Below are 57,671 nucleotides of genomic sequence, written 5' to 3' on the forward strand. Positions count from 1 at the left end.
TGGAAACAGGATACCGACGCCCTCGACGATCTCCGGTGCGCCACCGCAGGCCGTGGCCAGCAGCGGCACGCTGGCCGCCATGGCCTCGAGCAGGACCATGCCGAACGGCTCATGGTCGGAGCTCAGGGCGAACACGTCGAACGCCTTGAAATACAGCCGCGCCTGCGGCACCTGGCCCAGAAAGCGCACCCGCTCGGCAATGCCCAGCTCCACGGCCAGGTCCTTGAGATTTTGCTCCAGACGCCCGGAGCCGATGATCACCAGCAGCGCTTCCTGAGGCAGTTTTGCCCACGCCAGGGCGAAGCCGCGCAGCAAGGTGGCCTGGTCTTTATCCGGGTGCAGGCGGCCGACGTTGCCGACGATCCAGGCATCGGGCGCCAGGCCCAGCGCCTGGCGCGCTTCGGCCGCAGGCAGCAATTGTTGCTGCAAGGTAAAGGTGTTCAAACGGTTGTACAGCGTGGCGATCCGCTCGGGCGCCCAGCCGGGCAGGCAGCGGCGCATGTCGTCGCGTACCGCATCGGAGACACCCAGCAGGCTCAAGCGCTTGCGGAACAGTTGGGCAAATACCCGTCGCGAACGACGCTGATAGTCGCCGAACGCATGGTGCACGCCGATCACCGGCAGCGAAGTGCCGAGCAGGGCAATATAGATAGGCTTGAACCGGTGCGCGATGCAGAAGGCGAACTTGCGAGTGGCGGTAATCTTGCGCAGTTCGCGGATGGCGTCCAGCTTCAGCCCACGGATGGCCTTGGAACTGAATTCCATGAACAACACTTCGTCGCTCTCGCAGCCAGCGGCCACTTGGGCGTCGGCCGCACCGGTCAGGAACACGGTGGTCACCCGGTAGCCACGGCCAACGAACAGGCTGGCGTACTGACGGGCACAGTCGAGGAACGGCCCGTCATAGCCGTGGCAGAACTGCAGCACATGACGCTCAGTCGAGCGCGTCATAGGCTTGAGCACCCTCTTTGACCACCAGAATGTCCTCCATGACCAAGTACTCGAGGTCCGAGCCGTAGAACATGTTCAACGCATCGGTGGGCGAGCAGATCATCGGCTCGCCACGACGGTTGAGCGAGGTGTTCAACGACACGCCGTTGCCGGTCAGCTCTTCCAGGGCCTTCATCATGTCGTAGTAGCGCGGGTTGTACTCGCGCTTGAGCACCTGGGCGCGCGAGGTGCCGTCTTCGTGGACCACTTCCGGTACGCGGGTTTTCCACTCCTCGGCCACCTCGAAGGTGAACGTCATGAACGGCGCCGGATGGTCGATCTTGATCATCTGCGGGGCGACCGTGTCGAGCATCGACGGGCAGAAAGGCCTCCAGCGCTCGCGGAACTTGATCTGGTGGTTGATGCGGTCAGCCACGCCCGGCACGCTCGGGCAGCCGATGATCGAACGACCACCCAAGGCGCGGGGGCCGAATTCCATGCGCCCCTGGAACCAGGCCACCGGGTTGCCGTCGACCATGATCTGCGCGATCTGCTTGGGCATGTTGCCCAACATGCGCCCCTTGGGCTTGTTCGGATGACGCGCGCAGGCAGCGATCACGTCTTCGTTGGTGTAGGACGGGCCCAGGTACACGTGCTCCATTTTCTCCACCGGCACGCCGCGGGCATGGGACACGTAGGCCGCCGCGCCCACCGCCGTACCGGCGTCGCCGGAAGCCGGCTGCACGAACAGCTCCTTCACGTCCGGGCGGGCGATGATCTTCTGGTTCAGCTTGACGTTCAGCGCACAGCCGCCGGCGAAGGCCAGCTTGCCGGTCTGCTTGAGCACGTCGCCCAGGTAGTGGTCGATCATCTGCAGGGCGAGCTTTTCGAACAACGCCTGCATGCTGGCCGCGTAGTGGATGTACGGCTCGTCGGCGATGTCGCCTTCGCGCTTGGGGCCCAGCCATTCGATCAGCTTGGGCGAGAAATAGAAGCCCTTGCCCTTCTCTTTATAACGACGCAGGCCGATGACGTTGGCGTAGTCGGTGTTGATCACCAACTCACCGTTCTCGAACGAGGCCAGGCGCGAGAAATCGTACTTGCTGGCGTCGCCATAGGGCGCCATGCCCATGACCTTGAACTCGCCGTCGAGCATTTCGAAACCGAGGAATTCGGTGATCGCGCCATACAGGCCACCGAGCGAATCCGGGTCGAAGAACTCCTTGATCTTGTGGATCTTGCCGTTCTCGCCGTAGCCGAAGAAGGTGGTGGCGTACTCACCCTTGCCGTCGATGCCGAGGATCGCGGTTTTTTCCTGGAAGCCCGAGCAGTGGTAGGCACTGGAGGCATGCGCCAGGTGATGCTCGACCGGTTCGATCTTGATCTTCTTCGCGTCGAAGCCCAGTTGCTCGAGGCAGAAGACGATCTTGTTGCGGTAGCGCTTGTAGCGGCGGTTGCCCATCAGCAGCGCATCGAGGGCGCGGTCCGGGGCATACCAGTAGCGCTTGGCGTAGTGCCAACGGGCCTTGCCGAACAGACTGATCGGCGCGAACGGAATCGCCACCACATCGACGTCCGACGGCTTGATGCCGGCTTGTTCCAGGCAGAACTTGGCCGATTCGTAGGGCATGCGGTTCTTTGCATGTTTGTCGCGCACGAAGCGCTCTTCTTCGGCGGCGGCAATCAGCTTGCCGTCGATGTACAGCGCCGCGGAAGGGTCATGGCTAAGGGCGCCGGACAGGCCAAGAATCGTCAATGCCAAGGGTCTAGCCTCTTTGAGCGGAATGGGTGCGCGCGCGGTGATCGGGCACGGCGGGCGGCGAAAGGCGGGGATTATAGCGTAATAAGGCATGGCTCAACACCGGGACAAAGGTGGGTGAATGACGGGGCCATGCGGTGAATGGCCCCCTCTACCCAGCCTCGACATGCAGCACACACCCCCTGTGGGAGCGGGGCGGGCAGCCAAGCCTTCCCCTGTGGGAGCGGGCTCTGCCCGCGAAGAGGCCCCAATTGTCGCTGCACAATCCCGATCCAGCGCTGAATGCACCGACGCCTTCGCGGCTGCACGCCGCTCCTACAGGGGTGCTGTGCACGGCTGGGGCAACAGCAGCGCCCGCACCACCGCCTGCGCGCTTTCAATGCAATGCAGCGTCACGCCCAGCAACCTCCGATCCGGCGCATCGCACAATTCATTCGCCGACAGCTGAGCACATTCCAGCAACACGCCGAGTTGCGCCAAGGCATCCTCCAGCGCAATACCTGCGTTCACACTGAACAGCGCCGGCCTGTCTGCGGCGCTGACGCCCACGGGTACGGCTTGGGTTTGGGTAATCTCAACCATGGTCAAAGTCCTTTTGATCGCTTTCGAGCACAGGCGGCCGAACCGCCTGCGCGGTAGGGGTTTCAGCCTCGGCGCCAGAACGGCCACCAGCGTCGCGGTGGTGGTGTGGGCATCTGTGCGTTGCGACGAGCAGCCGCCAGATCGGCACGCTGCTGGGCAAATCGAGCGGCCAGGGTATCGCCGTCGACGCGTTCGAAGACGCCGGGGTAATGGAACAGGGGGTGATCGGGTGGCAGAGGGACGATGGGCGGATCGGGGGTCGGCTTGACCATGGTGGAGCTCCCTTGATTAGTGGAGTCGCCACGTTCGTGACCAAACGAATGGGTGGCGGCTGTAACGCAGGTTGGTCAACCGGGAATCAAGGAACCCGGCAGGGCCAAAGCCCTCCCGCGCACAGCCGCCATGAAGCATTGCAGCAGGCATGAAAAAACGCCGACATTGCTCATGGGGCGCTTGTGCGCCTTGATATTTTCGGGTGACCAAACCCGGCCGCTGATTTGGCAGCGGCTGAAAAAGACTACCTAATCGCTTTGCTGAAGACAACATCTAGTGAGGTAGGCCCCATACCTTCCTGAGCAGGATGCATGATGGGCCCACCTAAATCAGCAATTGCCCCCTTTCATTAAAGCTGGAGGCACGTCAAGCATCTGATTGAACATGTTTGTCATTATACTCCTTAAAACCTATTCGGCAATCGGACGCATACATGCAGCGTCGAAGGGGGTCACGCTAATGCTTGAACATTTCAACAGCGCCTCGCCCAGCTCTGGACGTATTCAGAACTGGGAGAAGCGGTGCATAGCTTGCTAATAAGTAATACTTATATTGTCAAAATAAGTTATAGGGTACGTATAAGGCGATGCTGGGCCGGTATTGGAAAGAGTGATCTTTTTTATAAGTAGCGTCGACTGTGGTGATACAACCCACCTTTGAAGACCGTCACTGTCATTGGTGAAAGGAAGATTTACCGTTCCAATGACGCTATTCGATGCGTCGTAATAGGTTAGGACGGTGGAGCCCCGTCTCCACAAGCATCCTAACTCTACCACCTTTGCTTCCCCTATAAAATCTATTGTCACGGTATTTACACCACTGTTTGCAGCAGCAAGCCCTATGTAAGTGCCTGTAATCATGGGGCTAATCGGACTAGTTGGCGCGTAAGCTCTAGCATGTCCCTGCACAACCCGGATAGTCATTGCAGGTCGATTTAATACTGTAAATTCGCCATGAGTAACGTTTTCAAAATCCTCGGTGGTTGGAAGCTGCACCCGATCAAACCCTACAGCGTTTGAGGCGTGCCCCGAACCATACAATGCCTTTGCCGTCAGCGAATGTGCACCCACCGCCAGCCCCGACATGACTGTTGTCCAATTACCTCCGGCATCGACAGGAGCGTTACCCTTGGACGTCGTTCCATCGAACAGCTCCACCTCTCCATTCGCGCCGGCCGTACCAGTCACAGTAACTTGCGCATCCAGCGTTGAACCGCCATCGCTCACCTCTCCTTTTGAATCCCGCACGCTGGTAATCACCGGCCTCGTGTCCGCCACCGACTTCACCGTGTAAACGCGCGCAGTGAAGGAATGCGCATACGCTTGCTGCGTCTCCCCATCGAACGTCACCTTCAGCATTACCGTCAGCTCACTGCCATCCTTCAATCCCTTCAGGTCCGCCATCGGCACCGAGACCGTCTTGCTGCCTTGGTTCTTCCAAGTCGCATCCACCGCCGTCGCAGGGGGCAACAGGTCCTTGCTATAAGCCCTACCATCCGTTCTGGTTCCCGTCAGCGTCCACCATACGCGTTGTGCTACACCTATCAGCGGCCAGTCGCCTGCGCGAACCGAGGCATCCCCAATCAGCGCGCCGACGTCGAAGTCCGTACCGGTGCCACCACCGGCAGCCTGCAAGATCACCAGTTCTCTCAGCGCCGTCGCTGGCATCGCTCCCATGCGCAAATTCAACACCGCGGACACCGGTCTGACCGCGCCACCCTGGCTGACCGCGTAAGACACCTCTACCGATTTGCCCAGCGAAGCCGCAAGCACATCAGCAGGAATGGACCGCCACGCCTGACCCGCGGGGCTTACATAGATGGGCGAAATCGTCTTGTCGACATTCCCTGGCAGGCGCCATAAAACCGTGATGATATCGCCCGCCTGCAGCCGCGTGTCGCGCACCCCGAAGGTCGCCGTGTTCGCCGTTGAGGTACCTGGTTTGACCGGGCTCCATGAACTGACCGGCGCGCCGGTGTAATCGAGAATTTCGGGCGCCGGCCACGTCTGGCTCGCGGCATCCTGCACCGAGATCAGCACACTTTCGGACACACCGGTGGCGCCCGCCGTGGGGATCAACTCGTACCCGACGTTGACGGAACCGTTGAGGTTGGGGTCCACGTAGCGGGTCTTGTCCACCCAGAAGCTCAACTCGCCTACCGCAGCAATCGGCAGTTCCAGCGGCGGCGCAATGCTGGCGCTTGGGCCATCCCAGTGCAGTCGCGCCTTGCCGCCGATGTACAGCGGCGAACCCACGGTGACCTTTACGGTGATGCCGCCGGCAATCAGATCGGCGGGGTCCAGCACATCGCCAGGCTTCAACGCCGGGCTGAAGGTCGGCTCGGGCAGCAAGGCGCCCGCGCCGACCACGGTCAAGGCCAACGCTGGCGAAGGGTAAACGGTGCCGTCGACCTGCTTGACTGTATAAGACACCTCCAACGTACCGCCGACCAACTCCAGTGCCTTTTCCTTGGGCACCCGAAGGCTCAGCGGCCCACCGGCGTTGCCACTGTCCACTGGGCGCTGCTGCTCGTAGTACACCGCCCCTGCAGCCCCACTGCCGCTCCAGATCAAGGTCACCACACTGCCACCGACCAGCAGTGGGTTGGCAGGAACGATGACTTCCACGGTGCTTTCGCCGATGGCCTCCGGCGCCAGCGTGCCGCCGGAGGCTCGTGGCACTTCGGGGGCCTGGAGTTCGTTGCGGGTACCGATCACGCCGAAGGTTGAACCGTAGGAGGTCTTCGTGGCGCCACCGGCTGAAGGCGTAGCGGTGTAGTACACGTACGCCTGGCTGTCGATCAGCACGGCCGCGACGTCCTTGGGCACCTGGAAGTTGAGGAAGCGATTGGTGCCCAGCTGCTGAGCCGGGGTGCTGTAGTCCTGAAAGGGCCCCTGCACCGGCCGGCCGCTCCAATGCACGACAATGTTGTCGTCTACCGCGATGTTCGCGTAGCGATTGACCCGTATTTCCACCAGACCGTCGGTGATGGTGTCCAGGTGCAGGTCGCCGGTCTGGGTGCCCTCTACGGTCGGTTCGGGCAGGGTGCCGGTGGCGTGCACGGTGGTCAGCACGCTGGGGCTGTAGCGCGAGAAGTTCTGCACCTTGTCGCGGATGCTGTAGCGCACCACCAGGTCGTTGCCTGGTCGGCCGGCGATCACACTGTTGGGCACGGTGACGGTGATGCTGCGGTTGAGGTCACTGGTCTGCAGCGGGCCGTAGTGAACCGCCGTGCCGGCCCACAGCAAGGTGATGATGTCGCCCTCGCTCTGGTGGGTGTAGGGCTGGATGGTCACCGGTAGATCACCCACCTGGCTGACATCGGAGATCACCGCCGGCACGCCATAGGGCAGATCGAGATTGGGGTTCAGCGAAGGATCGCTCGCGTCCGGCGGCTCGGGTGGATCGCCGGGCACCGTCAACTTGATCGGTACCACCAGCGACTGCGAGGCGCGCTCGTTACCGACCGGATCCTCGACGTGGTAGTGCAGCGACGCCTCGAGTGCGTCCAGGGGAATGTAGTAGGCGTCTGCAACGAGTGCCTGGGCGGTGTTGATGTCGGTGACCGTGGTGTAGTCGATGTAATCGTCGTCCCAATACAGGCTGATGACATCATTGAGGGCAATGCCGACATAGGGCTCCACGAGCACCGTGATCAGACCGCCGTCGAAGTCGCTCTTGTTGATGCCGCCATGGGAGATCACGGCAGGCACCAGGGGTGCGTAGACATTGGGGTCGGGAGCGACACCACCGTGTCGAGCGCCGTGGCTGACATGGTCGTTGGCGTGGGTGGCTTTGCGAATGGCGCGCAATAATGAACGCGGTGGATTTTTCACGATGGATCACCTCGGGGAAGTTGAGGGAATATCGAAGAGTGGAGAGGCGAGCAATTAAACAACACTCGCCCGAGAGGAAAAGTTAGTCTTGAAAACTGGAAAGTGCAAACAGCTCGAAGAGTCACAAACCAAGTAAGTTTTCGCACGCAAACCCATGTGGGATATCGGTTTTTCACGTTTGGCCACCGAATGCGAAAAACCAATGAAAGTTAGTATATTTTTGTACTTTGCATACGGCTGTAAAAAATATTATTCAACATTGCGTTGAAATTTCAGAGCGTGGCTTTACATGCGTTAGTTGCGCCTTGCAAATACGGCAGATCTATTCGCCACGCAGGTGCCCATGCTTCTGAAGAAGCGGTACAGGGCGTTGTGCAATGGCTGGGGCAACAGCAGCGCATTCACCACTGTTGCCCGCCTTTGCGGAATCAGAAGCTGTAGCGCAGGCCGACGTTCACGCCCCAGGGTTGCTCCAGGTTGCGACCCTTGGCGTAGTCGAACTCGGTGTGCAACTGCAAGCGGTCGGACATCTGCGCGGCCAGGCCCACACCGAATTCGCCGCGGCTGCCGGACAGGTCGTTGGTGAAGCGATTGCCGTTGACCTTGACCTGGTTGTTGCTGGCGAACTCGTGGGCCAAGGCGGCCTTGGCGTAGTACTCGAAGGTGCCGCCGGTATCCAGCGCAAGCGTTTGGCTGAGCTTGGCACCGGCCTTGGCCAGCAGCGAGTCGGCATGGTTGCCGTCGGCTTGCATGCCGTTGTTCAGCGTGTAACCTTGCCCCTGCACCTTCAAAGCCGACACTTGGGCGAAGGGCGTGACAGCAACGGTTTCAGTTACAGTAATTCGTCGGCCTGCTTCCAGCGAGGCACCGATGCCATGATGGCTGTAGTTGCCTCGGCTGCCGGTACCGTCGCTCATGCGCACTTCGGAGCTGTTCTGGAAGCGGTTGAGCTTGGCCAATGCATCGACGTAATAGCCGTCATCGCCCAGCCACGTGCCGTAGACACCCAGGTAGAAGCTGTCCACTTCGCCCGAGGTGCCGCCCTTGAGGTCCAGGTCGGACTTGCTGTAGCCGACCAAGGCACCGACCAAGGCGGTGCCGTTGTCCACCACCAACGGGGCGTCCGCGCCCAGGCTGAAACCGTTCTGCTGCTGTGCGTACGCCACGCCGCCGCTCGCCGACAGGTTGTACTTATTGCCGTAGGCCCGTGTCCAAAGGCCGCCCTCGGCCTTGCCCATGCGCAGCTCGCCCATGCGGCTGCGCAAGGTGCTCAGCTCGCCGTACCACACGCTGGGCGCAGCGCTGAACAAGCCGATGACCGACGCGGTGCCTGGGGTCACCACGTTACCGGGGCGCTGCACCAGCTGCCAATCGTTACCTGTTTGCTTCAGGTCGTAAACGAAGGTGCCCAGGTCTATCTGGCCGCCCAGCGCGGCGAAACGAGCGTCACCGCCTCCGATCTGCACCACGGTCAGCGGGTCTTGCCCTTCGGCGACGTCGGTACCGGTGTTCTGAATGGCCAGCAAATGGTCACCGGTGGCCTGACCGGTGATGACCAGGGTGTCGCCTTGGCCTGCGGCCAAGTCGGTGCCCAGCCCGAAGGTGCCGCTGCCGGAGAGGCTGCTGAGGGTCAATTCGCGGAAGGCACCCGACGTACCGCCCAGGTCTATGCGCCCGCCGTTCATGCTCACGGTGCCCAAACTGGCGCTCTGGGTCATGCGCCACAATGCGCCGCTGTCGACGGCCAGGCTGGACACGCCGGTCATGGTGCCAGTCAGGCGGGCGTTGTCTTGCAGGGTGATGGCAGTGGTCGAATCCGCGTCGATCTGAATGTCACCGGTCAAGTCCGTATTGGCAGCGGTGAAATCCACCGTGGTATTGGCACCGGCTTGCAGAATCACGCCGTCGCCGCCGACCAGGGTGGCCCCGTTGCGCACGATGATCGAGGCTTCGACCGGTGAAGCGTTTCGCGTCTGCACGGCAATTGCCGCGCCGGCCTTGCCCTCGACGCGGGAGTTATCCACGATCAGGTTGCTGGCCCGCGGTACGGGCACGAAGGTGTCCATGGTCAACACCGCACCGTGCTGCTCGCCAACCACGTCACTGCCCTGAGTGACATTGATGTCACCACTGAGCATCAATATCCCGTTGCCGCCTTTGAGCAAACTGTCGTTCGCCGTACGGCCCAGCACTTGGGTGTTGGCCAGCGTGATAGCGTTGTTGTAGTTGGCCGAGACGCCGCTACCGCTGCCCAGCAGCACGCTGTCGATCACACTGACCTGGGCGCCACTGGCCTCGCTGCCGTTGCTGGCGATCAGCGCGTAATGGCCGGTGCTGACCACTGTGCTACCGGTGATGCTGGCGGTGCTTTGAGCGACCCTGATGCCGACACCAGCGCCGCCATTGATCTGCGCGTTTTGCGTGCGCAACGAGGAACCGATGGCGACCTCGATGCCCAGGGTTTGCGCGCCGTTGACGTAAAGAGAAGCGCCTTCGCGCAGCCGCCAGTCGGTGACCGCGGTGCCTGGGTAGATCACCAGGGCGTCCCCTGGCCCGACAAGATCACGTGCTGCCGCCACTTCGGCGCTGTCGAGAATGAAAAGCCCGGCAGCGAGGCCGCCGGGCACGATGAAACGTGAAACAAACCTGCTCATGATGGAGAACCTTGCGATGCAACCGTAGGATTTGCCGTAGGGCAATTGCGGGTCGCAAGCTTAGGTTCATGAAGCTTTAATATCTGTAGGACGCGTCCGAATCATGCATAGGTAAGACGCGTCCCACAACGACAGACCTTACCGGCACAATGCCTACCAGGCATAACGCACGCCCAAACTGCCCCCCCAGGGTTGCTCGATGTTTTCACCATTGCTGTAGTCGAAATCGACATGCAACTGCAGGCTGTCGGAGATCTGCGCGATCACGCCAGCGCCAAACTCGCCGCGAGTGCCCGAGAGGTCGTTGGTGAAGCGGTTGGCGTTGACCCTGACCCGGTTGGCATCGGCAAATTCATGGGCCGCCGCGACTTTGATGTAAGGCTGCACCAGGCCGCCATTGGCCAAGGGAAAGTTACGCCCGACATGCGTACCTACCTTGCCCAGCCATGAATCGGCGCCGTTGCTGCGCGCCTGCATGCCGTTGTCGAGATCGTAGTGCTCACCTTGCACCCAAAGCGCAGACATCTGTGCAAAGGGCTCCAGGTACCAGTCGTTGGCAAGCTTTATGTGCTTGCCCACCTCCAGCGAGGCACCTACACCGTGGTTGTCGTAGTTGCCACCGGTACGGCTGCCGTCACTGACGCGCACGTCGGACTTGTTCTGGAACCGGTTGAGCTTGACCACGCCGTCCACGTAGTAGCCGCCTTCGGACAGCCAGGTGCTGTAAAGGCCCAGGTAGTAGCTGTCGACTTCACCGGAAGTGCCTGCGGCCAGGTCCAGGTCGGAGCGACTGTAGCCCCCCATCACGCCCACAACCCACTGGTCATTGCCAGCAGGCAGGGGGGCGTCGACGCCGAAGCTCACGCCGTGCTGACGTTGTTTGTACGCCACGCCAGCCGCTGCCGACAGGTTGTATTGGCCGCCGTAGGTGCGCACCCAGGCGCCACTGATACCACGGCCCAGTCGCAGTTCACCCATGCGGCTGCGCAGGGTGGCGAGCTCGCCGTACCACACCGTGGGAGCGGCGCTGAACATCCCGATTACCGAACGCGCACCGGGGGTGACGACAGGCCCACCGCCGTCTCCAGGATCGATCGGGATGACCGGATCGATGGGCGCCACGGGATCTACCGGATCCACCGGGTCTACAGGGATAACAGGGTCTACCGGATCTACAGGGGTAACGGGGTCCACCGGACCTCCTGGATCCACTGGATCGACAACCCCTCGCTGCACCAGCAACCAGTCCTGCCCTTGCTTCTGCAAATCGTAGACGTAGGTGCCCGCATCGACTTGGCCGCCCAGTACGGCGAAGGTGCCGGGGCCGCCGCCGGTCTGCACCACGGTCAGGGTCGTGCCCGGCGCCGGGTCGACGCCACTGCTGCTGTTGCGGATAGTCAGCTCGTGACTGCCTGCGGCCTCGCCGGTCACCACCAGGCGATCACCCTGTACGGTGCCCAGGTCGGTGTTCAGGTCGAAAACGCCACTGCCGCTCAAACTGCCGGTCTGCAAGGTTCGATAGGCGCTGCTGCTGCCACCCAGCGCCACCCTGCTGCCGTTCATGGCCAGGCTGGCAATCTGCGAGTCGCCTGTCATATTCCACAGGGAACCGCCAGCCAGACTGACATCGCCTGCCTGGCTCAACTGGCCATCGAAGGTCGAAGCCCGATTCAGGTTCAGGTTCAGAAGACCTTGGCCATTGCCTTCCCAGGTACTTGCATCCAGCGTCATGGTCGCCGTGGAGGTATCGACGACCATGACGTTACCGGTCAAGCGGCTGTTGCCCAGGTCAAGCTGGGCCTGCGAGGCTTCGCCGACGCTCATGTCGCCGGTCCAGCTGCTTTCCTCCAGGCTCAGGTCCAGGCGTGAACCGCCGGTGAGCAGGGCATTGCCGGTTAACGTACTGGCTTCGCGGGTCACCATGTTCAACGTGCTTGCACCGCCAAGCAGCACATCGCCGGTGAGGCTGCTGCCCTGGCCCAGATCGGCAGTCACCTGCGAGGCATCTGCCAGGCTCAAGCCGCCGTTCAACGCACTGGCCGCCACGCGCAGGTCCAGAGTCGACGCTTGCGTCACTTCCACCGCCAAGCCATTGCCACCGGTGAGGCTGGAACCGTTGGCCAGGCTCAGGGTTCCGTCCGTTGCCAACGGGTACAAGGTGGCCCCGACCAACACCGCGCTGCCCCGGGTACCCTGCAGGCTAGACCCATCGAGTGCCAGGTTGGTGGCTGCACGCGGTGTGCCGCTGCCGCCACCGTTGGCGATCAATGTGGCACCGTGGTTGGCGCCCGTGGCGCTGCTCTGCACCAGGCTCATGTCCGATGACAGCGCCGACACACCCACCCCACCCAAATAAGGCTCCACGCGGCCATCATCGGTGCCGGATATCTGCGAACCGCTGATGTTCACCACGGCCCCCGTGCTGGCCTGGATGCCTCGTCCGAAGCCGGTGACCATGCTGTTGGTCAGCGTCAAGACGGCGGGCGCACCGGCCACCATCGTGATACCGGTGGCTGAAGATGCGCTGAGCACGCTATTGGCCACCGTGGCCGTGGAAGCGTCCAAGCGCAAGGCTTCGAAACGTGTGCGCGCGGTGACCGTGGCGCCTTCCAGTCCAGCCGTGCTGCCGATCCGCAGGCCAATGTCCAGCGTTTGGCCACCGGGGGTGACGAACAGCGAACCGCCTCGCAGTACCGACCATTCCTCCACCGGTGAGCCGGAATTGACCCTGCCGGTGGAGTAGGGGCCATCCACCACGGCTGCCATTACCTCGCCGGATACACTTAATACGACGGCAGCGCTCAGCAACGGGCGCCACTTGATATCACCATGAATAATAGTTTTCATTACGACCACCTTTGAACTTGTTTATTCAAAAATCACTTGGGAGTGCACTTTACGAAGTGGCAGTGTAGTTGCAAAACGCGCGTCATCTAGTTGAATAATAATTTTCAGAATTATCCAGGATTAAACATTGAAATGACTCTAGTCGGTGCTAGCTTGAATAGGGCGTCAGGCCAATTACGCCTCGCACGGAACCGCGCCGAAACTTGTAGCGTGCAAATAACCTATCATCAGCAGCCGTTATGAAAATGCTTATTCACGCCGCGCGTTTTGGTCTACATCAGTTGAGTCATGGAGATTGAAAAATGGGAACGTCCAACGCGACTTTTAAAGCGTCAAGCGCGCGTCCGGCAGACGCAGCCGTCACGGTGTACACGATTCATAAAAAAGGCCGACCAGACCCGGCGTCGCCCAGCAAGCGCTCGGCCAGCCTGCGGGCAGGCATGGGCATCTTGGTCGATGATGCTCCACCCGCTTCAGTACCTGACGCAATTCCTGGGCACCCGGAAAACTTGATCCCGGCAAGCCTGAATAACAGTCCATTCAAGATCTTCATTCCACACCACACGAGCTTCCCCGCTGGCAGCCCAATCCGCTTGATACTCGACAATTCGCCTATCGATGTTGCCCCGGCGGGCCCTGGAGAAGTAGGTATTGGCTACGTGCGCGAGTTCGCCGCCGACCTGCCTCACGATACACACCAGGTTACCTACGAAATGGAGGATACCGGTAACAACGTCATTCGAGGCTATCCGCCGATCCCTTTGCGTATCGACCGCAAACCGCCCGGTGGGGCGTTGATGCCACAGCTGATCTTCGCGGCGGATGTGATTCGAGAGGGTGTGACCCTGAACAAGTTGGTTGCGGGCACTTCCGGCGGCCCGGTACTCAAGGTAATGCTGCCAGACTACTACGACATGGAAGATGCTGACCTCGTCAAGCCCTATTACAGAGCAACATCAGGAGGAACTCAACTGCTCATGCCATTGGCGCAGAAGCAGGTGCCCCCAGGCGGCGCAAGCCTGGACCTGGAGCTTGAAATCCCCTTGGCCGAGTTGCAAGCCATGAACGACGGCGTACGCTACTTCGGTTACACGGTCACCGATCTGGCGGGCAATAACAGTACAGGTCGCACAGACGAAGTTGCACTAGGCATTCTGGTGAGCGATGCGCCGGTGGACAGTGATCTGGCTCTACCCGACATCGCGCTGTTCAGCAATGACGGCCTGATCAGCGAAGCCGATGCGCGCACACCGGTTCACGTGAAAATTCCGGAAATCCCCAAGGCTGCCGCCGGCGACGAAGTGATTTTCTACCTCGGTACCTCAGGTACCTCGAGACTGCGCATCGGCACGGCAGACCTCGGCAATCCCTTTGTGCTGGAGTTCGACCTGCCGTATGCCTTCGTTGCCAACGGTGGGGGTACGGGGTCACCACAGCAGTACACCGCACAGGGGTACTACGAAATCTATCGTGGCCCCGCAAAAATGGCTACTTCAGGACCCAACCCTGTGCTGGTGGATATCACCCTACCCGCCGGCCCTGACCCCGACCCTGATACTCCGGAAAATGATCTGTTGAGGGTAGTCACGGTCGAGGCGGACAGTGGTGCTGTGGATATCATCGACAACGCTGACTTGCAGCACGACGCCAAGGTCCTCGTTCCCTACTTCGCCGACACCACCGCCACTCCCCCGGCTGATAGCGACTATCTGGAGGCCAACGATGTCATCACCGTTTATTGGGGCGGCACTGCGCTGGCGAACAGGAAAACCATACTGACCGGCGACATCGCCGCCAAATTACCGCTGGAAATCACTGCAACTTCGGCTGAAATGAAGGCCAAAGGGCCTGGTGTGAAAGCTGTCCACTACACCGTGGCGCGTACAACACCAGGCACGCCATCGGCGACCAACGAAGCCCTGTCGTTTGCCAAGGACGTACAGGTTATTTCTCAGGACTTGCTGCCCGGCGGACCCGGCGGGTTGCCTGCCGGAGAGTTCACGGAGCGCAGGCAGGCACAAAACTCCTTGAACAAGGCGCAGCTGCAGGACGGTACGCCACTCCAGGTGCTGCTGGATTACGCCAACGTGGCCGAAGGCGACAAGATCAGCCTCACGCTGCAGGGGTATGAAGGCCTTACCGGTGCAGGCATCGAGACACCCAACACCAAGCTCGAGCTGGACTACACATTGACGCGCGACGACATCCAGCTGCCAGGCGGTCCCGTCAAGCATCACGACTTCCAGATCCCGGCCTCGTACTTCTCCAAGAAGTGGGTGAACGAGCCCATTGGGCAAGGCTCGGTAACTGCGGTGTACTCCATTGAAAACGCCTACGGCACGGGTGGTCCCTCCGCTTCGGTGTTCGTGCGTTGCTTCGCGCTGGACTTGTAGAAGCCTGAACCTTCGCAGGCAGGCGGCTGCCTGCCTGCGAAGCAAACCAGCCTGGCCGTGCGATTGCGGCCCTTGTTTCATGCGCGAGTCCCCACTGCACCTGAGGTGAACCATCATGAAAAATCCACCGCGTTCATTATTGCGCGCCATTCGCAAAGCCACCCACGCCAACGACCATTTCAATCATGACGCACGACACGGTGGCGTGCCCCCCGATCCCTATGTCTACGCGCCTATCGTGCCCCCCATGGAGTCCCATGGCGGCGTCAACAAGGAAGATGCCCAGGCAGGTGTGCCCGTACGTGTCCCGCCCTATGGCAGCATTGCTCAGGATGACATCGTTACCCTGTACTGGAACGACGAGTACATCGATTACGCCGAGGTGACCGACCCCAGTGCCACCCTTGCCTTGATCGTCGACCCTTTCTATGTTGCGCCCGACGCCGTCGAGGCCAGCGTTCACTACCATGTGCGCGACGTTTCCGGCAACGAGCGCTCTTCACAGACCCTGGCCGTCCCGATCAAGCTCACCGTTCCCGGCAATCCACCCGAACCACCGGACGCCACCGACCCCTCGCTCAACCCCGGCCTTGCGCTGCCCTACGGTGTGCCGGATCTCATCACCGACGCCAGCGCCGTGGGCGACCTGGCCGTGACCATCGAGCAGTACACCCATCAGAGTGTCGGCGATGTCATTTCGCTGTTCTGGGCCGGCACGGTGGTGCCGTACGGCCCGCTGGTCACCGCTGACCTGAATCGCAGCATCACAGTTACCGTGCCCAACAGTGTGATCGTCGACCGGCCCGGCACCGATCTGGTGGTGCGCTACAGCATCCGCGACAAGGTGCAGAACTATTCGCGCTACAGCCCCAGCGTGCTGACCACCGTGTATGCGCGTGGCTCGTTGCCTGAACCGACCGTGGAAGGCACCCAGAGCGGCGACCTGCTCATCGACGACATTACCGACGGGCAGGTCGAGGTACGGGTCAACCGTTATCCGGACATTGCCGCCACCGACAACATCGTCGTGCACTGGACCGGGCGCCCCGTTCAAGGCCCTTTTCAAGACTACAGCACCCCAGCGCTGCAGCTGGGCACCAATCGCTTCCTCAACTTTCAAGTGCCCAAGGACGTTGCCGAAGTGCTGATCGACAGCCAGGCGTACGTGTACTACACGGCAATTCCTGCCGCCGGTGGGGCGACGAAGAGTTCCAGCGGCTCCACGTTCGGCGTAGTGGGTACCCGCAACGAACTCAAGGCACCCGAAGTGCCGCGTGCCTCCGGCGGCACGCTGGCGCCGGAGGCCATCGGCGAAGCCTCCATCGAAGTGACCGTATTGGCCAACCCGCTGCTTGCAAGCGGCAGCACCGTTACCCTGATTTGGAGTGGCATAGGCGCCAATGGCACGGAATATCATGAACAGCAGCGACCCATTGACAGTAGCAGTGCGGGTGGGCCGATCACGTTCCAGGTGTCGAAGGTGCATGCCACGAACCTGATCGGCGGCACGCTGGACGTGTCCTACACCGTCACCCAAGCCGATGGCACCGTATATCGCTCGCCAGCGTTGGCCTTGACCGTGGTCGGCGCGGGCGCCTTGCTGCCCGAGCCGACCTTCAGCCCGGCGTTGAAGCCTGGCGATGTGCTGGACCCTGCCGATCTGATTGCCGGTGGCATCACCGTGAAGGTCACCGTGGGTTCGCCGCTGTACATCGGCGGCAAGGCGCGACTGCACTGGGATGGCCCAAGCGCCAGCATTGCGCCGCCGCTGGAACTGCCGATTGCTGCGGTAGGCGAGTTGAGCTTCTGGGTGGACAAGACCCGCTACGTGGACCCCAACCTCAACGGTTCCGTCAACGTTGGGTACGAGTTGATCCCCACGGCGGGCGCCACCGGTGTATCCGGAAGTGTGCTGATCTCGGTGCAGGATGCCGCGAGCCAGACGTGGCCGGCGCCCGAGATTCATGACTACAGCGGCGCGCCGGTCAGTTCATGGAGCCCGGTCAAACCAGGTACCGCAGACGCAAACACGGCGAACTTCGTGCTGCGCGATGCGCGGCTGCGAGTGGGCGATATCGTCATGCCGTTCTGGCGCTTGCCGGGGAATGTCGACAAGACGGTTTCATACATTACCGTCAGCGTGGCGGGTGAGGCTCAGGGGTCTATTCCTGCTGATGTGCTTGCTACATCGCTGGGCAAAGCGGTGCAGGTGCTCTACGCAGTGAGCCAGGATGGCACGGTCAGGCCGGTGTCGGAGGTATTGACATTGCAGGTGCAGGCGTTGCCGGCTACGGCGTTGAGCCAGTTGACCATTCAGGAAGCTGCGAACGCTGGCGCCGGGCCGGAGTTCGATGTGTCCAGCGCATCTGCTGCGACGCTACACGTGGGCGTATGGCCGTTGATAGCCGAAGGGCAAGCCGTGTGGTTGACCCTGAGCGGTACCAAGAGCGACGGTACGGCATATTCGAAAGCCATCTGGGCCGCGGGCAGTTCCAGGGTCAACGCCACCTGGATAATGGACGGCTACTGGCCAACCAACCTGCCCATCACCGAGCTTAAGCAACTCAAGGATGGTAGTGCCCTGACCGTTACGTTCAAGGCAGGATTGGACGGGACGCAGATGGAGGCGAACGCGGTAACGTTTGCGGCGAAGGTTTATAAGGTCAAGGCGGTAGCGGATATCAGGCCGGTGATTACTAGTGTTCGGGATTCGAAAGGCGAGGTGAGTGCGGGAGGCACGACGTATGACGGCCGCGTGACTGTCAGTGGTACCGCAACTGCCGGTCAGCAAGTAGAACTGATCGACGTCGCAACTTCCAAGGGCGTCGTTTCTGTTGATGCAGGTGGAACTTGGACGGCGAGCGTAACAGGACTGGCGGTCGGGTCACATTCGCTGACGGCGCAAGCGTTGTATGGTTCGGCGCCGGTTTCAAACGCTATAGGATTCAGTAGGTTGACGCTTGCGACTACGGAATACTTTGAGAGCATTCCACCAGATACCGATATTGGGCTAGAAGGGTATAGAGCGCCAACAATGACTTTGTATAACTGTGCAACAACTAGGTACCCTGAAGATCACCTAGTGTGGCAGGATATGCGAGGCACTCACATAAGCGCTCGAAAGGAAATCGGAGTGTGTATGATAGATCTTCATGCCGGAGCAACGTCTATTACATACAATACTGCGAAGAACAATTATGATGCAGGTGTTCAATACTACGCAGCCGATGGAGGGTTGCTTAAAAGCGGACGTGTAGGGGCTTGGGGTTTAGTAACAGAAACGTTCTCTAATGACCGCCCGTGTACTCGATTAGTCGTGACTGTAAGCATAGGTTTCGGATTGGGGATGGATAATTTTAGGTTCGTTTGGAGTAGTTGATTTATTGTAAATCAGCAACAATGCATTTATCCAGCGGCTGTAGAAGTGGTACTCATCGCACAATAGTGTGAGCCGCTTCGCAGCTGCTGGCTTGCGCGCCCCCTTTTACACAGTATTCAAGGCGCATGCTAAGCAACTTGCCCGAGTAGATCGCGTCGACGTCCCCCTTCGATATTGAAGGGGGAACGCTTTCACCGTAGAGGCTGGACACGCCATGCATCGCCGCTCAATTCGGCATGGGGCCTACCTCACTAGATGTTGTCTTCAGCAAGACGATTAGGTAGTCTTTTTCTGTCGCTGCCAAATCAGCGGCCGGGCTTGGAAACCCGAAAGGCAAAAGGCGCATCAGCGCCGCACCGTGATTGCAGGCGTTTTTTTATGCCTGACGTTTCGCGTTATGGCGGCTGTGCGCGGGAGGCTTCGCGCCTGCCGGGTTCCTTTTGCCCCGGTTTTCCAACCTGCGTACAGCTGCCACCCATTCGCTTGGAAACGAACGTGGCAGCTCCACAGCAAAAGGAGCTCCACCATGGTCAAGCCGACCCCCGATCCGCCCATCGTCCCTCTGCCACCCGATCACCCCCTGTTCCATTACCCCGGTGTCTTCGAACGCGTAGACGGCGATACGCTGGCCGCTCGCTTCGCCCAGCAGCGTGCCGAAATGGCGGCTGCTCGTCGCAACGCACAGATGCCCACACCACCACCGCGACGCTGGTGGCCGTTCTGGCGCCGAGGCTGAAACCCCTACCGCGCAGGCGGTTCGGCCGCCTGTGCTCGAAAGCGATCAAAAGGACTTTGACCATGGTTGAGATTACCCAAACCCAAGCCGTACCCGTGGGCGTCAGCGCCGCAGACAGGCCGGCGCTGTTCAGCGTGAATGCGGGCATCGCGCTGGAGGATGCCTTGGCGCAACTCGGCGTGTTGCTGGAATGCGCTCAGTTGTCGGCGAATGAATTGTGCGATGCGCCGGATCGGAGGTTGTTGGGCGTGACGTTGCATTGCATTGAAAGCGCGCAGGCGGTGGTGCGGGCGCTGCTGTTGCCCCAGCCGTGCACAGCACCCCTGTAGGAGCGGCGTGCAGCCGCGAAGGCGTCGGTGCATTCAGCGCTGGATCGGGATTGTGCAGCGACAATTGGAGCCTCTTCGCGGGCAGAGACCCGCTCCCACAGGGGAGGGCTTGGCTGCCCGCCCCGCTCCCACAGAGAGGAAGGCGGGTGTTTGCAGGGCTGGTGTCTTCGGCTCCATTCAGCGGGTAGACGTCCAGGAATGCAGGTTGCCCACTTCCACCTCCACTTTGCTGGCAAACGGGAAGTAATGCTCGATGCAGGCTTCCAATCGCTGTTCATAGGCCTGCGAGCTGATGCCCAGCGATTGCTTGAGGTCGGCGCGCAGCAGCAGGTCGTAGTAGTCGGGGCGGGCTTCGCGCAGCACGTCGTCGAGCACCTGCGGGCCGGTCATTTCGAAGGTGTTTTTCACATACTGCCAGAAGGTGCGCGTCTCGCTGGCGCTGGCGCCCTTGTCCAGGATGGGCCGGGGCGTCGCATAGAAATCCGGCCTGGCCTTGAAACGCGCCTGCATGGCGCGGGTGACGGCCTTGAGCACCGGGTTGTTGGGGTGGCTGGCGAACACATGCCCGTTGTAGCCGCTGTAGGGCACGTCGGCCAGTACCATGGCGTCGTCGAGAAGTACGTCGTCGGGGCCTGCGGGCAACTGCAGGTTGTCATGGACGCCGGTAAAGGTGTTGTCCACGTCCATGTACACGCCGCCGTAGGCGTCGATCAACGGGTAGCGCAATACGTCGCTGGCGGCAGCGTAGTTTTTCGCAAGGCCTGTGCGGCAGGCGCGGTACTGCGGGCCGCTGTCGCCTGCCAGCAGCGCTGTGTAGAAATCCTGCTCGGCCAGTGGCTTGATCTCGAAACCGGGCTTGCCGCGAAAATGCTCTTCGAGCGTGTCGAGTAAGGCTTGGTTGTCCAGGTCGACATGCAGAACGGTGCGCCAACCTTTCATCATTGCGGCATTGGCCAGCACGTTATCGAGCAGCTCGGGCGCAGGCAGTGCTTCGCCCACCCACAGGTAGTGCAGCATCTGCGGAATGGCCGGGGCGCTGACCACTGGCGCGGGCAGTGGCGGCAGTACGACGCTCTTGATCACCCGAGGTGTGGCCGTGTGAGCGCTCGCCGCCAGCCATTGCCCGCGATCACCGCTGCGCCACTGCCCTTCGGGCGTGCGCCACAGGTAATCGGTGTTGCCCAAATGATTGAGGCGCCAGGTCTGCTCCTGCGCGTCGTACATCGCCAACAGCGAGCCGCGCGGTGTGAGGCGAACCATGTAGCGATCCAGGATCTTTTCCACGCCGTCCATGGGCACGGCTACCCGGATGGGCGTGGCCAACGGCGGCAGGCCGACGGTGCTGGCCAGTTCGGTGCGCGGAACATCCCAGGTGATGGCGGGCTGCGCATCCAGTGGTGAGCCCAACGTGGTCCGCTGCCCCGATTGCCAGTGACCCTTGGCATCCAGTGTCAGTGGAATGCAGGTATCGGCGGCATAGGGGTTGAGCGGATCGACCACGGCCCATTGCTTGAGGGATGGCACATACCGCACCCGATACAACACGCCCTGGATCTGGGCGTAGACCTGCGACCCGAGACGCACGTACAACCCGCTCAGCGCGCCCTGGGTTCGGGCCTGGAAGTCGCGCCCTCGGACCACGGCCGGACGCCAGTCGTGCAGATCGGCATGATCGGAGCCGCCTTGGATAGGGGATGGCTCACTGGAAGCCGAGGCGCTGGATTCGCCATCGTGATGGCTCAGTTCCAGTGGCTCGAAATCGGTGTGGCTGTCGCTGCTGGTGGTACTGAAGGTGTCGTCGGCGTCGCCGATGGCAAGGTCCAGTTCACTTCCCCAGCCGGTTTCCACCTCCATGTGCACGCTGGCTTCTTCGTAGTCGCCGAAGGACGTGACATCGCCCAGCAGGGGCAGTGTGAGGAATACGTTCAAGGCTTGCAGCACCGCACCGCGGGTGGCCTCGGTGCGCTCGCGCTCGTCGACCGCGTTGATGGCCTTGTCGGTGTACAGACCCACCGCGCCCAGGCCTGCGGCGATCGACAGCGCGGCAATGGGCCAGCCCATTACGCTGAAGATGCCGTACAGCTTGAGCGAGGCTTCCAGATAGCCCAGCCACAACCCTTTGCTCAGTTGGTCGTTGGAAACCAACAGGTAGCGGGCATCGCGCTCCATGTCGGCTTGCAAGTGGTCGGTCAGGAAGCTGAAGGCGTGACCATCGAGCACCTGCTGCTGAACATTGAGCCGGGTCTTGCGTTGGCGCCAGGGGGTGCTGGCAATTGTGCGCAGGTGGCCTTGCAGGGTGTTCCATTGCCCGTGCGGGTCATGCTCGGGCCGCAGGAACTGCAGGCCGAAACGGATGCGCTCGTCGTCGGTCTGCAGATAGCTTTGCACCCAGGTGTACATCTGCTCGGCGTCGGTAAAGGCGACGAAGGCCGGATCCTGCATGGCGCAGTAGATGATTTCGCGCCCCGCCTTCGTGCGAAACCGCAGCATGGTGTGGCTGACGATGCCTTCGATGTCGAAGCTGAGCAGGGTGGTCGAGGACGCCATCGACACATCGCCGCTGAGCTTTTCCGGTCGGAAGGGGCTGCTCGAGTCGTTGACCACCACGGCGTATATCTCCATGAAATCTTCGATGCGCAGCACACCTCTTTGGCAATTGAGCGTGGCGTTGCAGAGCATGCTGAGCTTGGAGACCGTGCAATAGACGCTGTGGTTGTTGAACCAGAACCCACGCAGCCGGGAGGCGTAGTACGCAGAGAAATCGATCTGCCAGAAATACGCGAGCACCTTGCGCGGATCCAGGCGGATCTCGTTGTGCTCGTTGAACGCATGTGCCGACTTGCCGATGCGGTAGAAGCCGCCCATCTGCGCCAGCAGGTCGCTGTTGCGTTGCTGGTCGAGATCGAAGCGACGCATGACCAATTCGACCAGATTCATCGACTGTTTGGGCGGCCCGTAATGCTCCCAGCCGGTGTAGGTGCGCGAGCTGCTGTTGGCCGAGTCGAACCAGTGCCAGTACACCTGATAGGGATCCAGGTTCAGCAGCCCAGCCTGCTCCAGCACCTGCCGGGCGATCTGCAGCGCGGCGCGTTCGATGTCGGGGTATTGCCGCATCAAGGTGGCGATCTTGCCTTCCCAATAGCGGATGTTGGAAACGATCGGGTCGAGCTGTACGGTGTTGTTGTCGGTGACGGTCGTTGGAGGGAGGGATGTTGCGTCGCTCATGGTCTTTGCCTCGCAGGTTCGGGAGGCCTAGCTTAAGCAGCGGCGTGAGCAAGGCTGCCTACATGGTTGGCACCCGCGGCGGGCACGAGGGCAAGGCATGAATCGACGCCGCGGGCTGCCGTACGCCACCCGCGCAGCGATGCTCGCGCCTGCCCGCGCCCCAGTTCTCCTGCTCGGCAGCGAGCACTGCATTGATCATGGCTTTGGCCGTGAGCAAGCCTTCGGGATGACGCTGGTACAACGCCACGCCGATGTTGATTGCCAGCCGTTCGGCGGGCGTGTGCCAGTGGCGCAAAGTGCGCTGTTGCAAAGGCGTCTGCGCGTCGATGCCGTCGACCAGTACGCCTGGGCGAAAGCCTGCAGCCATGCCCAGGTATCCGTAGTGAATACCGCCCCAGAGACCGACGTGATACAGATGTTGCCCTTGCTTGTGCCAGGTGGAGCTCTGCAGTTGCGCGACTTTGGTGCGGTAGTTCCACTCGCGATTTTCGTCCATCCGCTCAACCCATAGTGCCACTGCTTCGTCCTTGCAGGCCCTGGCCACCTGCTGTGGATTGCGCACCCACCAACGTGCATGCCAAGGCAGCGCTTGGTAGGTGCGCATGGCGCTGGTTGCATCGTAGAGGTTGAATTGCTTGATCTTGCTCACGACGGCGTGGCGGACGTTACGATTGATCTCGCCGGCCATGTAAGTGGTGATCGACAGCAGCTGGTCCGGATGGCCACAATTTTGCACCGCACTAGACCGCGGCATTAGGGTATGTCGCGCTTTGACCTTTTTCGATGATTCGTACTGGGTGCTGAACGAAGACGGGATCAGCAGGGCATTGCAGCCACAGCTGCTGGTGCTGTCGAGACTGCCGGCGACACGCCGGCCGTTGCTCTTGAGCTGCTCGACGCCGCCGACGATGTGGAACTCGCCGGTGCTCTTTCCGCAGGACACGCGATCGCCTTCGCGCGAACGCGGAACGCCGAGCAGGGTGACACTCCGCTCGCCACCAAGGACCGTGCCGCCACACGATGTCTTGTCGCCCAACCGGATGAAGTAGCCCAGTTTCATGTCCAAACCCCCTGCTCTGCCGCTGGCCCAAGCAGGGCCGCCAAACGACAGGAGTTTCCGGGAGTTGTGGAAGTACGTCTGTAGGACCCATCCGACGCAGATGCAGGAAGAGTCCTGATTTCCGTGCGCGACGTACGTTGCGGCTACATTTCTCGGGGCAAACGCTGATCCAGCAGCGCACGCAGGGCACTGCCGTCCGGCCAGTTGCGCAGCAACCGTTCACGGTCGCGCTGGTGGGCGGGGGCGAAGCTGCTGTCGCTGGCGTGTTGCTGCATGGCGTCCAGGTCGATCAGCGCCCAGCGGCCGGCGTGCCAGAACAGGTTGTGGCCCTTGAGGTCGCCGTGGCTGATGCGTTTGCGGATCAGGTCGGCGAACAGCTGGTCCAGGGCCTGGAGCTGATCCTCGGGCACGTCAGCCGTATCGACATGGGCAGCAAAGGCTTCGATCAGGTCCGGGCCGCTCAGGTGTTCGGTCACCAGGTAAGCCTCGCGGCGCAGCCACAGCACGCGTTTTTCCAGCACGCCCAGGGGCTTGGGGGTAGCAATGCCGAGGAACAGCAGGCGGTTGCCCTCGACCCACGAATGCCAGGCGCGGCTCGGCCGCCAGAAGCGCTTGGCCCAGTGCAGCAGATTCTTGATGTTGTAGCGCTTGATCAGCAGGTCGCGGCCTTGGCTGTGCACGCGGCCGACCGTGGCGGCGCCGCCGGTCTTGTAGATATGACCCTGTTCGAGCAGGGCATCGGCATCACGCAACACTGGCAGCAGCGCCGCCTCTTCTTCGCGGCGAATGGCGCGCAGGCTGGAGGCGCTGTCCTGCACGCTGAACAGGCTGCAGTCGCGACCCACTTTGCTCAGATAGTCCTTCAGACGCCAGGCGCGCACCTTGTCGATCTGCTTCTGCAGCGCTTCCATGGGCAGGCCGTGTTCGCCGTTGGCCAGCAGGTAGTACACCAGCAGCTCTTCGGTGAAGGGCTCGAGGTGCTTGGGCAGCTGGGCGAAGAACACGCCAAGGTTTTCCAGGACCTTTTGCCGCGACAGAGGCTTGCCGATCTGTTCGGCCTGAATGCCGGCGCCGTCGATGAGGAACACCTGGCCGTTGTGGCGCAGCAGGTTGTCCAGGTGCAGGTCTTGTTGCCAAAGGCCTTTGCCGTGCATCTGGCCGATGACACCGAGGGCTTCGCCGAGCACGGCAGTTTGTTCGTCGGCCAGGGGTGGCAGGGTTTCCACGCGGGCCCATTCGTCGGCCAGGCTGTGGGCGTTTTCCAGGTACTCGAACAGCAGCCAGCCGCCCTCGCCTTCCTGCAGGCCGTCGGCGAGCAGTTGGGGGGTGGTCAGGCGTTGTTCGGCAAGCAGGCGCACGCCCTCCAGTTCGCGCTGGAAGTGCCGGGCGGCCTTGCTGCCGACCAGCAGTTTGGCGAGCACCGTACGCCCACGCCAGACCCCGGCGCCGACGTAGCGCTGGCCGGGCAGCACGCGCAACAGGGTCAGCAGTTGCAGCTCGGCAGGGCCGGCAGCATCGGCCAGGGTGATGCTCAATGGCAGGGCTGGGGCGCGGCCGGCTTGGGTCAGTTCAGACAGGCGCATCAGCGGCCTTCCTTGTGGTTGCGGCGGCGGCTCAGGCGCTGCAGCCAAGCGTCGACCTGGGGGCTGGTTTCGGGCTGGGCCAGGTACGCGGCCAGTAATACGCGAATGTCTGCAGACTGCCAGCGCGGAGCGCGGCGCAGCAGGGGTTCCAGGTCCTTGGCGCGGTCGCGTTGGCCGAACAGCAGCGGGCGAGTCTTTTCCAGGTCGATCAATTGCGCCTGATACCCGCTCGCCGTGGCGCGCAGAAAAATGTGCTTGGGGTAGAAGCAGCCATGCACCTGCCCCGCCGAATGCAGAATGCGGCCCAGCTCGCCACAGGCCACCAGCACCGCGCGGCGCTCTTCGGGGGCCAGGGTGGGCCACTGCTGCAGCACCGCTTCGAGGTCGGACCAGCCGTCCAGCGCTCGGGTCATGAGCATGGCACGGGTTTCACCCTGAACCTGGCGCTGCCCGTAGAACACCGCCTGCAACGCCGGGATGCCCTGCTTGCGATAGCGGCTGATGTTGCGAAACTCGCGGGCGAAGGTTGGCTCGCCGAAGGGTCGGGCCAGGGTCCGGGTCAAATAGTTGCTTTGCCGCTTGAGGTAGAAACCGCGGCCTTCCAGGTCCAGGCGATACACGCTGCTCCAGCCGCCACGGCCGGTGTTGGGTTCGTCCACGGCGTCCAGTTGCAGGTTCCACAGTGCATCGAATGTGGCCAGCCCGTGGCGCTCCAGCAAGGCGCGCTCCTCGCTGGCGATGAAGTCGCTCATTCGCGGCCCTCGAAGAATTTGACGATCTTGCGCACACGCAGCTTGTCCGAGGCATTGAGCTTTTCGCGGCGGCGGTACTGCAGGTAGAAGCGCAGGCGCTGGGTGTTGGACAGTTCGCTCTTGCCCAGTTTGTCCAGGCAGGCGAGGTCCTTGATGATGCGATAGCGCAGCATGAAGCTGCGCCAGAACGCACCATTGGGACAGTCGATGAAGTACAGCACGTCCTTGTCGTCCACCAGCAGGTTGCGCCACTTCAGATCGTTGTGGGTGAAGTGGTTGTCGTGCAGCGTGCGCGTATGCTGCGCCAACTGCCGACTGATGTGGTCGACCCAGGCCCGGTTGCGCAATCGCGGATCGTCGCTGAGCGCCAGCTGGTGCAGGTCTTGGGTGTTGGCCAGTTCGCGGGTGATCAGCGCCCCGCGGTCATAGCTGGCGCCGTTGCGTTCCAGGCCCCAGGCCACCACTTCGGCAGTGGGAATGCCCCACTTGGCGAAGCGCTTGAGGTTCTGCCATTCGGCCTTCACCCGAGGCTTGCCCAGGTGCGCGCGCAGGCCCTTGCCGGCACCCACGTAGCGCTTCACATAGTAGTTGACCCCACCACGCTGCACGCGAATCACCTCGGACAGCGGGTCACGGGTCAGGCGCTCGCCGGTGAGGGCGAACACGCTGTCCAGGCTGCCGAAGTCGGCTTGCAGGTGCGCGTAGCCCGCTTCCAGGTTCCAGCCCGCCATCAGAGGGCATCCCCGTAGCGCAATTTGCGGTCGTACAGCTTATTTGCCTTGCCGTCGAGCCAGCCGAGCAGCACCGCTTCTTCCTTGAGCACGCGGCGCAGGGGCAGCTGGAAATAGTCGCGCAGGAAGCGTAGCTTGTCGCGGCGCGTCAGGCCGATGTCCAGAGCCGAAAAATACAGCGCGGCGAGGTCCTTATCGCGCCAGCGGCGGGTGATGCGCGGACGTACTTGGGCGCGGTGCAGATCGATCACCGACAGCTTGAAATCCGTGGCCGTGACCGGCTTGTCGGTGTGCAGCAGAAAGTGGCAGATGTAGCAGTCGCGGTGGTTCACGCCGGCGCGGTGCATCATGCCGACCAGGCGCGCCACTTCGGCGATCAGCGCGCGCTTGAGCGCCGGTTGCGGCGGCTGCCTGGCCCAATTCAGGCTCAGCACTTCCAGGTCGATGGTAGGCGCCAGCTCCTGGGTGATGATGAACGAATGCTGATCGGCCGGGTTGCTGCCGCGCTCGCCGTAGGCCACCGCCGTCATGCTCGGCACGCCGGCTTCGCGCAGGCGTTGAATGGCTTTCCATTCCTGGCCGGCGCCGAGCACCGGGAGCTTGGCGGTGAGCAGGTTCTTGGCGATTTCCGCCCAGCCGACGCCACGGTGGATCTTGACGAAATAGCCCTTGCCGTCGACTTCGGTGCGCAGCGTGCGACGTGCTTCGAGTTCGCGGAACACTTCGCCCTGCAGCGCTTCGACGGCCACGAAGGGATCGCGTCCGGCCCACAGCGTCTTGAACGGCTCGTCCAGCACAAGCTTCATGGTCGCGCCTCCAGGATAACGTCGGCAGCATGCTCGGGCATGCTGTAGATGTCGGCGCTGTCGGCGAACGCCAGGCCATTGGCCGACCAAGCCGCGCGGGCGCCGTCGTCTTCGAGCATGCGCTGCAGGTCGCGGTTGAGTTCTTCCTGCTCGAAAGGCTCGCTGAGCACCAGCCCGGCATCGGCCTGGGCAATGTAATGGGCATAGCCGCACACCGCCGAGACCAGCACCGGCAAGCCAGCCACCACCGCTTCGAGCAGCACCGTGCCGGTGTTCTCGTTGTAGGCGGGGTGAATCAGCACATCGGCGCCGAGCAGGAAGCGCGGAATGTCACTGCGGCCCTTGAGGAACTGCACCCGGTCGCCCAGGCCGAGCGCTGCGCCCTGCACCTGGAACAGCTTGGGGTCGTCCTGGCCGATGACCATCAGCCGCACGCGCTTGCGCAGCGCCGCTGGCAAGGCCGCCATGGCCTTGAGGCTGCGATCCACGCCCTTGGTCTTGAAACCGGAGCCGATCTGCACCAGCAGCAGCTCGTCGTCCTCGAGCATGAATTCGCCACGGAACTCGGCGCGGATCAAGCCTGCGTCCGGCGGCGCACGACGGTCGTGGGCGATGCCCGGCGGCAACAGGTGAAAGCGTGCCAGCGGGGTGTCGTAATGCTTGATGAACAGCGGTTGCTGGACCTCGGAAATCATCAGGATTTCGGTCTTGGCATCGCGCCCGAACACGGCCCGCTCGTAGTCGGCGAAATGCTTGTAGCGCCCCCAGTAGCGGTACAGCGAGTGACGCAGGTTCTGCGCCTTGTCTTCGTAGCAGCCGTCGGCCGCGTAGTAGACGTCCAGCCCGGGCATCTTGTTGAAGCCGATCAGGCGGTCTACCGGGCGTTTGGCCAGGTCGGCCTGCATCCAGCTCAGCAGTTTCTCGTTGCGCCGGTGGTTGAAGAACGCCTTGACCGGCGCGACGTGGACCTCGAAACCTTCGGGCACCTCGCCTTCCCAGATCAGCGTATAGACGCGGATGCTGTGGCCACGGCGCTGGCACTCAAGGGCAATGCGCATGAAATCGCGCTGCAGCCCACCGAAGGGAAAATACTTGTAGAGCACGAATGCCAGTTGCATCAGCGGAGATCCTCGGCCAGTAACACGGTGCTCAGTCGGCTTGCCACGCGCTCGGGGTCGAGCCGGGTGAAACACAGCGGCCACTCGCGTTTGAGATCGAACCGACGCTGGTCTTCCGGCGTCGGCTGGTAGGTACAGGTTTTCTGCATGCACGGCGCGCAGGGGGGGAAATCGCTGGCCAGGTGAATCTGACCGCGACCGTAGGCGCCGGTCAGGCCAACGTTGGTCGGGCCGAACAGGGAAATGGTCGGCACGTCGAGGGCGGCGGCCAGATGGCCAAGGCCGGTGTCGACCGCCACGCAGGCGCGTGCTTCGGCCAGGGTCTGCGCCATCCCGGCCAGGTTCAACCGAGGCAGCACCACGCAGTTCTTCAGGCCCGCGGCAATGCGTTGCGCGCGCGCCTGTTCGGCTTCATTGCCCCACGGCAAACGCACCTGAATGTGGGCATGCCCCAGGCGTTCGGCCAGCTCGCGCCAGTAGACTTCCGGCCAGTGCTTGGTGTCCCAGGTGGTGCCGTGCAGGAACACCACGAACGCCGGGCCGGGAATCAAGTCGCGCCACTGCAGGCGATTGAGGCCGTAGTCGCCAGTGCCCTTGGGCAGGTCATAGCCCAGTGCCAGGGCGAACAGCTGGCGCACGCGTTCGACCGCATGTTGGCCACGCGCGACGGCCAGACGCCGATGATAGAAACGACTGGCCAGGCCTTCGCGCGCAGAGCCCTTGTCGAGGCCGGCCACCGGGGCCTTGACCAGACGCGTCAGCCAGGCGCTCTTGAGCAGCCCCTGGGCGTCGATCACCAAGTCGTAACGGTTGGCGCGCAGGCGCTGGCGCAGCTGTTTGAATTCGCCGCTCTTGTAGGCCTGCCAGAGGTTCTTGCGCCAGCGGCGGATGGCCACCGGAATGACCGTGTCCACGGCCGGATGCCATTTCGGAATCTCGGCGAAGCCCTCCTCCACCACCCAGTCGAAACGAATGCCTGGCACGGCACGGGCCGCGTCGGTCAGCGCCGGGAGGGTATGGATGACGTCGCCCATGGACGAGGTCTTGATCAGCAGTACCCGCAATTCATTCCGCCTTGACTGTCAGTTCGACCGTGGCCGGTCCTTCTACCTGCTGCAACGCATCGGCAACCCGCTGGGGTTCCAGCAGGCGCAGGCAATTGTAGTGGCCGAAGCGGCAGGTGCGGTCGAAGCACGGGCTGCAATCCAGGCCCAGGCGCACCACTTCGACCTTTTCCGCGAGAGGTGGCGTGAAGCCGGGCGAGGTCGAGCCGTACACCGCCACCAGCGGCCGATTGAGCGCGGCGGCCACGTGCATGAGGCCCGAATCGTTGGACACCACGGCGTCGGCGCACGACATCAGGTCGATGGCCTCGGCCAGCGCGGTTTCACCGGACAGGTTGTAGGCTTCCTCGCGCAGGCCGGGAATCAGCCGCTCGCGGATGGCCTCGCCCACCGGGAAGTCTTTCTTGGAGCCGAACAGCCAGACCTGCCAGCCTTCACGGATCTTGATTTCGGCCACTTCGGCGTAGTGCTCGGACGGCCAGCGTTTGGCTTCGCCGAACTCGGCGCCGGGGCACAGGGCGAGCACCGGGCGATCAAGGGCCAGGCCGAACTTGGCCAGGGCAGCGTCGCGGCTGGCCGGGTCGATGCGCAGCTCGGGGCGTGGATAGGGTTGCGGCAACAGGGCGCCGGGCTCGAAGGCCAGGGCCATGAAGCGCTCGATCATCAATGGGTAGCGTTGCTTGTCCAGCGTGCGCACGTCGTTGAGCAGGCCGTAGCGAAATTCGCCGCGCCAGCCGGTGCGCTTGGGGATGCCGGCGAAGAACGGTACCAGCGCCGACTTCAATGAGTTGGGCAGCAGGATGGCCTGGTCGTAATGGCCCTTGAGGCTTTTGCCGATGCGTCGGCGCGTGGCCAGTTCGAGCGCGCCGTGGCCGAGCGGAAAGCTCAAGGCGGCGCGCACTTCGGGCATGCGCTCCAGAATCGGGCGGCTCCATTCAGGCGCCAGCACGTCGATCAGGCAGTCGGGGTGCCGTTGCTTGAGGCTCTGGAACAGGGTCTGTGCCATTACCATGTCACCGACCCAGCTGGGCCCAATGATCAGAATTCTCATAGTTTTCCAGAACAGTCAGTCGGGTGGTGCGGTGGTGCCAGGGATTTCGGTGCCAGCCTTTTCGCGGCCACGGACCGCTCCTACAGGGATCGGGGTCACCCGTAGGAGCGGTCGTCGGCCGCGAAACAGGCGCCGCGCAGTGCCTGAAAAACCGCGGAGCTCTGTTCGCGGCCACTGGCCGCTCCTACGGGGCAAATAGGTGGGTACCGCCTTCAGCTCAACCCCAGCTCACCCCAGATCCGCATCACCTCGCGCCGTTCGTCGATGAACTGATTGCCCGGGATCACCCCGGCCTGCTTCTGCAGGGCCTGGCGATGGGCGGCCGAGCGGTAGGCCTTGTAGGCCTCACGCAGCAGCCCGGCATCGGCGGCGGGCAACAATCCGGCCTCTTCAAGGCCCTCGAGAATGCGAATGTTGTCGGTGTATCGCAGCAGGGCCGGGTGCTTGCCCGACCACGCCAGAGCCGCGTATTGCACCATAAATTCGATATCGACGATACCACCGGCGTCTTGCTTGACGTCAAAGCGCTGGCCAGCTTCGAAGGCATTGGCGCCTCGTCCCGCGGCGGTCTGGCGCGTACCGAGGTTGTCGCGCATCTTCGCGCGCATCTCGCTGACCTCGGCACGCAGCGTATCCAGGTCGCGCGGTTTGGCCAGCACGGCGCCACGCACCTGCTCGAACTCGGCGCCCGTCTGGCGGCAGCCTACCAGCACCCGGGCGCGCACCAGCGCCTGGTGCTCCCAGGTCCACGCCTCGGTCTGCTGATAGCGCGAAAACGCCGCCACCGAGCTGACCAGCAGCCCCGCCGCACCGGAGGGACGCAGGCGCATGTCGACGTCGTACAGCTGGCCGGAGTTGGTCTGTGCAGTCAGCAGGTGAATGATGCGCTGGCCCAGGCGGGTGAAGAACTGCGCGCTGTCGATCGGCTTGGTGCCGTCGGTTTCCAGGCTCGGGTCGCCATCGTGAATGAACACCAGGTCCAGGTCCGAGCCATGGCCCAGCTCGATGCCACCGACCTTGCCATAACCGACGATGACGAAGGCCGGATCGCAATCACTGCCATCGGCCCGCTTGGGCACGCCATGGCGCGCCACGGTCTGCCGCCAGGCCAGGGCCAGCACTTGCGCAAGAATCGCCTCGGCCAGCCAGGTCAGGTAATCGCTGACCTTCATCAGCGGCAAGCCACCGGCGATTTCCGAAGCGGCTACGCGCAGGTTGTGCGCCAGCTTGAAATGGCGCAGCGCTTCCATCTGCTGTTCCAGGTCGTCCTCGGGGATGCGCGTGAGCCGTTCGCGCAACTCGGCGGCCAGCTCCGGTGCCAACGGCGGGTTGAACAGCCGCGCTTCGTTGAGCAGCTCGTCGAGCAGCAACGGGAATCGCGCAATCTGTTCGGCGATCCATGGGCTGGCCGCGCACAGGGTCAGCAGGCGCCGCAGCGCATCGGGATTCTCCGTCAGCAGCACCAGATACGCCGAACGCCGCGCCACGGCTTCTACCAGCGGCAGCACCCGCTCCAGAATCAGGTCCGGGTCGGCGTGTTCCACCGCCTGGGCCAGCAGGCGCGGAATGAAAGCATCCAGGCGCTCGCGGCTCAGGCGCTGCATGGCCCGAAGTTGCGGGCTGCCGCGCAGGTCTTCAAGACGCTTGAGCGCCTGGCGCGCGTCGCTGAAACCGGCTTCCTGCAATTGCCGGCAGGCCGCATCGGCGTCGTGGGTTTCCTCCCACAACGGTAGCCACTCGCCGCCGATCACCATTGCCTCGCTGGTTTCGGCGTCTTCGTCCGGGTCGGCGATCACTTGCGCGAAGTGCCAGGCGGTCCGCCCGCGCCAGTGCATCAGGCGCGTGTGGAACGCCGGCCAGTCAGCGAAACCCATCATGAAGGCGATGCGCGCACGGTCCCGTTCATCGTCGGGCAGCATCTGTGTCTGCCGATCGGCAATGGCCTGGATGGCGTGCTCGGTGTAACGCAGGAATTCATAGCCCTCGCGCAGTTCGTCCACTACCGCAGCAGGCAGATAGCCCTGCCCCTCCAGGGTCTTCAGCACCTTGAGCAAGGGTCGCTGCTGCAGGCTCAGGTCACGCCCGCCGTGGATCAACTGGAATGCCTGGGCGATGAATTCGACTTCACGGATGCCGCCCGAGCCCAGCTTGATATTGTCGGCCATGCCCTTGCGCCGCACTTCCTGCTGGATCAGTTGCTTCATGGTGCGCAAGGCGTCGATGGCGGAGAAATCCAGGTAGCGGCGATAGACGAACGGTCGCAGCATGTCGAGCAGCTGCGCGCCGGCCTGCTGGTCGCCGGCCACCACCCGCGCCTTGATCATGGCGTAGCGTTCCCAGTCGCGGCCCTGGTCCTGATAGTACTGCTCCAGCGCGTTGAAGCTGAGCACCAGCGCACCGGACGAGCCGTAAGGGCGCAGACGCATGTCGACGCGGAAGACGAAACCGTCGACGGTGATCGGGTCCAGGGACTTGATCAGCCGCTGGCCGAGGCGGATGAAGAACTCTTGATTGTCCAGAGGACGCTTGGCCCCCTGGGTTTCGCCGCCTTCGGGGTAGCCGAAGATGAGGTCGATGTCGGACGACAGGTTCAGCTCCACTGCGCCCAGCTTGCCCATGCCCAGCACCACCATGTGCTGCTGCTCGCCGCTGCGCCGGCCCATGGGCGTACCCAATTGCTGGCATTGGCGCGGGTACAGCCATTGATAGGCTTGGTCGATGCAGGCGTCGGCCATGTCCGACAGGTCGCGGCAGGTCTGCACCAGGTCGGCGACGCGGTTGAGGTCACGCCAGATGATGCGCACCTGCTGCCGCGCACGCTGGCGGCGCAGGGTGCGGGCGAGGTCATCTTCGCTGTCGGCCTGGGCCACGGCGAGGGCGATCTGCTCGCGCAGTTCACCGGGATTGAAGGGACGGTCGAGGTCGCCGCTGGCGATGAGGTCGAGCAGCATCGCGGGGTTCTGGATGGCCTGCTGCAGGACGAAATCGCTGGCGGTGGTGACGCGGTCCCATTGTTGCCAGCGCTCGATGGGCCAGTCCAAAGGTGTGGTGAACGGGGGGGCCTCTTCGCGGGCAGAGCCCGCTCCCACAGTAAGCGTAACGCTGCTGAGATCGGCGAAGAGGGCCTCAGCCCCCGCCACAGCCGCCTGGAACGACTCGCGATTGCGCGACACCAACGGCGTGAGAACGGCCGGAATTTCGACCAGCAAAGGCAGGTTCATGGTCTATCCTTGTGCAGCGTGAAGAGCCCGGTAAAGGTCTGTATAGACAGGTTCATCTGTCCCTGAACTGTCGAACAAAGGTGATAAATAGCTGACTTTCATCAGAACTTGGCAGAAGTCACTCACGCATGGCCCCAAGATGAATACATTCGATCACAGGTAACGATCCAACCCACAACCGGACAGGGGGCCAAAAGCCTGTATCCTGTGTCTACCCGGTTGCCCACCGCCCGCAGGGGCATGAAAAGGGCAGGGATTTGTAGTAAAACTACAGCTCGCCGGAAAAGCTGCCGGTAATCCAAGAATTCAATATCGTCTGCCCACAAGGCCAGTCGCAAACTCAGGCTTCGATTCTGGAAGCCTTTCCGCCCTGGAGCAAGCCATGCAAGACCTCGATCCCGTCGAAACCCAGGAATGGCTGGATGCCCTGGAGTCGGTCCTCGACAAAGAAGGCGAAGACCGCGCTCACTACCTGATGACCCGCATGGGCGAGTTGGCCACCCGCAGTGGTTCACAACTCCCCTACGCCATCACCACGCCGTACCGCAACACCATCCCCGTCACCCACGAAGCACGCATGCCTGGCGACCTGTTCATGGAACGCCGCATTCGCTCGTTGGTGCGTTGGAACGCATTGGCGATGGTGGTGCGCACCAACCTGCGCGACCCGGACCTGGGCGGCCACATTTCCAGCTTCGCCTCCAGCGCGACCCTGTACGACATCGGCTTCAACTACTTCTTCCAGGCTCCGACCGACGAACACGGCGGCGACCTCATCTACTTCCAGGGCCACGCTTCGCCTGGCGTCTACGCACGCGCCTTCATGGAAGGCCGCATCAGCGAAGACCAGATGAACAACTTCCGCCAGGAAGTGGACGGCAAGGGTCTGTCTTCGTATCCGCACCCTTGGCTGATGCCTGATTTCTGGCAGTTCCCGACCGTTTCCATGGGTCTGGGTCCGATCCAGGCGATCTACCAGGCGCGCTTCATGAAGTACATGGAAGCCCGTGGCTACATCCCTGCCGGCAAGCAGAAGATCTGGTGCTTCATGGGCGACGGCGAGTGCGACGAGCCGGAATCCCTGGGCGCGATCTCCCTGGCAGGCCGCGAGAAGCTGGACAACCTGATCTTCGTCATCAACTGCAACCTGCAGCGCCTCGACGGCCCGGTTCGCGGCAACGCCAAGATCATCCAGGAACTGGAAGGCGTGTTCCGTGGCGGTGGCTGGAACGTCAACAAAGTCGTGTGGGGCCGTTTCTGGGACCCACTGCTGGCCAAGGACGTCGACGGCATCCTGCAGCGTCGCATGGACGAAGTCATCGACGGCGAGTACCAGAACTACAAGGCCAAGGACGGCGCGTTCGTCCGTGAGCACTTCTTCAACTCGCCGGAACTCAAGGCCATGGTCGCCGACCTGTCCGACGACGAGATCTGGAAGCTCAACCGTGGTGGCCACGACCCGTACAAGGTCTATGCAGCCTACCATCAGGCGGTAAACCACAAGGATCAGCCAACCGTCATCCTGGCCAAGACCATCAAGGGTTACGGCACCGGTGCAGGCGAAGCCAAGAACACCGCGCACAACACCAAGAAGGTCGACGTCGACAGCCTGCGCAAATTCCGCGACCGCTTCGACGTACCCATCAAGGACGACGAGCTGGAAAGCATGCCGTTCTACAAGCCTGAAGAAGGCAGTGCCGAAGCCCGTTACCTGAGCGAGCGCCGCGCCGCCCTGGGTGGCTTCGTGCCGCAGCGCCGGGCCAAGAGCTTCAGCATTCCGACGCCACCCCTGGAAACCCTCAAGGCGATCCTGGACGGTTCGGGCGACCGTGAAATTTCCACCACCATGGCGTTCGTGCGGATTCTGTCGCAGCTGGTCAAGGACAAGGAAATCGGTCAGCGCATCGTTCCGATCATCCCGGACGAGGCCCGTACCTTCGGTATGGAAGGCATGTTCCGCCAGCTGGGCATCTACTCCTCCGTCGGTCAGCTCTACGATCCGGTCGACAAGGACCAGGTGATGTTCTACCGCGAGGACAAGAAGGGCCAGATCCTCGAGGAAGGCATCAACGAAGCCGGTGCCATGTCGTCGTTCATCGCCGCCGGTACCTCGTACAGCAATCACAACCAGCCGATGCTGCCGTTCTACATCTTCTACTCGATGTTCGGCTTCCAGCGTATCGGCGACCTGGCCTGGGCCGCTGGCGACAGCCGCACCCGTGGCTTCCTGATCGGCGGCACCGCCGGCCGTACCACCTTGAACGGCGAAGGCCTGCAGCACGAAGACGGCCACAGCCATCTGCTTGCCGCGACCATCCCCAACTGCCGCACCTATGACCCCACCTACGGCTACGAGCTGGCGGTGATCATCCAGGACGGCATGAAGAAGATGACCGAAGAACAACAGGACATCTTCTACTACATCACCGTGATGAACGAAGCCTACACCCAGCCTGCCATTCCGGCCGGCGCCGAGGAAGGCATCATCAAGGGCATGTACCTGCTCGAGGACGACACCAAGGAAGCGGCGCACCACGTCCAGTTGCTGGGCTCGGGCACCATCCTGCGTGAAGTCCGCGAAGCGGCGAAGATCCTGCGCGAAGAGTTCAACGTCGGCGCCGACGTGTGGAGCGTCACCAGCTTCAACGAACTGCGCCGCGACGGCCTGGCCGTCGAGCGTTCGAACCGCCTGCACCCTGGGCAGAAGCCGCAGACCACCTACGTCGAAGAGTGCCTGAGCGGCCGCAAGGGTCCGGTCATTGCCTCTACCGACTACATGAAGCTGTTCGCCGAGCAGATTCGTCAGTGGGTTCCTTCCAAGGAATTCAAAGTCCTGGGTACCGATGGCTTCGGTCGCAGCGACAGCCGCAAGAAGCTGCGTCACTTCTTCGAAGTGGACCGCAACTTCGTCGTGCTGGCTGCTCTGGAAGCCTTGGCAGATCGCGGCGATATCGAAGCCAAGGTGGTGGCCGAGGCCATCGTCAAGTTCGGTATCGACCCTGACAAACGCAACCCACTGGACTGCTGAGGAGATTTTTTGTGAGCGAACTCATTCGCGTACCTGACATCGGCAGCGGTGAAGGTGAAGTCATTGAATTGCTGGTCAAGGTCGGCGACCGCATCGAGGCGGAGCAGAGCCTGCTGACCCTCGAGTCGGACAAGGCCAGCATGGAAGTGCCGGCGCCCAAGGCGGGCGTCGTGAAAAGCATCAAGGTCAAGCTGGGCGACCGCCTGAAAGAAGGCGACGAACTGCTGGAGCTGGACGTCGAGGGTGCTGAAGAAGCGCCCCAGGCCTCCGAGCCTGCCGCTGCGCCAAAGCTGGAAGAGAAAGCCGAGGCCGCGCCCGCCGCTGCCCCAGCCGCCGCTCCCGCTGCCGCAGCTTCGAGCCAGGACATCCACGTGCCGGATATCGGTTCGTCGGGCAAGGCGCAGATCATCGAGATCTCGGTGAAGGTCGGTGACACCGTCACCGCCGATCAGTCCTTGATTACCCTGGAGTCGGACAAGGCCAGCATGGAAATTCCATCGCCGGCCGCAGGCGTGGTGGAAAGCATCAGCGTCAAGCTGAACGACGAAGTCGGTACCGGTGACCTGATCCTCAAGCTTGCGGTCGAAGGCGCAGCCCCTGCTGCTGCCCCGGCCGCTGCTGCCCCCGCACCTGCCGCAGCAGCGCCTGCAGCGGCTGAAAAGCCGGCCGCAGCGCCTGCCGGCGACAGTGTGCAGGACATCCACGTGCCGGACATCGGTTCGGCCGGCAAGGCCAAGATCATCGAAGTACTGGTCAAGGCCGGTGACACGGTCGAAGCCGACCAGTCGCTGATCACCCTGGAATCGGACAAGGCCAGCATGGAGATTCCTTCTCCGGCTGCCGGCGTGGTCGAAAGCGTCAGCGTCAAGCTGGAAGACGAAGTGGGTACCGGCGACCTGATTCTAAAGCTGAAAGTGGCCGGTGCTGCCCCCGCAGCGCCTGCCCAGGCTGCTGCCCCTGCCGCAGCTACGGCTGAATCCAAGCCCGCGCCGGCCCCGGCGGCTGCCGAGAAACCTGCTGCCGCACCCGCAGCACCTGCCGCCCCGGCCGGTGCCAAGGTGCATGCCGGCCCGGCTGTTCGCCAATTGGCGCGCGAATTCGGTGTCGAGCTGAACGCGGTGAGCCCGACCGGCCCGCACGGTCGCATCCTCAAGGAAGACGTGCAGGTCTACGTCAAGGCGATGATGCACAAGGCCAAGGAGGCACCGGCCGCTGCTGCCGGCGCCACCGGTGGTGCTGGCATTCCACCGATCCCGGTGGTCGACTTCAGCCGCTTCGGCGAAACCGAAGAAGTGCCGATGACCCGCCTGATGCAGGCCGGTGCCACCAACCTGCACCGCAGCTGGCTGAACGTGCCCCACGTGACCCAGTTCGACCAGGCCGATATCACCGAGCTGGAAGCGTTCCGCGTGGCGCAGAAAGCCGTGGCGGAAAAGGCCGGCGTCAAGCTGACCGTGCTGCCATTGCTGCTCAAGGCCTGTGCGCACCTGCTCAAGGAACTGCCGGACTTCAACGCTTCGCTGGCGCCGAGTGGCAAGGCGATCATTCGCAAGAAGTACGTCAATGTCGGCTTCGCGGTCGATACGCCGGATGGCCTGCTGGTGCCGGTGATCAAGAACGTCGATCAGAAGAGCCTGCTGCAGTTGGCTGCCGAAGCTGCCGCCCTGGCCGAAAAGGCCCGGACCAAGAAGCTCTCGGCAGACGACATGCAGGGTGCCTGCTTCACCATCTCCAGCCTCGGGCACATTGGCGGCACCGGCTTCACGCCGATCGTCAACGCGCCGGAAGTGGCGATCCTGGGTGTCTCCAAGGCCACCATCCAGCCTGTCTGGGATGGCAAGGCGTTCCAACCCAAGCTGATGCTGCCGCTGTCGCTGTCCTACGATCACCGTGTGATCAACGGCGCGGCCGCTGCACGCTTCACCAAGCGTCTGGGCGAGTTGCTGACCGATATCCGCACCATGCTGCTGTAAGGCTGGGCGGATGAAAGAAACCCACCGTCGCCGGTGGGTTTTTTTTGCCCCGAATTTGCCTCTGAAGCCCACAACCAGTGTGCGACACGGACGCTAATGCCCTCATGAACGCAGTATTTTCGGATCCAATTGCAGAATTTTGTGCGCCTGCCGACAACATGGAAGCACCGAGCCACTGTACCGCTTGTAAGCCCGGGCGCCATGATGCAACCTTGCCTGACGCGCCCGCCTGTAGGGACCCTAGCCTGTAGGGATTGTCGTCTCTGCGCGACCAGTACTCTTGAAGCGAGTTTTCAATGAAAAGCCAGCCCGATGCCGCCAACCGCATGGTGGCCGAGGTAGTGACGCAGCTGCCGGTGCCCTCGCGCCTGGGAATGCTGCGTTTCGAACGGCTGAACGAGGCCAACTGGGCGCTGCTTTATCTGGATCCGGCGTGCGAACGAACCTTCGGTCTTCCCGCCGCGCAGCTGTGCTCGCTGACCGGCTCGCCCTACGCCAGCCTGATGGAGCCCGAGGCGCGGCACCGTCTGCACGATGCCATCCAGGCACAGCTGATCGACAGTACCCATTACACCGTGCGCTACACCCTGCACAGTAACCATGGCAGCCTGCACCTGATGGAACTGGGCGAAGCCTTTCGCCAACGCAATCGGCAGTTGTTGCGTGGCTACTTGATGGTCGTCGACGCAGCTGTCGACAGCCTGGTCGAAACCAGCCTGACACCGGCCAACGCGAGCAGTCCGCTGCAGATGGCGCTGGAACTGAACCAGCGCGCGCAACAGGAACAACTGCAGCACATGGAACGTGCCAGCGCCCAGCAGGCATTGATCCTGAGCCTGGCGCAGCAGCGCTACGGGACCCACAAGCCGTTGCTCGAAGCGGCCGAACTGATCACGCGTAACGCCTGCGATATCTATGCTGTGGACTGTGCCAGCCTGTGGACTCTGCAGGGCCAGCAGTTGCTGCCCATTACAGCTTATTACGGTGATCGGCAGGTCCACGGCTGTCTGCAGCCCGTGGACCTGGCTGACTTCCCCGATTACCTGGCGGCCCTGCACGCCAGCCGGGCCATCGACGCCAGCGACGTGGCCAGCGATCCGCGCACGCGCCAGCTTGCCGAGCAACTGGCGATGCGCGATGTCAGTTCGGTGCTCGATGCCAGCATCCGTATCGACGGTCAGGTGGTCGGCGTATTGTGCCTGGAGCAGAGTGGCGGCGGGCGTGTCTGGCGTGCAGACGAGATCGCTTTCGCCGGCGAGCTTGCCGACCAGTTCGCCCAGGTGATCAACAACCACGACCGTCGCGCAGCCACCAGCGCCTTGAATCTGTTCCAGCGCGCGGTCGAGCAAAGCGCCAATGCCTTTCTGCTGGTCAACTGCGATGGCGTGGTCGAGTACGTCAACCCCAGCTTCACCGCGATCACCCAGTACAGCACCGAGGAAGTCCACGGCAAGCGCCTGGCCGATCTGCCAGCGCTGGAAAACCTCAGCGAGCTGTTGTTCGACGCGCCTTCGGGCCTGGCCAACGGCAACAGCTGGCAAGGCGAATTCAAGAGCCGCCGCAAGAACCTGGAACCCTATTGGGGCCAGCTGTCGATTTCCAAGGTGTACGGCGACGACCGCGAGCTGACCCATTACATCGGCATCTACGAAGACATCACCCAGAGCAAGCTGGCCCAGCAGCGCATCGAGCGCCTGGCCTACACCGACAATCTGACCAACCTGGGCAACCGTCCGGCGTTCATCCGCAGCCTGGACGAAAGCTTCGCCCACAACAGTGACCGGCCGATCAGCATGATGCTGGTGGACATCGACAACTTCAAACGGATCAACGACAGCCTCGGCCACCAGACCGGCGACAAGCTGCTGGTGAGCCTGTCGCGACGGCTGCGCAACAGCCTGAGTCCGGCCGGCAGCCTGGCACGTTTTGCCAGCAACGAGTTCGCCGTGCTGCTGCACGACACCGACCTGGAAGCCGGCCAGCGCATTGCCCAGCAGGTGCTGCTGACCCTGGACAAGCCGATGTTCGTGGATAACCAGTTGATCAACGTCACCGGCTCCGTGGGCCTGGCCTGTGCGCCGCTGCATGGGCGCGACCCGCAGACCCTGATGAAGAACGCAGGCCTTGCACTGCACAAGGCCAAGGCCAACGGCAAGCATCAGGTGCAGGTATTCACCGAGGCGCTGAATGCCGAGGCCAGCTACAAGCTGTTCGTGGAGAACAACCTGCGCCGCGCCCTGACCCAGAACGAACTGGATGTGTTCTACCAGCCCAAGCTGTGCCTGCGCTCGGGTCGCCTGCTGGGCATGGAGGCGCTGCTGCGCTGGAACCATCCGGAAAAGGGCATGATTCGCCCCGATCAATTCATCAGCGTGGCCGAAGAAACGGGCTTGATCATCCCCATCGGCAAGTGGATCGCGCGTCAGGCCTGCCGCATGAGCAAAGCCCTCACCGCGGCCGGGCTGGGTCGCCTGCAGGTGGCGATCAACCTGTCACCCAAGCAGTTTTCCGATCCCGACCTGGTCGCGTCCATCGCCAGCATTCTGCAGGAAGAGGCGCTTGACGCCTCGTTGCTGGAGTTGGAACTGACCGAAGGTCTGCTGCTGGAAGCCACCGTGGATACCCATCAGCAGCTCGAACAGCTCAAGCAGCTAGGCATGACCTTGGCCATGGATGACTTCGGCACAGGGTATTCCTCGCTCAGCTACCTGAAGAAATTTCCCATCGACGTGATCAAGATCGATCGCAGCTTCATCCACGAGATCCCGGACAACCAGGACGACATGGAAATCACCTCGGCGGTGATCGCCATGGCGCACAACCTCAAGCTCAAGGTCGTGGCCGAGGGCATCGAGACTGCCGCACAACTGGCCTTTCTGCGTCGTCAGCGCTGCGACGTCGGCCAGGGCTACCTGTTCGACAAGCCGATTCCCGGCGCCGAACTGATCGAACGGCTCAAACGCTATCCACGCGGACCACAGGCCTGACCTTGCACTGTGCCAAGACGGATCAGCCGCAGACCCCGGCCAACCACTCGCCAGGGTAGTGCGCGACGTGTCGCGCCTCACGCCCTGAAGGTCACTCGGCGATCAGCCAGTCCATCTTCCAGCCGCCCTGGCGCTGGCCGAGCAGGTTGGCCAACCAGGGCATCAGCGCGTGCAGTTCTTCTTCCAGGCCCCACGGCGGGTTGGCAATGACCAGTCCCGAACCGTTCAGGCTCTGCGGTGTGTCCAGCGGGTGCACCAGCAACTCCACGCGCAGCAGCTTCGGCGCGCCGGTGCTGGTCAGGTCTTGATAGAAACGCTTGAGCGAGCGCTCGTCATCCTTGATCGGGTACCAGATGGCCGCTACGGTCTGGCGCATGCGGCCGATGGTTTCCTTCAAGGCAGTGGCGCAGCGCCTGAGCTCGTCGAGTTGCTCGAACGGCGGGTCGATCAGCATCACCGCGCGCTTCTCGGCCACCGGCAGCAGGGCCCGCGGCACGTGCCAGCCTTCGCCCAGGTGCACGGCCACACGCGGGTCCTTCTTCATGTTCTCTTTGAGCAACTGACCGTCTTCGGGGTGCTTCTCGTTGAGCAGCACACGGTCCTGCTGGCGCATCAGCCGGCGCGCCAGCTCGGGCGAGCCGGGGTAGTAGCGCAGTTCGCCTTCGGTATTGAGACGGTTGATGACCTTGACATAGTCGTCGGTCAGCGCCGGGCGGTCGGTGGCCTGCCAAAGGCGGGCGATGCCTTCGAGCCATTCGCCGGTGCGCGTGGCCTGGTCGCCGTGGAGGTCGTAGAGGCCGAGGCCGGCATGGGTGTCGATATAGGCAAATGGCTGTTCCTTGCGCGACATCAGCGCAATCAACCGGGTGAGGACGATATGTTTGAACACGTCGGCGTGATTGCCGGCGTGGAAGGCATGACGATAGTTCATGGGGACTCCTGCAGATGGGCAGGAGTCTAGCATTTCAGATGGGTTTTTTGCGGTGTGGGGAACAGAGCCGTTTTCCAGCCGATGAGCGGTCATCGGCCGCGAAACAGGCAACGCGTGCTCACTGACGCATCGCGGTGTGCTTTTCGCGGCCACGGACCGCTCCCACATTGGCCGCTCCTAGGCAGGACAGAGCATCACTTGCCTTGGTGGAACGCCGCCTCGGCGCGTTCGAAGCGGGTGACCATGGCCGGTGATGGCCCGCGGCCCAGCTTGCTGACGATCAGGATGGCCAGGCTGGCGAACGCGAAGCCCGGAATGATCTCGTACAACCCCAGCAGTTCGAAGTGTTTCCACACGATCACTGTCGCCGCGCCGACCAGGATGCCGGCCAGAGCCCCGTTGCGGGTCATGCCCTTCCACACCACCGAGATCAGCACCACCGGCCCGAACGCCGCGCCGAACCCAGCCCAGGCGTAGCTGACCAGGCCCAGTACGCGGTTGTCGGGATTGGACGCCAGCCAGATTGCGACCAGCGCCACCAGCAGCACCATCATGCGGCCCACCCAGACCAGTTCACGCTGCGAGGCGCCCTTGCGCAGGAACGCCTTGTAGAAGTCTTCGGTCAAGGCGCTGGAGCACACCAGCAACTGGCAGCTCAGGGTGCTCATCACCGCGGCCAGAATGGCCGACAGCAGCACCCCGGCAACCCACGGATTGAAAAGAATCTTGGCCAGCTCGATGAAGACGCGCTCGTGGTTCTCGGTGACCGGACCGGCCAGCTCGGGGTGCGCCGAGAAGTAGGCGATGCCGAAGAAACCCACGGCCACGGTGCCACCCAGGCAGAGGATCATCCAGGTCATGGAAATGCGCCGCGCCTTGGCGATGGAGCGCACCGAATCGGCCGCCATGAAGCGGGCAAGAATGTGCGGTTGGCCGAAATAGCCCAGTCCCCAGCCCAGCAGCGAAACGATGCCGATGAAGGTGGTACCGCGCAGCATGTCGAAGTTGGCCGGGTTCTGCGCCTCGATGGCCAGAAAGGCCGTGTCGACGCCGCCGGTGGCCAGCACCACGACGATGGGTGTGAGGATCAGGGCGAAGATCATCAGCGTGGCCTGCACCGTGTCGGTCCAGCTGACCGCCAGGAACCCGCCAACGAAGGTATAGGCGATGGTCGCGGCAGCGCCGGCCCACAACGCGGACTCGTAGGACATGCCGAAGGTGCTTTCGAACAGCCGCGCGCCGGCGACGATGCCTGACGCGCAGTAGATGGTGAAGAACACCAGGATCACCACCGCCGAGATGATCCGCAGCAGGCCGCTGGTGTCTTCGAAACGCCCGGCGAAATAGTCCGGCAGGGTCAGGGCGTCACCGTTGTGCTCGGTTTGCACGCGCAACCGGCCAGCGACGAACAGCCAGTTCAGGTAGGCACCGATGATCAGGCCGACGGCGATCCAGGCCTCCGACAGGCCGGACATGTAGATGGCGCCAGGCAGACCCATGAGCAACCAGCCGCTCATGTCCGAGGCGCCCGCGGACAGGGCCGTGACCACGCTGCCAAGGCTGCGGCCGCCGAGAATGTAGTCGGAAAGATTGTTGGTGGAACGGTAGGCGAACAGGCCGATCAGGACCATGGCAGCGATGTAGATCACGAAGGTGATCAGAGTGGGGTTGCTGACACTCATGGGTGTCTCCTCGAGTTGTTTTTATGAGCCGTCGGGCACGCTTCGGTGCCTTTGTGCAGGTCGGCAGATGGCAAGACGTCAGGGCTGACCCAAAGGCGCCGAACTTTAGGCCGGCTTTGGAGACGGGCGCAACCCTTTTTGGCAAGCAAGTTGCACCTGTGGAAGCATCTGGCTAAACGCCGTGCATCTGCTTCCTTTCGGAGCATTCACCTGGTGTTCGCTACACAGGCGCACTGGCGTTGTGCAGATTCAACCCATGCAAAAAGATTTTCCGTCGAGCGGTGCAACTTTCGTCGATATACAGGTTGCACTTGGTTGCACCCCGCAAAGCGCACGGCTAATCTTGCCGCCGGCTTTATTGCCACGCACCGTGGCCCTGATGAGGACAAGAAATGGCAACCACCACCCTGGGCGTCAAATTGGACGACCCGACCCGCGAACGCCTCAAGGCTTGCGCGCAGTCCATCGACCGCACTCCACACTGGTTGATCAAGCAGGCGATCTTCAACTATCTGGAGAAGCTGGAAGGCGGCGCGACGCTGACCGAACTGACCGGCGCCGGGGTGAGTGGCAGTGACGATGCGGGCGACATCCAGCCCGACCATGCCCATCAGTGCTTCCTCGAATTTGCCGAAAGCATTCTGCCGCAGTCGGTACTGCGCGCCGCGATCACCGGCGCCTATCGTCGTCCCGAGCCCGAAGTGGTGCCGATGCTGCTGGAGCAGGCTCGCCTGCCGGCCGACATGGCCGAAGCCACCAACAAGCTGGCCGCGCGCATCGCCGAGAAGCTGCGCAATCAGAAAAGCGCCGGTGGCCGTGCGGGCATCGTTCAGGGCTTGCTGCAGGAATTCTCGCTCAGCTCCCAGGAAGGCGTGGCCTTGATGTGCCTGGCCGAGGCGCTGCTGCGCATCCCCGACAAGGGCACCCGCGACGCCCTGATCCGCGACAAGATCAGCACCGGCAACTGGCACCCGCACTTGGGCAACAGCCCGTCGCTGTTCGTCAACGCGGCCACCTGGGGCTTGCTGCTGACCGGCAAGCTGGTATCGACGCACAACGAATCGGGCCTGTCGTCGTCGCTCAGCCGCATCATCGGCAAGAGCGGCGAGCCGATGATCCGCAAGGGCGTCGACATGGCCATGCGCCTGATGGGTGAACAGTTCGTCACCGGCGAAACCATCGGCGAGGCGCTGGCCAACGCCAGCAAGTTCGAGAACAAGGGCTTCCGCTACTCCTACGACATGCTGGGCGAAGCCGCGCTGACCGAGCACGACGCGCAGAAATACCTCGCGTCCTACGAGCAGGCGATCCACTCGATCGGCAAGGCCTCTCACGGTCGCGGCATCTACGAAGGCCCGGGTATCTCGATCAAGCTCTCGGCGCTGCACCCGCGCTACAGCCGTGCGCAGTACGAGCGCGTCATGGAAGAACTGTACCCGCGCCTGCTGTCGCTGACCCTGCTGGCCAAGCACTACGACATCGGCCTGAACATCGACGCCGAGGAAGCCGACCGCCTGGAGCTGTCGCTGGACCTGCTCGAACGCCTGTGCTTCGAGCCGCAACTGACGGGCTGGAACGGCATCGGTTTCGTTATCCAGGCCTACCAGAAGCGCTGCCCGTACGTGATCGACTACGTCATCGACCTGGCTCGGCGCAGTCGTCACCGCCTGATGATCCGCCTGGTGAAGGGCGCCTACTGGGACAGCGAAATCAAGCGCGCCCAGGTCGAGGGGCTGGAAGGCTACCCGGTGTACACCCGCAAGGTGTACACCGACGTGTCCTACGTGGCCTGCGCGCGCAAGCTGCTGTCGGTACCGGAAGTCATCTACCCGCAGTTCGCGACCCACAACGCCCATACGCTGGCGGCCATCTACCACATCGCCGGTCAGAACTATTACCCCGGTCAGTATGAATTCCAGTGCCTGCACGGCATGGGTGAACCGTTGTACGAACAGGTCGTAGGCAAAGTGGCCGATGGCAAGCTGAACCGTCCATGCCGTGTGTATGCACCGGTCGGCACCCACGAAACACTGCTGGCGTACCTGGTCCGCCGCTTGCTGGAAAACGGCGCCAACACTTCGTTCGTCAACCGGATCGCCGACCAGTCCATCTCCATCCAGGAACTGGTCGCCGATCCGGTAGCCACCATCGAGCGGATGGCGACCCAGGAGGGCCAGTTCGGTCTGCCTCATCCGCGCATTCCGCTGCCGCGTGATCTGTACGGCAGTGACCGGGCCAACTCGGCCGGCATCGACATGGCCAACGAGCATCGTCTTGCGTCGCTGTCGTCAGCCCTGCTGGCCACCGCTCACACCGACTGGAAAGCCCTGCCCATGCTGGGCTGCGAAGCCAGCAACGAACCGGCCCAGCCGGTGCTCAACCCGTCCGACCTGCGCGACGTGGTCGGCCATGTGCAAGAAGCCACCGTCACCGACGTCGACAACGCGATCCAGTGCGCACTGATCAACGGCCCGATCTGGCAGGCCACGCCGCCGGCCGAACGCGCCGCGGTGCTGGAGCGTGCCGCCGACCTGATGGAAGCCGAGATCCAGCCGCTGATGGGGCTGCTCGCCCGCGAAGCCGGCAAGACCTTCGCCAACGCCATCGCCGAGGTCCGCGAGGCCGTGGACTTCCTGCGCTACTACGCGGTGCAGGCGCGCAACGACTTCAGCAACGACGCCCATCGCCCGCTGGGTCCGGTGGTGTGCATCAGCCCGTGGAACTTCCCGCTGGCGATCTTCAGTGGCCAGGTCGCCGCGGCCCTCGCCGCCGGTAACCCGGTGCTGGCCAAGCCTGCGGAGCAGACCCCGCTGGTGGCCGCACAGGCCGTGCGCCTGCTGCTCGAAGCCGGTATCCCCGAAGGCGTGCTGCAACTGCTGCCTGGCCGCGGTGAAACCGTGGGTGCACGGCTGGTAGGTGACGAGCGCGTCAAGGGCGTGATGTTCACCGGCTCCACCGAAGTGGCGCGGTTGCTCCAGCGCAACATCGCCGGGCGCCTGGACTCGCAAGGTCGTCCGATTCCGCTGATCGCCGAAACCGGTGGCCAGAACGCGATGATCGTCGATTCCTCGGCGCTTACCGAACAGGTGGTGATCGACGTGGTTTCCTCGGCATTCGACTCCGCCGGCCAGCGTTGCTCGGCCCTGCGCGTGCTGTGTCTGCAGGAGGATTCGGCCGACCGTGTGATCGAAATGCTCAAGGGTGCCATGGCCGAAGCGCGCCTGGGCAACCCCGAGCGCCTGAACGTGGACATCGGCCCGGTGATCGACGCCGAGGCCAAGACCGGTATCGAGAAACACATCCAGGGCATGCGCGACAAAGGCCGCGACGTGTACCAGATGGCGATTGCCGACAGTGCCGAGATCAAGCGCGGCACCTTCGTCATGCCGACCCTGATCGAGCTGGAAAGCTTCGATGAGCTGCAGCGCGAGATCTTCGGTCCGGTGTTGCACGTGGTGCGCTACAAGCGTCGCGACCTGGACCAGTTGATCGGCCAGATCAATGCTTCCGGCTATGGCCTGACGCTGGGCGTGCACACACGTATCGACGAAACCATCGCCAAGGTGATCGACAACGTTCATGCCGGTAACGTCTACGTCAACCGCAACATCGTCGGCGCCGTGGTGGGTGTGCAGCCGTTCGGCGGCGAAGGCCTGTCGGGCACCGGCCCGAAAGCCGGTGGCCCGCTGTACCTGTACCGTTTGCTGTCGACGCGGCCAAACGACGCCATCGCCCAGTCCTTCGCCCGCACCGATGCCGGTACGGCGCCGGACGTGCGTCTGCGTGACGCCATGGGCAAACCGTTGCAGGCCATGCAGGCCTGGGCTTCGAGCAATCAGCAGACCGAACTGGCGCAATTGTGCGGCGACTTCGCCGCCCAGTCGCAGAGTGGCGTGAGCCGTCTGCTCGATGGCCCCACCGGTGAACGCAACAGCTACACCATCCTGCCACGCGAGCACGTGCTGTGCCTGGCCGAAACCGAAGCCGACCTGCTGGCGCAGCTGGCAGCGGTGATGGCCGTGGGCTCCCGCGCGGTAGTGCCCGACAACGAGCCGGGCAAGGCCGTGCGCATGCGTCTGCCCAAGGAAGTGCAGGCACGTATTCAGCTGGTGCCGGAGTGGAACAAGGACGAGGTGCACTTCGATGCTGTGCTGCATCACGGTGACAGCGACCAGCTGCGTGCCGTCTGCGAGCAGATCGCCAAGCGCAGCGGTGCCATCGTAGGCGTGCATGGCTTGTCTCAGGGTGAAACCGGCATCTGCCTGGAGCGCCTGGTGATCGAGCGGGCGCTGAGCGTCAACACCGCCGCCGCGGGTGGCAATGCGAGCTTGATGAGCATCGGCTGAAGCTGACCGATCGAAGCTGATCGATCCAGAAACACCACGGGCGCCTCAGGGCGCTCGTGGCATTTCTGGACCCGCAGACCTGGCACAGGCGTATCGGCGGCGTATCTGCCGCATCGGGCAAATCCTTTGACATACATGCGTTTACACGGGTTAGAATCCGTTGGCACGAGGCCTGCATGTTGCCGGTTCTGCCATTGCCTACGGAGTACTGCCCTTGGACGCCACCTTCATCAACAGCCTGTTCTTGATCGGCGCGTTGCTGGTGGGTGCAAGTATCCTGGTCAGCTCGCTGTCGTCGCGCCTGGGCATTCCCATTCTGGTGATCATCCTGGCGGTGGGCATGGCTGCCGGGGTGGACGGCGGCGGCATCATTTTCAACAACTACCCCACGGCCTATCTGGTCGGCAACCTGGCGCTGGCGGTGATCCTGCTCGATGGCGGCCTGCGCACGCGGGTATCGAGCTTTCGCGTGGCGTTGTGGCCCGCCTTGTCGCTGGCCACGGTCGGGGTGCTGATCACCACCGCGCTGACCGGCGCGGTCGCCGCCTGGCTGTTCGACCTGAGCATGATTCAGGGGCTGTTGATCGGCGCCATCGTCGGTTCCACCGATGCGGCGGCGGTGTTCTCGCTGCTGGGCGGCAAGGGCCTGAACGAACGGGTGACCGCCACCCTCGAGATCGAATCGGGCAGCAACGACCCCATGGCGGTGTTCCTCACCGTGACCCTGATCGACATGATCGCCAGCGGCCAGACCGGCCTGCATTGGGGCCTGCTCGGCCACCTGCTGCGCGAATTCGGCATCGGCGGTGTCATCGGCCTGGGTGGCGGCTGGGTCATGCTGCAACTGGTCAACCGCATCAACCTGGCCGCCGGCCTGTACCCGATCCTGGTGGTGGCAGGCGGCCTGCTGGTGTTCGCCCTGACCAATGCCCTGCACGGCAGCGGCTTCCTGGCTGTCTACCTGTGCGGCCTGGTGATGGGTAACAAGCCGATTCGCAGCCGCCACGGCATTCTGCACATGCTCGACGGCATGGCCTGGCTGGCGCAGATCGGCATGTTCCTGGTACTGGGGCTGCTGGTCACGCCCCATGACCTGCTGCCCATCGCCCTGCCCGCCCTCGCCCTGGCCCTTTGGATGATTCTGGTCGCGCGGCCGCTGTCGGTGATGGTCGGGCTGTTGCCGTTCAAGGCGTTTCATGGCCGCGAAAAAGCCTTCATCTCGTGGGTGGGCCTGCGCGGCGCGGTACCGATCATCCTCGCGGTGTTTCCATTGATGGCCGGGCTGCCGGATGCGCAGCTGTTCTTCAACCTGGCGTTCTTCATCGTGCTGGTGTCGCTGCTGGTACAGGGCACCAGCCTGCCGTGGGTGGCCAAGTTGCTCAAGGTCACCGTACCGCCGGACCCTGCACCGATCTCGCGCTCTGCCCTCGAAGTGCATATCACCAGCGAGTGGGAGCTGTTCGTGTACCGCCTGGGCGCGGAAAAGTGGTGCATCGGCGCGGCCCTGCGCGAGCTGAAAATGCCCGAGGGCACGCGTATCGCCGCGCTGTTCCGTGGCCAGCAACTGCTCCACCCGTCCGGCAGTACGGTGCTGGAAGTGGACGACCTGCTGTGCGTGATCGGCCACGAGCACAACCTGCCGGCCCTGGGCAAACTGTTCAGCCAGGCGCCGCAGCGCGGTCTGGACCTGCGTTTCTTCGGCGACTTCGTACTCGAAGGCGACGCTCAACTGGGCGCGGTGTCGGCGCTCTACGGCCTCAAGCTGGATGGGCTCGACCCGCAGATGCCGCTCAGCCGCTTCATCATTCAGCGGGTTGGCGGCGCGCCGATCGTTGGCGACCACGTGGAGTGGAACGGCACCATCTGGACGGTCGCGGTCATGGACGGGAACCGGATCATGAAAGTGGGCGTCAAATTCCCCGAAGGAAGTCGTCCAGGGCCTGGGCTCTTTCTTTGAATTCTTGGCGGACGGATTCAAGCCTGCTCATGGATCAAATGTCTCCGTACTCGACGATGTCGATACGACCGTTCATCCTGTAAAAAAACATTCAATACCTCCACTTTGTATACACTTTACCCACTGAAACGGAATACCTTTTCTGCTCAGCAAGTTGCGAACGAGGTACAACATCGCGACACTCTTTCCCCTTGGTGCCTGCCGTTTTCCCTGCGGCAACCAATGAATTAGCCCTGCTAGCCTGATTATGTCACCCACTCTCATCAGGCCAATCCCATGCTCCCGGACACCGTACTTTCTTTTCAGGACGCAGCGGTAAATGTGCGACTTTACAACGGCTCCCAGTCACAAAGTTTTCTGTTGACCGGGAACGCCGGTGAAGATCAATTCATGCAAAACCGCTATACACGTTACCGCTTGAGTTCCGACGGCGTTCGACTGTGGGCGCAGCCGGAAGAAGACGTTCGCACACAACGTTTCCGAATCAGACGCTACTCTGATGACACCGTATCGATCCAGTCAGTACTGACAGGGTACGTGCTGACCTTCAATCATCAGACACCCACGATGGAGGTCTTGGTGGCTGGCAATTTGAATCAGCGCTTCCGGCTGGTCACGCAAAGCGATGGCTCCGTAGGCATCCGAAGGCATCGCTGGGCGAGGTTCGAGGCTACCGTGGACCGTTTCACAGCCATGTATCGACTGGGCACGCGCTACCCCCTGATGAACCGGCAACCAACAGGTTTCTACGCCCCCAAGAACAAGGCCTTCAGAGTGGTCGTCGTACACACTGATACCCCGCCCATCGCGATGAACCTGTTTGTTGGCGCCCCCTACGCAGACACGGACAGGCAATACTCCCAGCAACGAACTTATCCCCTTCGAGTTGGCATCAACACCATCACCGATCCTAGTGGAGGGATCATCTATTTCCAACTGGCCAATGAAATAAACACTGCCAACGTCATCATTCTGGGTGCACAGGAACTTCCCTACTTCGAGCACGGCAATACCTCAACAGCGGTCTATCACGCCATGCTCGACGCGCGCCCTACCCCGTACGTGGAGCTCTACAGCGCCCGGGTCGTTCTAACCGTCGATCGGGCGTCGGCGCACACTTACAAAAACAGTGACCTCCCTGGGTTGATGGCAACTTACGAGCGCATCATTGACGTCCAAGAAACATTACTGGGTCTGGACAAGGCAGAAGAACTTCATGCACCGGCTCCGCTGAAATATCATCTTGTACTGGGTAATCACGGTGGCGCTGGATCGGCACATGCCACCACCGGGTACACGGCATACAACATGGCGTATGCAAGAACACTGCTTGCACCGGAACCCCTCAAAGCGGAGTGGGCAGTGCCTCACGAAATAGGCCATCAGAACCAGATGCGCGCCTACCTGCCCGCTGATTTCGGCGAAGTTACCAACAACCTTTCCGCCATGGCAACCCAGCGGGTATTTGGTGTGCGATCGAATTTGACCTACCCCGGTGCGAACGGCAAGGACACCTGGGACAATGCGCTGGAAAAGCAGGCCATGGCCGATCTGGACATAACCCAGCTGTCTGCGTTCGAGCGGCTTGCAGCCCTGGAGCAACTCCGCCTGGGTTTCGGTGACGCTTTTTGGTCTCGATTGAACCGGATTGCCCGCGAGCATGGTCCTTGGAGCGCAACGCCCTCGCGAGCCCAATCGTTCGACAACCTCGCTTTGTTTGGGAGCATGGCCGCCGGGGCTGATCTGCGAGTCTTCGTTCGTGCTTGGGGGATGCCTCTTTCAACGGCAGCCGATCGGCAAATTGCCGAAATGCGCCTTCCTGCTCCGCCTGCGAATCTGCTGACGCTTAGGGAGCCTCGGGCTGGAGCTAGCGCGAGCTGCATGCCTGAGAAAGAGCCGGAATGCGGCACCGAGCTGCCCGGCGATACGTCTCTGGTCGACGATACGTAAACAGGCTCGAAGTGCGCTGACACCAATGATCCCAGCGGGGCCTCAGTCTGGCCTCGCAGGCGACAGCACGACGCCAAGAGGGCACATAAACCGGACTGTTCACATGACACAGCCTGGCCCGCGTCGGGCAATGCGGTCATGGACGGGAACCGGATCATGAAAGTGGGCGTCAAATTCCCCGAAGGAAGTCGTCCAGGGCCTGGGCTCTTCCTCTAAACTGCCCTTCTCTCTTCGAGCTGTACGACTTTTAACCTATGCGCAATTTTCTTTCCGCAGCCCTGCTGGGGCTGTGCATGGCTGTCGCCAGCGTTCAGGCTGCCGACCCGCTGAACCGTGAAACGGTGCAACAGAACCTCGACAAGATCGCCGAGCGCAAGCTGCCAGAAGCCGACCAGAAGGCGCTGCAGCAAGTGTTCGAGCAGACCCTGGGGCTGCTTGGCAACCAGACCGACAACGAGCGCAAGCTGGCCGACCTCAAGCAGCAACTGGCCGATGCACCCAAGCAGACTCTCGAGGCGCAGCGTGAGCTGAGCCGTCTCAAGGGCATGCCGATCATCCCCGTGAGCCAGCGCTATGCCACCTTGAGCGTGCCGCAACTGGAGCAGATCTTCAGCGAGCGCACCACCGAACAGGGCGAGCTGCAAAAGGCCTTGTCCGATGCCAACAGTCTGATCATCACCGCGCAGACCCGCCCGGAACGCGCGCAGACCGAGATCAGCGCCAGCCAGAACCGTATCCAGCAGATCAACGGCATCCTCAAGCTGGGCAAGAACGACGGCAAGGCGCTGACGCCCGACACACGCAACCAGCTGGCGGCCGAACAGGCCTCCATAGGCGCGCTGATCAACCTGCGCCGCCAGGAACTGGCCGGCAACAGCACCTTGCAGGACCTGGGCAATGCGCGTCACGACCTGGTGCTGGAGAAGACCACCCGGCTGGATCAGGAAATCCAGGACCTGCAGACGCTGATCAACCAGAAGCGTCTGGCGCAGTCCCAGGAGACCGTCACCAAGCAGTCGCTGGAAGCGCAGAAAGCCGGTGGCAGCAGCGCGCTGGCGACCGAAAGTGCGACCAACGTCAAGCTGTCCGACTACCTGCTGCGCAGCACCGACCGGCTCAACGAACTGACCCAGCAGAACCTCAAGACCCGCCAGCAGCTTGACAGCGTGACCCAGAGCGACCAGGCCCTGGACGAGCAGATCAGCGTGCTCAAAGGCAGCCTGTTGCTGTCCAAGATTCTCTACAAACAGAAGCAGGCGTTGCCGCACTTGAAGGTCGATCGCGACCTGGCCGACGAGATCGCCGACATCCGCCTGTATCAGTTCGAAGTCAACCAACAGCGCGAAGCCATCAGCAACCCGGCGGCCTACGTGGACAATCTGCTGGCCAACCAGCAGCAGGATCAGAACACGCCGCAGTTGCGCAAGAGCTTGCTGGAGCTGGCGGTCACTCGCAGCGACCTGCTCGAACGTCTGAACCGGGAACTGAGCGCGCTCCTCAACGAGTCGATCACCCTGCAGCTCAACCAGAAGCAACTGCTCAGCACTGCGCAAGGCCTGCGTGCCACGCTGGACGAGCAGATGTTCTGGATCCCCAGCAACAAGCCGCTGGATGACGAATGGTTCAAGGCCGTGCCGCGGCGCCTGGAGAATCAGGTGACCACCCTGCCCTGGGCATCGAGTGTGAGCGAGCTGACCGATGGCCTGGCGCAGCGACCATTGCTGTTCCTGCCGCTGCTGCTGGTGATCGGCCTGCTGCAGTGGAAGCGCAAGTTTCTCTACCAGAAGCTCAATGCGGTGCATCAGGACATCGGCCACTTCAAGCGCGACCGGCAATGGCACACGCCTGCCGCCATCCTGATCAACATCCTGCTGGCCATGCCCATGGCCCTGGGCCTGGCGCTGTGCGGCTATGCCCTGCTGATCGATGCCCGTGGGCAGAATGCCGGTCTGGGCGCCGCCATGTTGCAGATTGCCCAGGCCTGGCTGGTGTTCTACACCGCGTATCGCATCCTCGCCCCCGGCGGCGTGGCCGAGCTGCACTTTCGCTGGGAGCGGGCGCAAGTCGCCTTCCTGCAGGGCTGGGTGCGCCGGCTGGGCTTTGTCGTGCTGGCGCTGGTATCGGTGGTGGCAGTGGCCGAACTGCAACCCTCGGCGCTGGCGGATGACGTGCTCGGCATTGCCGTGGTGCTGACCTGCTACGCCCTGATGGCCTGGCTGCTGGCGCGGTTGTTGATCAGCAGCCCGACACACAAGAGCGCTTCACTGTTCCGCCGCACCATCGGCTTGCTGTTCACCGCACTGCCGATTGCACTGTTCGTGGCGGTCTGTTTTGGCTACTACTACACGGCGCTCAAGCTCACCGATCGGCTGATCGACACCCTTTACCTGCTGATGATCTGGTTGGTCATCGAAGCGGCGTTCGTGCGTGGCTTGAGCGTTGCCGCACGACGCTTGGCCTACCAGCGGGCACTGGCCAAGCGGCAGACGGCGAAGGACAGCGGCGAAGGCGAAGCAGTCGCCGAAGAGCCGACTCTGGACATCGAGCAGGTCAACCAGCAGTCCTTGCGTCTGGTGCGGCTGGCCTTGCTGGCCGGCTTCATCGGCGCGCTGTACTGGGTGTGGAGCGATCTGATCAGCGTGTTCGCCTATCTGGACAACATCACCCTGTACGAATACACCAGCGGCACCGGCGCGGCCATGAGCATGGTGCCGATCAGCCTGAGCGACTTCATCGGCGCAGCAGTGATCATCGGCATCACCGTCGTGCTGGCCGGCAACCTGCCGGGGCTGCTCGAGGTACTGGTGCTGTCCAAGCTCAACCTGGCTCAGGGCAGCGCCTACGCCACCACAACGCTGCTGTCGTACGTGATCGCGGGGGTGGGCTTCGTGTCCACGCTGTCGACCCTGGGCGTAAGTTGGGACAAGCTGCAGTGGCTGGTCGCGGCGCTGTCGGTGGGGCTGGGTTTCGGCATGCAGGAAATCTTCGCCAACTTCATTTCCGGCATCATGATTCTGTTCGAGCGCCCGGTGCGCATCGGCGACACCATCACCATCGGCAACCTGTCGGGAACGGTGAGCAAGATCCGCATTCGCGCCACCACCATTACCGACTTCGATCGCAAGGACATCATCGTCCCCAACAAGACCTTCATCACCGGGCAACTGATCAACTGGTCGCTGACCGACACCATCACGAGGGTGACGTTGAAGCTGGGCGTGGACTACGGCTCGGACCTGGACCTGGTGCGCACCCTGCTGCTCAAGGCTGCGCGGGACAACCCGCGGGTGCTCAAGGAACCGGAGCCACTGGTGTATTTCCTCAACTTCGGCGAGAGCACGCTGGACCACGAATTGCGCATGCACGTGCGTGACCTGGGTGACCGCAACCCGGTGCTGGATGAAATAAACCGTTTCATCAACAAGGAATTCAAGCGCCAGAACATCAATATTTCGTTCCGGCAAATGGAGATCTACCTGAAGAACGCCACGGGCCGCGAGTACAAGCTGGTGCCCGCCGAGCCCGGGGAAAGTGCCGGTACTCTGCAGCCAGCAGCGACGCCTGCGCCGGCCGAGCCACCGAGCGCGCCCCAGGCCGTGGAAGCACCCAAGCCGCCCCCCTCGAAACTTGATTGAGCGCACCGCGCCAACGGAGAACGCACATGAAAGGCCTCGACGAACTGATCTTCGACAACCGCTTCGCCCGCCTGGGCGACGCGTTCTCCACCCACGTACTGCCCGAGCCGATCGACAACCCGCGACTGGTGGTGGCCAGCAACGCGGCGATGAGCCTGCTGGACCTGGACCCGGCGTGCGCGCAGACGCCGCTGTTCGCCGAGCTGTTCAGCGGGCACAAGCTGTGGAGCGAGACCGAACCGCGGGCGATGATCTACTCGGGCCATCAGTTCGGCGGTTACACCCCACAGCTGGGCGATGGCCGCGGGGTGCTGCTGGGCGAGGTATACAACGAGGCCGGTGAGCACTGGGACCTGCACCTCAAGGGTGCCGGGCAGACGCCTTACTCGCGGATGGGCGACGGCCGGGCGGTGCTGCGCTCCTCGATCCGCGAGTTCCTCGCGTCCGAAGCCTTGCATGCCTTGGGCATTCCCAGCAGTCGCGCACTGTGCGTGATAGCGTCGGACACCCCGGTGTGGCGCGAGAAACAGGAACGCGCGGCCATGCTTCTGCGCCTTTCGCCCAGCCATGTGCGTTTCGGCCACTTCGAGTATTTCTACTACACGCGCCAACCCGAACTGCAGAAACAACTGGTCGACCATGTGCTGGCGGCGCACTTCCCCGGCTGTGAAACCCAGCCCGAACCCTACCTCGACATGTTCCGCGAGGTCGTCGAACGCAACGCCGAACTGATCGCCCAGTGGCAGGCCTACGGGTTCTGTCATGGGGTGATGAACACCGACAACATGTCGATTCTGGGCATTACCTTCGACTTCGGGCCGTTTGCCTTTCTGGACGACTTCGACGCGAATTT

31 protein-coding genes (2 of these 31 only partly in view) are annotated in these 57,671 nt (G+C 62.6%); 12 read left to right on the forward strand and 19 right to left on the reverse strand.

Going from position 1 to position 57,671, the window contains the following annotated elements; all coding sequences use genetic code 11:
• The 7 genes from IFT98_RS18450 to IFT98_RS18480 form a co-directional block, all read right to left on the reverse strand.
• Positions 1-951, reverse strand: partial view of a glycosyltransferase gene (locus tag IFT98_RS18450; RefSeq protein WP_192050962.1) — the 5' portion only. Its footprint begins 180 nt before the window's first position; only the first 951 of its 1,131 coding nucleotides appear in the window; its start codon is at positions 949-951; its stop codon lies beyond the left edge, outside the window.
• Entirely contained in the window at positions 935-2,692 is a 1,758-nt protein-coding gene (locus tag IFT98_RS18455) for a carbamoyltransferase family protein (protein ID WP_122714890.1), read from the reverse strand. The genes IFT98_RS18450 and IFT98_RS18455 overlap by 17 nt, the downstream gene beginning before the upstream one ends.
• A 312-nt stretch (positions 2,693-3,004) precedes the next feature.
• Entirely contained in the window at positions 3,005-3,271 is a 267-nt protein-coding gene (locus IFT98_RS18460; RefSeq protein ID WP_192050964.1) for a hypothetical protein, read from the reverse strand.
• 62 nt (positions 3,272-3,333) lie between these two features.
• Complete coding sequence (locus IFT98_RS18465; RefSeq protein WP_192050966.1) at positions 3,334-3,543, reverse strand: hypothetical protein; 210 nt, start codon at positions 3,541-3,543, stop codon at positions 3,334-3,336.
• 534 nt (positions 3,544-4,077) lie between these two features.
• Positions 4,078-7,380, reverse strand: a complete 3,303-nt coding sequence (locus tag IFT98_RS18470; RefSeq protein WP_192050967.1) for an Ig-like domain-containing protein — start codon at positions 7,378-7,380, stop codon at positions 4,078-4,080.
• A gap of 428 nt (positions 7,381-7,808) precedes the next feature.
• Positions 7,809-10,034, reverse strand: a complete 2,226-nt coding sequence (locus IFT98_RS18475; protein ID WP_192050969.1) for an autotransporter outer membrane beta-barrel domain-containing protein — start codon at positions 10,032-10,034, stop codon at positions 7,809-7,811.
• A gap of 153 nt (positions 10,035-10,187) precedes the next feature.
• Positions 10,188-12,881: an autotransporter outer membrane beta-barrel domain-containing protein gene (locus IFT98_RS18480; RefSeq protein WP_192050970.1), complete on the reverse strand. Its 2,694-nt coding sequence runs from the start codon at positions 12,879-12,881 to the stop codon at positions 10,188-10,190.
• Positions 12,882-13,183: 302 nt separating this feature from the next.
• Between IFT98_RS18480 and IFT98_RS18485 the strand changes: the two genes are divergently transcribed.
• From IFT98_RS18485 to IFT98_RS18500, 4 genes are all read left to right on the forward strand, one after another.
• Positions 13,184-15,274, forward strand: coding sequence for a hypothetical protein (locus IFT98_RS18485; RefSeq protein ID WP_192050972.1), 2,091 nt, complete (start codon positions 13,184-13,186; stop codon positions 15,272-15,274).
• A 115-nt stretch (positions 15,275-15,389) separates the two neighbouring features.
• Positions 15,390-18,653: a hypothetical protein gene (locus tag IFT98_RS18490; protein WP_192050974.1), complete on the forward strand. Its 3,264-nt coding sequence runs from the start codon at positions 15,390-15,392 to the stop codon at positions 18,651-18,653.
• 526 nt (positions 18,654-19,179) lie between these two features.
• Positions 19,180-19,389 carry a hypothetical protein gene (locus IFT98_RS18495; protein WP_192050975.1) on the forward strand — a complete coding sequence of 70 codons (210 nt, stop codon included), beginning with the start codon at positions 19,180-19,182 and terminating at the stop codon, positions 19,387-19,389.
• A gap of 62 nt (positions 19,390-19,451) precedes the next feature.
• Entirely contained in the window at positions 19,452-19,718 is a 267-nt protein-coding gene (locus IFT98_RS18500; RefSeq protein ID WP_192050964.1) for a hypothetical protein, read from the forward strand.
• A gap of 177 nt (positions 19,719-19,895) precedes the next feature.
• On the opposite strand, the gene IFT98_RS18505 is transcribed toward IFT98_RS18500, so the two are convergent.
• The 10 genes from IFT98_RS18505 to glnE all read right to left on the reverse strand — a co-directional run bounded on the left by IFT98_RS18505 (position 19,896) and on the right by glnE (position 34,329).
• Entirely contained in the window at positions 19,896-22,943 is a 3,048-nt protein-coding gene (locus IFT98_RS18505) for a glycosyltransferase family 32 protein (protein WP_192050977.1), read from the reverse strand.
• Between the two features lie 58 nt (positions 22,944-23,001).
• Positions 23,002-24,003, reverse strand: coding sequence for a PAAR domain-containing protein (locus IFT98_RS18510; protein ID WP_192050979.1), 1,002 nt, complete (start codon positions 24,001-24,003; stop codon positions 23,002-23,004).
• Positions 24,004-24,146: 143 nt separating this feature from the next.
• Complete coding sequence (locus IFT98_RS18515) at positions 24,147-25,586, reverse strand: lipopolysaccharide kinase InaA family protein (RefSeq protein WP_192050981.1); 1,440 nt, start codon at positions 25,584-25,586, stop codon at positions 24,147-24,149.
• Positions 25,586-26,338: a lipopolysaccharide kinase InaA family protein gene (locus IFT98_RS18520; RefSeq protein ID WP_192050982.1), complete on the reverse strand. Its 753-nt coding sequence runs from the start codon at positions 26,336-26,338 to the stop codon at positions 25,586-25,588. Before IFT98_RS18520 ends, IFT98_RS18515 begins: the two co-directional genes overlap by 1 nt.
• Positions 26,335-27,069 carry a lipopolysaccharide kinase InaA family protein gene (locus tag IFT98_RS18525; protein ID WP_122479756.1) on the reverse strand — a complete coding sequence of 245 codons (735 nt, stop codon included), beginning with the start codon at positions 27,067-27,069 and terminating at the stop codon, positions 26,335-26,337. Before IFT98_RS18525 ends, IFT98_RS18520 begins: the two co-directional genes overlap by 4 nt.
• Positions 27,069-27,875, reverse strand: coding sequence for a lipopolysaccharide core heptose(I) kinase RfaP (gene rfaP / locus IFT98_RS18530; protein ID WP_192050984.1), 807 nt, complete (start codon positions 27,873-27,875; stop codon positions 27,069-27,071). Before rfaP ends, IFT98_RS18525 begins: the two co-directional genes overlap by 1 nt.
• Positions 27,872-28,993 (reverse strand): glycosyltransferase family 4 protein, encoded by a 1,122-nt coding sequence (locus tag IFT98_RS18535; RefSeq protein ID WP_192050985.1) that lies wholly within the window; start codon positions 28,991-28,993, stop codon positions 27,872-27,874. The genes rfaP and IFT98_RS18535 overlap by 4 nt, the downstream gene beginning before the upstream one ends.
• The gene (gene waaC / locus IFT98_RS18540) at positions 28,993-30,057 is read right to left on the reverse strand and encodes a lipopolysaccharide heptosyltransferase I (protein WP_192050987.1); all 1,065 of its coding nucleotides are present in this window, start codon (positions 30,055-30,057) and stop codon (positions 28,993-28,995) included. Before waaC ends, IFT98_RS18535 begins: the two co-directional genes overlap by 1 nt.
• A gap of 1 nt (position 30,058) precedes the next feature.
• Entirely contained in the window at positions 30,059-31,108 is a 1,050-nt protein-coding gene (gene waaF / locus IFT98_RS18545; protein WP_122479760.1) for a lipopolysaccharide heptosyltransferase II, read from the reverse strand.
• 212 nt (positions 31,109-31,320) lie between these two features.
• The gene (gene glnE / locus IFT98_RS18550) at positions 31,321-34,329 is read right to left on the reverse strand and encodes a bifunctional [glutamate--ammonia ligase]-adenylyl-L-tyrosine phosphorylase/[glutamate--ammonia-ligase] adenylyltransferase (protein WP_192050989.1); all 3,009 of its coding nucleotides are present in this window, start codon (positions 34,327-34,329) and stop codon (positions 31,321-31,323) included.
• Positions 34,330-34,711: 382 nt separating this feature from the next.
• Here glnE and aceE point away from each other — a divergent pair, with 382 nt between their 5' ends.
• From aceE to IFT98_RS18565, 3 genes are all read left to right on the forward strand, one after another.
• Positions 34,712-37,357, forward strand: coding sequence for a pyruvate dehydrogenase (acetyl-transferring), homodimeric type (gene aceE, locus IFT98_RS18555; RefSeq protein ID WP_192050990.1), 2,646 nt, complete (start codon positions 34,712-34,714; stop codon positions 37,355-37,357).
• A gap of 11 nt (positions 37,358-37,368) precedes the next feature.
• Positions 37,369-39,330, forward strand: coding sequence for a dihydrolipoyllysine-residue acetyltransferase (gene aceF, locus IFT98_RS18560; RefSeq protein WP_192050992.1), 1,962 nt, complete (start codon positions 37,369-37,371; stop codon positions 39,328-39,330).
• 296 nt (positions 39,331-39,626) lie between these two features.
• On the forward strand, positions 39,627-42,317 hold the full coding sequence (locus tag IFT98_RS18565; protein WP_192050994.1) for a sensor domain-containing phosphodiesterase: 2,691 nt from the start codon (positions 39,627-39,629) through the stop codon (positions 42,315-42,317).
• A 91-nt stretch (positions 42,318-42,408) separates the two neighbouring features.
• Here the strand turns inward: IFT98_RS18565 and IFT98_RS18570 are convergent, their stop codons facing one another.
• Both IFT98_RS18570 and putP read right to left on the reverse strand, forming a co-directional pair.
• The gene (locus IFT98_RS18570; protein ID WP_192050996.1) at positions 42,409-43,248 is read right to left on the reverse strand and encodes a 23S rRNA (adenine(2030)-N(6))-methyltransferase RlmJ; all 840 of its coding nucleotides are present in this window, start codon (positions 43,246-43,248) and stop codon (positions 42,409-42,411) included.
• A 194-nt stretch (positions 43,249-43,442) separates the two neighbouring features.
• Entirely contained in the window at positions 43,443-44,930 is a 1,488-nt protein-coding gene (gene putP / locus IFT98_RS18575) for a sodium/proline symporter PutP (protein WP_192050997.1), read from the reverse strand.
• 392 nt (positions 44,931-45,322) lie between these two features.
• Here putP and putA point away from each other — a divergent pair, with 392 nt between their 5' ends.
• The 5 genes from putA to selO all read left to right on the forward strand — a co-directional run.
• On the forward strand, positions 45,323-49,276 hold the full coding sequence (gene putA / locus IFT98_RS18580) for a trifunctional transcriptional regulator/proline dehydrogenase/L-glutamate gamma-semialdehyde dehydrogenase (protein WP_192050999.1): 3,954 nt from the start codon (positions 45,323-45,325) through the stop codon (positions 49,274-49,276).
• 214 nt (positions 49,277-49,490) lie between these two features.
• A complete protein-coding gene (locus IFT98_RS18585; RefSeq protein ID WP_122800361.1) occupies positions 49,491-51,233 on the forward strand; it encodes a potassium/proton antiporter in 1,743 nt (580 codons plus the stop codon).
• Positions 51,234-51,509: 276 nt separating this feature from the next.
• The gene (locus IFT98_RS18590) at positions 51,510-53,183 is read left to right on the forward strand and encodes a M60 family metallopeptidase (RefSeq protein ID WP_192051001.1); all 1,674 of its coding nucleotides are present in this window, start codon (positions 51,510-51,512) and stop codon (positions 53,181-53,183) included.
• A 254-nt stretch (positions 53,184-53,437) separates the two neighbouring features.
• On the forward strand, positions 53,438-56,818 hold the full coding sequence (gene mscK / locus IFT98_RS18595) for a mechanosensitive channel MscK (RefSeq protein ID WP_192051003.1): 3,381 nt from the start codon (positions 53,438-53,440) through the stop codon (positions 56,816-56,818).
• Positions 56,819-56,844: 26 nt separating this feature from the next.
• A protein-coding gene (gene selO, locus IFT98_RS18600) for a protein adenylyltransferase SelO (protein WP_192051004.1) crosses the window boundary here: on the forward strand, positions 56,845-57,671 show its 5' portion. The gene runs 619 nt beyond the window's last position; the window shows 827 of its 1,446 coding nt (coding positions 1-827); it begins with the start codon at positions 56,845-56,847; the stop codon falls past the right edge of the window.

This window comes from Pseudomonas sp. CFBP 8770 (assembly GCF_014841705.1).
In the GTDB taxonomy this organism is placed as follows: domain Bacteria; phylum Pseudomonadota; class Gammaproteobacteria; order Pseudomonadales; family Pseudomonadaceae; genus Aquipseudomonas.

Bases quoted from the DNA above. Each gene is read 5' to 3' on its own strand.
- IFT98_RS18460 (WP_192050964.1), bottom strand. From the start codon at position 3,271: ATGGTTGAGATTACCCAAACCCAAGCCGTACCCGTGGGCGTCAGCGCC.
- IFT98_RS18465 (WP_192050966.1), bottom strand. From the start codon at position 3,543: ATGGTCAAGCCGACCCCCGATCCGCCCATCGTCCCTCTGCCACCCGAT.
- IFT98_RS18475 (WP_192050969.1), bottom strand. From the start codon at position 10,034: ATGAGCAGGTTTGTTTCACGTTTCATCGTGCCCGGCGGCCTCGCTGCC.
- IFT98_RS18480 (WP_192050970.1), bottom strand. From the start codon at position 12,881: ATGAAAACTATTATTCATGGTGATATCAAGTGGCGCCCGTTGCTGAGC.
- IFT98_RS18485 (WP_192050972.1), top strand. From the start codon at position 13,184: ATGGGAACGTCCAACGCGACTTTTAAAGCGTCAAGCGCGCGTCCGGCA.
- IFT98_RS18490 (WP_192050974.1), top strand. From the start codon at position 15,390: ATGAAAAATCCACCGCGTTCATTATTGCGCGCCATTCGCAAAGCCACC.
- IFT98_RS18495 (WP_192050975.1), top strand. From the start codon at position 19,180: ATGGTCAAGCCGACCCCCGATCCGCCCATCGTCCCTCTGCCACCCGAT.
- IFT98_RS18500 (WP_192050964.1), top strand. From the start codon at position 19,452: ATGGTTGAGATTACCCAAACCCAAGCCGTACCCGTGGGCGTCAGCGCC.
- IFT98_RS18505 (WP_192050977.1), bottom strand. From the start codon at position 22,943: ATGAGCGACGCAACATCCCTCCCTCCAACGACCGTCACCGACAACAAC.
- IFT98_RS18510 (WP_192050979.1), bottom strand. From the start codon at position 24,003: ATGAAACTGGGCTACTTCATCCGGTTGGGCGACAAGACATCGTGTGGC.
- IFT98_RS18515 (WP_192050981.1), bottom strand. From the start codon at position 25,586: ATGCGCCTGTCTGAACTGACCCAAGCCGGCCGCGCCCCAGCCCTGCCA.
- IFT98_RS18520 (WP_192050982.1), bottom strand. From the start codon at position 26,338: ATGAGCGACTTCATCGCCAGCGAGGAGCGCGCCTTGCTGGAGCGCCAC.
- IFT98_RS18525 (WP_122479756.1), bottom strand. From the start codon at position 27,069: ATGGCGGGCTGGAACCTGGAAGCGGGCTACGCGCACCTGCAAGCCGAC.
- rfaP (WP_192050984.1), bottom strand. From the start codon at position 27,875: ATGAAGCTTGTGCTGGACGAGCCGTTCAAGACGCTGTGGGCCGGACGC.
- IFT98_RS18535 (WP_192050985.1), bottom strand. From the start codon at position 28,993: ATGCAACTGGCATTCGTGCTCTACAAGTATTTTCCCTTCGGTGGGCTG.
- waaF (WP_122479760.1), bottom strand. From the start codon at position 31,108: ATGAGAATTCTGATCATTGGGCCCAGCTGGGTCGGTGACATGGTAATG.
- glnE (WP_192050989.1), bottom strand. From the start codon at position 34,329: ATGAACCTGCCTTTGCTGGTCGAAATTCCGGCCGTTCTCACGCCGTTG.
- aceE (WP_192050990.1), top strand. From the start codon at position 34,712: ATGCAAGACCTCGATCCCGTCGAAACCCAGGAATGGCTGGATGCCCTG.
- IFT98_RS18565 (WP_192050994.1), top strand. From the start codon at position 39,627: ATGAAAAGCCAGCCCGATGCCGCCAACCGCATGGTGGCCGAGGTAGTG.
- IFT98_RS18570 (WP_192050996.1), bottom strand. From the start codon at position 43,248: ATGAACTATCGTCATGCCTTCCACGCCGGCAATCACGCCGACGTGTTC.
- putP (WP_192050997.1), bottom strand. From the start codon at position 44,930: ATGAGTGTCAGCAACCCCACTCTGATCACCTTCGTGATCTACATCGCT.
- putA (WP_192050999.1), top strand. From the start codon at position 45,323: ATGGCAACCACCACCCTGGGCGTCAAATTGGACGACCCGACCCGCGAA.
- IFT98_RS18590 (WP_192051001.1), top strand. From the start codon at position 51,510: ATGCTCCCGGACACCGTACTTTCTTTTCAGGACGCAGCGGTAAATGTG.
- mscK (WP_192051003.1), top strand. From the start codon at position 53,438: ATGCGCAATTTTCTTTCCGCAGCCCTGCTGGGGCTGTGCATGGCTGTC.